Origin of the sequence: Paraburkholderia sp. MM5384-R2 (assembly GCF_014201025.1) — a bacterium.
GTDB lineage: Bacteria > Pseudomonadota > Gammaproteobacteria > Burkholderiales > Burkholderiaceae > Paraburkholderia > Paraburkholderia tuberum.
Map to the genome: position 1 here is coordinate 112,834 of NZ_JACHDI010000020.1, position 56,781 is coordinate 169,614.

Annotated in this window: 55 protein-coding genes and 5 pseudogenes (2 of these 60 cut by a window edge); 29 read left to right on the forward strand and 31 right to left on the reverse strand. The window is 63.8% G+C overall.

What is annotated here, in order from left to right; all coding sequences use genetic code 11:
- The 3 genes from HDG37_RS27350 to HDG37_RS27360 form a co-directional block, all read left to right on the forward strand.
- Positions 1-1,423, forward strand: partial view of an MGH1-like glycoside hydrolase domain-containing protein gene (locus HDG37_RS27350; RefSeq protein WP_184052859.1) — the 3' portion only. 1,388 nt of this gene lie to the left of the window's left edge; the window shows 1,423 of its 2,811 coding nt (coding positions 1,389-2,811); the start codon falls outside the window, past its left edge; the stop codon is at positions 1,421-1,423.
- 110 nt (positions 1,424-1,533) lie between these two features.
- On the forward strand, positions 1,534-3,153 hold the full coding sequence (gene zwf, locus HDG37_RS27355; protein WP_184052861.1) for a glucose-6-phosphate dehydrogenase: 1,620 nt from the start codon (positions 1,534-1,536) through the stop codon (positions 3,151-3,153).
- A 63-nt stretch (positions 3,154-3,216) separates the two neighbouring features.
- Positions 3,217-4,041 (forward strand): ROK family protein, encoded by an 825-nt coding sequence (locus HDG37_RS27360; RefSeq protein ID WP_184052863.1) that lies wholly within the window; start codon positions 3,217-3,219, stop codon positions 4,039-4,041.
- 137 nt (positions 4,042-4,178) lie between these two features.
- On the opposite strand, the gene HDG37_RS27365 is transcribed toward HDG37_RS27360, so the two are convergent.
- Positions 4,179-4,589 (reverse strand): type VI secretion system amidase immunity protein Tai4, encoded by a 411-nt coding sequence (locus HDG37_RS27365; protein ID WP_184052970.1) that lies wholly within the window; start codon positions 4,587-4,589, stop codon positions 4,179-4,181.
- Between the two features lie 219 nt (positions 4,590-4,808).
- Positions 4,809-5,045, reverse strand: a pseudogene (locus tag HDG37_RS40100) (hypothetical protein); the annotation flags it as partial.
- A 199-nt stretch (positions 5,046-5,244) separates the two neighbouring features.
- Here HDG37_RS40100 and HDG37_RS27375 point away from each other — a divergent pair.
- Complete coding sequence (locus HDG37_RS27375) at positions 5,245-5,811, forward strand: YbhB/YbcL family Raf kinase inhibitor-like protein (protein ID WP_184052865.1); 567 nt, start codon at positions 5,245-5,247, stop codon at positions 5,809-5,811.
- A 47-nt stretch (positions 5,812-5,858) separates the two neighbouring features.
- Here HDG37_RS27375 and HDG37_RS27380 read toward each other — a convergent pair whose 3' ends face one another.
- Positions 5,859-6,854, reverse strand: a complete 996-nt coding sequence (locus HDG37_RS27380; RefSeq protein ID WP_090807947.1) for an aldo/keto reductase — start codon at positions 6,852-6,854, stop codon at positions 5,859-5,861.
- A 276-nt stretch (positions 6,855-7,130) separates the two neighbouring features.
- Between HDG37_RS27380 and HDG37_RS27385 the strand changes: the two genes are divergently transcribed.
- From HDG37_RS27385 to HDG37_RS27405, 5 genes are all read left to right on the forward strand, one after another.
- Entirely contained in the window at positions 7,131-9,311 is a 2,181-nt protein-coding gene (locus HDG37_RS27385; protein WP_184052867.1) for a TonB-dependent siderophore receptor, read from the forward strand.
- A gap of 67 nt (positions 9,312-9,378) precedes the next feature.
- Positions 9,379-10,062, forward strand: coding sequence for a Fe2+-dependent dioxygenase (locus HDG37_RS27390; RefSeq protein WP_184052869.1), 684 nt, complete (start codon positions 9,379-9,381; stop codon positions 10,060-10,062).
- Positions 10,059-10,781, forward strand: coding sequence for a PepSY-associated TM helix domain-containing protein (locus tag HDG37_RS27395; protein WP_184052871.1), 723 nt, complete (start codon positions 10,059-10,061; stop codon positions 10,779-10,781). The genes HDG37_RS27390 and HDG37_RS27395 overlap by 4 nt, the downstream gene beginning before the upstream one ends.
- A gap of 110 nt (positions 10,782-10,891) precedes the next feature.
- Positions 10,892-11,581 carry a nitroreductase gene (locus tag HDG37_RS27400; protein ID WP_184052873.1) on the forward strand — a complete coding sequence of 230 codons (690 nt, stop codon included), beginning with the start codon at positions 10,892-10,894 and terminating at the stop codon, positions 11,579-11,581.
- Between the two features lie 36 nt (positions 11,582-11,617).
- Complete coding sequence (locus HDG37_RS27405) at positions 11,618-11,932, forward strand: high-potential iron-sulfur protein (RefSeq protein WP_090807936.1); 315 nt, start codon at positions 11,618-11,620, stop codon at positions 11,930-11,932.
- A gap of 28 nt (positions 11,933-11,960) precedes the next feature.
- Here the strand turns inward: HDG37_RS27405 and HDG37_RS27410 are convergent, their stop codons facing one another.
- Positions 11,961-12,311, reverse strand: a complete 351-nt coding sequence (locus HDG37_RS27410; RefSeq protein ID WP_090810310.1) for a DOPA 4,5-dioxygenase family protein — start codon at positions 12,309-12,311, stop codon at positions 11,961-11,963.
- A 30-nt stretch (positions 12,312-12,341) separates the two neighbouring features.
- Entirely contained in the window at positions 12,342-12,845 is a 504-nt protein-coding gene (locus HDG37_RS27415) for a GNAT family N-acetyltransferase (RefSeq protein ID WP_184052875.1), read from the reverse strand.
- Positions 12,846-13,234: 389 nt separating this feature from the next.
- On the opposite strand from HDG37_RS27415, the gene HDG37_RS27420 reads away from it, so the two are divergent.
- The 6 genes from HDG37_RS27420 (at position 13,235) to HDG37_RS27445 (ending at position 17,542) form a co-directional block, all read left to right on the forward strand.
- A complete protein-coding gene (locus tag HDG37_RS27420) occupies positions 13,235-13,507 on the forward strand; it encodes a DUF1488 domain-containing protein (RefSeq protein WP_090807933.1) in 273 nt (90 codons plus the stop codon).
- Between the two features lie 867 nt (positions 13,508-14,374).
- Complete coding sequence (locus HDG37_RS27425; protein ID WP_184052877.1) at positions 14,375-14,836, forward strand: hypothetical protein; 462 nt, start codon at positions 14,375-14,377, stop codon at positions 14,834-14,836.
- On the forward strand, positions 14,833-15,072 hold the full coding sequence (locus HDG37_RS27430) for a hypothetical protein (protein WP_184052879.1): 240 nt from the start codon (positions 14,833-14,835) through the stop codon (positions 15,070-15,072). Before HDG37_RS27425 ends, HDG37_RS27430 begins: the two co-directional genes overlap by 4 nt.
- Positions 15,073-15,243: 171 nt before the next feature.
- Positions 15,244-15,597: a YciI family protein gene (locus HDG37_RS27435; RefSeq protein ID WP_090807928.1), complete on the forward strand. Its 354-nt coding sequence runs from the start codon at positions 15,244-15,246 to the stop codon at positions 15,595-15,597.
- 179 nt (positions 15,598-15,776) lie between these two features.
- Complete coding sequence (locus HDG37_RS27440) at positions 15,777-16,190, forward strand: YciI family protein (RefSeq protein WP_184052881.1); 414 nt, start codon at positions 15,777-15,779, stop codon at positions 16,188-16,190.
- A gap of 77 nt (positions 16,191-16,267) precedes the next feature.
- Positions 16,268-17,542 (forward strand): RNA polymerase sigma factor, encoded by a 1,275-nt coding sequence (locus tag HDG37_RS27445; protein WP_184052883.1) that lies wholly within the window; start codon positions 16,268-16,270, stop codon positions 17,540-17,542.
- 53 nt (positions 17,543-17,595) lie between these two features.
- Here the strand turns inward: HDG37_RS27445 and HDG37_RS27450 are convergent.
- The 7 genes and pseudogenes from HDG37_RS27450 to HDG37_RS27480 form a co-directional block, all read right to left on the reverse strand.
- Positions 17,596-17,805: pseudogene (locus HDG37_RS27450) on the reverse strand (LysE family translocator); the annotation flags it as partial.
- Positions 17,806-17,835: 30 nt separating this feature from the next.
- Positions 17,836-18,423, reverse strand: a complete 588-nt coding sequence (locus HDG37_RS27455; RefSeq protein ID WP_184052885.1) for a DUF4337 domain-containing protein — start codon at positions 18,421-18,423, stop codon at positions 17,836-17,838.
- 124 nt (positions 18,424-18,547) lie between these two features.
- Complete coding sequence (locus HDG37_RS27460; RefSeq protein ID WP_184052887.1) at positions 18,548-19,516, reverse strand: zinc-binding alcohol dehydrogenase family protein; 969 nt, start codon at positions 19,514-19,516, stop codon at positions 18,548-18,550.
- A gap of 137 nt (positions 19,517-19,653) precedes the next feature.
- Positions 19,654-22,722, reverse strand: a complete 3,069-nt coding sequence (locus HDG37_RS27465) for an efflux RND transporter permease subunit (RefSeq protein WP_221312149.1) — start codon at positions 22,720-22,722, stop codon at positions 19,654-19,656.
- A 16-nt stretch (positions 22,723-22,738) separates the two neighbouring features.
- A complete protein-coding gene (locus HDG37_RS27470) occupies positions 22,739-23,890 on the reverse strand; it encodes an efflux RND transporter periplasmic adaptor subunit (RefSeq protein WP_184052889.1) in 1,152 nt (383 codons plus the stop codon).
- Positions 23,891-23,943: 53 nt separating this feature from the next.
- Positions 23,944-25,515 (reverse strand): efflux transporter outer membrane subunit, encoded by a 1,572-nt coding sequence (locus tag HDG37_RS27475; RefSeq protein ID WP_184052891.1) that lies wholly within the window; start codon positions 25,513-25,515, stop codon positions 23,944-23,946.
- Positions 25,516-25,918: 403 nt separating this feature from the next.
- Positions 25,919-26,653: a GNAT family N-acetyltransferase gene (locus HDG37_RS27480; RefSeq protein ID WP_184052893.1), complete on the reverse strand. Its 735-nt coding sequence runs from the start codon at positions 26,651-26,653 to the stop codon at positions 25,919-25,921.
- A gap of 124 nt (positions 26,654-26,777) precedes the next feature.
- On the opposite strand from HDG37_RS27480, the gene HDG37_RS27485 reads away from it, so the two are divergent.
- From HDG37_RS27485 to HDG37_RS27495, 3 genes are all read left to right on the forward strand, one after another.
- Complete coding sequence (locus HDG37_RS27485; protein ID WP_184052895.1) at positions 26,778-28,361, forward strand: PLP-dependent aminotransferase family protein; 1,584 nt, start codon at positions 26,778-26,780, stop codon at positions 28,359-28,361.
- A gap of 195 nt (positions 28,362-28,556) precedes the next feature.
- Positions 28,557-28,889, forward strand: a complete 333-nt coding sequence (locus tag HDG37_RS27490; RefSeq protein WP_184052897.1) for a hypothetical protein — start codon at positions 28,557-28,559, stop codon at positions 28,887-28,889.
- A gap of 182 nt (positions 28,890-29,071) precedes the next feature.
- Positions 29,072-29,464 carry a flavin reductase gene (locus HDG37_RS27495; protein ID WP_184052899.1) on the forward strand — a complete coding sequence of 131 codons (393 nt, stop codon included), beginning with the start codon at positions 29,072-29,074 and terminating at the stop codon, positions 29,462-29,464.
- A gap of 6 nt (positions 29,465-29,470) precedes the next feature.
- Here the strand turns inward: HDG37_RS27495 and HDG37_RS27500 are convergent, their stop codons facing one another.
- From HDG37_RS27500 to HDG37_RS27510, 3 genes are all read right to left on the reverse strand, one after another.
- Positions 29,471-29,968, reverse strand: coding sequence for a GNAT family N-acetyltransferase (locus HDG37_RS27500; protein WP_184052901.1), 498 nt, complete (start codon positions 29,966-29,968; stop codon positions 29,471-29,473).
- Between the two features lie 138 nt (positions 29,969-30,106).
- Positions 30,107-30,451: a PQQ-binding-like beta-propeller repeat protein gene (locus tag HDG37_RS27505; protein ID WP_184052903.1), complete on the reverse strand. Its 345-nt coding sequence runs from the start codon at positions 30,449-30,451 to the stop codon at positions 30,107-30,109.
- Between the two features lie 197 nt (positions 30,452-30,648).
- Positions 30,649-31,032 (reverse strand): hypothetical protein, encoded by a 384-nt coding sequence (locus HDG37_RS27510; protein WP_184052905.1) that lies wholly within the window; start codon positions 31,030-31,032, stop codon positions 30,649-30,651.
- 152 nt (positions 31,033-31,184) lie between these two features.
- On the opposite strand from HDG37_RS27510, the gene HDG37_RS27515 reads away from it, so the two are divergent.
- A complete protein-coding gene (locus tag HDG37_RS27515) occupies positions 31,185-32,057 on the forward strand; it encodes a GyrI-like domain-containing protein (RefSeq protein WP_184052907.1) in 873 nt (290 codons plus the stop codon).
- Between the two features lie 286 nt (positions 32,058-32,343).
- Positions 32,344-33,708, forward strand: coding sequence for an MFS transporter (locus tag HDG37_RS27520; protein WP_184052909.1), 1,365 nt, complete (start codon positions 32,344-32,346; stop codon positions 33,706-33,708).
- Positions 33,709-33,769: 61 nt separating this feature from the next.
- Here HDG37_RS27520 and HDG37_RS27525 read toward each other — a convergent pair whose 3' ends face one another.
- Positions 33,770-34,603 (reverse strand): AraC family transcriptional regulator, encoded by an 834-nt coding sequence (locus HDG37_RS27525; protein WP_184052911.1) that lies wholly within the window; start codon positions 34,601-34,603, stop codon positions 33,770-33,772.
- A 45-nt stretch (positions 34,604-34,648) separates the two neighbouring features.
- Complete coding sequence (locus tag HDG37_RS27530; protein ID WP_184052913.1) at positions 34,649-36,142, reverse strand: DHA2 family efflux MFS transporter permease subunit; 1,494 nt, start codon at positions 36,140-36,142, stop codon at positions 34,649-34,651.
- A 111-nt stretch (positions 36,143-36,253) separates the two neighbouring features.
- Between HDG37_RS27530 and HDG37_RS27535 the strand changes: the two genes are divergently transcribed.
- Both HDG37_RS27535 and HDG37_RS27540 read left to right on the forward strand, forming a co-directional pair.
- Entirely contained in the window at positions 36,254-36,625 is a 372-nt protein-coding gene (locus tag HDG37_RS27535) for a DUF6402 family protein (RefSeq protein WP_184052915.1), read from the forward strand.
- Positions 36,622-36,999, forward strand: a complete 378-nt coding sequence (locus HDG37_RS27540; RefSeq protein WP_184052917.1) for a hypothetical protein — start codon at positions 36,622-36,624, stop codon at positions 36,997-36,999. The genes HDG37_RS27535 and HDG37_RS27540 overlap by 4 nt, the downstream gene beginning before the upstream one ends.
- Positions 37,000-37,087: 88 nt before the next feature.
- Here the strand turns inward: HDG37_RS27540 and HDG37_RS27545 are convergent, their stop codons facing one another.
- From HDG37_RS27545 to HDG37_RS39545, 11 genes and pseudogenes are all read right to left on the reverse strand, one after another.
- On the reverse strand, positions 37,088-38,311 hold the full coding sequence (locus tag HDG37_RS27545) for a dienelactone hydrolase family protein (protein WP_184052919.1): 1,224 nt from the start codon (positions 38,309-38,311) through the stop codon (positions 37,088-37,090).
- A gap of 33 nt (positions 38,312-38,344) precedes the next feature.
- Positions 38,345-39,985 (reverse strand): AMP-binding protein, encoded by a 1,641-nt coding sequence (locus tag HDG37_RS27550; protein ID WP_184052974.1) that lies wholly within the window; start codon positions 39,983-39,985, stop codon positions 38,345-38,347.
- An 84-nt stretch (positions 39,986-40,069) separates the two neighbouring features.
- Positions 40,070-40,465, reverse strand: a complete 396-nt coding sequence (locus tag HDG37_RS27555; protein WP_184052921.1) for a RidA family protein — start codon at positions 40,463-40,465, stop codon at positions 40,070-40,072.
- A complete protein-coding gene (locus HDG37_RS27560; protein ID WP_184052923.1) occupies positions 40,462-40,905 on the reverse strand; it encodes a thioesterase family protein in 444 nt (147 codons plus the stop codon). The genes HDG37_RS27555 and HDG37_RS27560 overlap by 4 nt, the downstream gene beginning before the upstream one ends.
- The gene (locus tag HDG37_RS27565) at positions 40,902-42,113 is read right to left on the reverse strand and encodes an acyl-CoA dehydrogenase family protein (protein WP_184052925.1); all 1,212 of its coding nucleotides are present in this window, start codon (positions 42,111-42,113) and stop codon (positions 40,902-40,904) included. The genes HDG37_RS27560 and HDG37_RS27565 overlap by 4 nt, the downstream gene beginning before the upstream one ends.
- Position 42,114: 1 nt before the next feature.
- Positions 42,115-42,966, reverse strand: coding sequence for an enoyl-CoA hydratase family protein (locus HDG37_RS27570; RefSeq protein ID WP_184052927.1), 852 nt, complete (start codon positions 42,964-42,966; stop codon positions 42,115-42,117).
- Positions 42,967-42,985: 19 nt separating this feature from the next.
- A complete protein-coding gene (locus HDG37_RS27575) occupies positions 42,986-43,546 on the reverse strand; it encodes a MarR family winged helix-turn-helix transcriptional regulator (RefSeq protein WP_184030378.1) in 561 nt (186 codons plus the stop codon).
- A complete protein-coding gene (locus HDG37_RS27580) occupies positions 43,543-44,316 on the reverse strand; it encodes an SDR family NAD(P)-dependent oxidoreductase (RefSeq protein ID WP_090807882.1) in 774 nt (257 codons plus the stop codon). The genes HDG37_RS27575 and HDG37_RS27580 overlap by 4 nt, the downstream gene beginning before the upstream one ends.
- Positions 44,313-46,697, reverse strand: a complete 2,385-nt coding sequence (locus tag HDG37_RS27585; RefSeq protein ID WP_184052929.1) for a bifunctional salicylyl-CoA 5-hydroxylase/oxidoreductase — start codon at positions 46,695-46,697, stop codon at positions 44,313-44,315. The genes HDG37_RS27580 and HDG37_RS27585 overlap by 4 nt, the downstream gene beginning before the upstream one ends.
- A 719-nt stretch (positions 46,698-47,416) precedes the next feature.
- Positions 47,417-48,110, reverse strand: a pseudogene (locus tag HDG37_RS27590) (transposase); the annotation flags it as partial.
- 63 nt (positions 48,111-48,173) lie between these two features.
- A pseudogene (locus HDG37_RS39545) lies at positions 48,174-48,401 on the reverse strand (type VI secretion system baseplate subunit TssE); the annotation flags it as partial.
- Between HDG37_RS39545 and HDG37_RS27595 the strand changes: the two are divergent.
- The 6 genes and pseudogenes from HDG37_RS27595 to HDG37_RS27620 form a co-directional block, all read left to right on the forward strand.
- A pseudogene (locus tag HDG37_RS27595) lies at positions 48,400-48,849 on the forward strand (type VI secretion system baseplate subunit TssF); the annotation flags it as partial. The pseudogenes HDG37_RS39545 and HDG37_RS27595 sit on opposite strands and share 2 nt — an antisense overlap.
- Positions 48,846-49,982, forward strand: a complete 1,137-nt coding sequence (tssG, locus tag HDG37_RS27600; RefSeq protein WP_184052931.1) for a type VI secretion system baseplate subunit TssG — start codon at positions 48,846-48,848, stop codon at positions 49,980-49,982. The pseudogene HDG37_RS27595 and the gene tssG, both read left to right, overlap by 4 nt.
- A 13-nt stretch (positions 49,983-49,995) precedes the next feature.
- Positions 49,996-50,526, forward strand: coding sequence for a type VI secretion system lipoprotein TssJ (tssJ, locus tag HDG37_RS27605; protein ID WP_184052933.1), 531 nt, complete (start codon positions 49,996-49,998; stop codon positions 50,524-50,526).
- 53 nt (positions 50,527-50,579) lie between these two features.
- On the forward strand, positions 50,580-51,605 hold the full coding sequence (locus HDG37_RS27610) for a zinc-ribbon domain-containing protein (protein ID WP_184052935.1): 1,026 nt from the start codon (positions 50,580-50,582) through the stop codon (positions 51,603-51,605).
- A gap of 149 nt (positions 51,606-51,754) precedes the next feature.
- Entirely contained in the window at positions 51,755-51,970 is a 216-nt protein-coding gene (locus HDG37_RS27615) for a hypothetical protein (protein WP_184052937.1), read from the forward strand.
- Between the two features lie 236 nt (positions 51,971-52,206).
- Entirely contained in the window at positions 52,207-53,685 is a 1,479-nt protein-coding gene (locus HDG37_RS27620) for a DUF746 domain-containing protein (protein ID WP_184052939.1), read from the forward strand.
- Here HDG37_RS27620 and HDG37_RS27625 read toward each other — a convergent pair.
- Positions 53,663-54,211, reverse strand: a complete 549-nt coding sequence (locus HDG37_RS27625) for an SDR family NAD(P)-dependent oxidoreductase (RefSeq protein ID WP_260335071.1) — start codon at positions 54,209-54,211, stop codon at positions 53,663-53,665. The genes HDG37_RS27620 and HDG37_RS27625 overlap by 23 nt on opposite strands.
- Before the next feature lie 106 nt (positions 54,212-54,317).
- On the opposite strand from HDG37_RS27625, the gene HDG37_RS27630 reads away from it, so the two are divergent.
- Positions 54,318-54,944, forward strand: a complete 627-nt coding sequence (locus tag HDG37_RS27630; RefSeq protein WP_184052941.1) for a bifunctional 2-polyprenyl-6-hydroxyphenol methylase/3-demethylubiquinol 3-O-methyltransferase UbiG — start codon at positions 54,318-54,320, stop codon at positions 54,942-54,944.
- 150 nt (positions 54,945-55,094) lie between these two features.
- On the opposite strand, the gene HDG37_RS27635 is transcribed toward HDG37_RS27630, so the two are convergent.
- Positions 55,095-56,090 carry a PDR/VanB family oxidoreductase gene (locus tag HDG37_RS27635; protein ID WP_184052943.1) on the reverse strand — a complete coding sequence of 332 codons (996 nt, stop codon included), beginning with the start codon at positions 56,088-56,090 and terminating at the stop codon, positions 55,095-55,097.
- 81 nt (positions 56,091-56,171) lie between these two features.
- A protein-coding gene (locus tag HDG37_RS27640; RefSeq protein ID WP_184052945.1) for a Rieske 2Fe-2S domain-containing protein crosses the window boundary here: on the reverse strand, positions 56,172-56,781 show its final stretch. The gene runs 932 nt beyond the window's last position; only the last 610 of its 1,542 coding nucleotides appear in the window; its start codon lies off the right edge, out of view; it ends in the stop codon at positions 56,172-56,174.

Genomic DNA, 56,781 nt, shown 5'->3' on the forward strand with positions numbered 1-56,781 from the left:
GAAGGACCGCTATCAGCACCCGAACGGCCAGTTGCCCGCTTACGAATGGGCGTTGAGCGACGCGAACCCGCCGGTCCATGCATGGGCCGCGTGGCGCGTGTACGAGATCGATCGCGCGCTGACCGGCAAGGCGGACCGCGATTTTCTGGAGCTCGTGTTTCACAAGCTGCTGCTGAATTTCTCGTGGTGGGTGAATCGCAAGGACGCCGACGGCCACAATATTTTTCAGGGCGGTTTTCTCGGGCTCGACAACGTCGGCATCTTCGACCGCTCGTCGCCGCTGCCCACCGGCGGCCACATCGACCAGGCCGACGGCACCGCGTGGATGGCCGCGTATGCGCTCGACCTGATGCGTATCGCGCTCGAACTCGCCTACGCGAACCATGTGTTCGTCGATATTGGTGTGAAGTTCTTCGAGCACTTCCTGTACATCGCGGAAGCGGTCAGTTGCGACGACGGCTGCGACACGGGCCTGTGGGACAGCGAGGACGAATTCTTCTACGACAAGCTGCGCCTGCCCGACGGCAGCAGCATGCCGATGCGCGTTCGCTCGATCGTCGGACTGATACCGCTGTTCGCCGTGCACGTGCTCGAGGAGCGTCTGCACGGCGGCTTGCCGGGCTTGCGCGAGCGCCTCGTGTGGTTTCTCGAGCATCGGCCCGATCTCGCGAAGCTGGTGTCGCGCTGGAACGAGCCCGGCAAGGGCAACGCGCTTTTGCTGTCGCTGCTGCGCGGGCATCGGATGAAGGCGTTGTTACGACGCGCGCTCGACGAAAGTGAATTTCTTTCCGATCACGGCGTGCGAGCGTTGTCGCGTTGCCATCGCGATCATCCGTTCGTGTACCAGCACAACGGCAACAGCTTCTGCGTGAAGTATCTGCCGGCCGAATCCGATACCCGCGTGTTCGGCGGCAATTCGAACTGGCGCGGGCCGGTGTGGATGCCGGTCAACTATCTGCTGATCGAATCGCTGTACGAGTTTCATCGCTATTACGGCGATGATTTCCGCGTCGAGTATCCGACCGGATCGGGCCAGAAGTTCTCGTTGAGCGAAATCGCCGACGAACTCGCGCGCCGCGCGACCACGCTGTTCCTGAAGGACAAAAACGGCGAGCGGCCGGTGATGGGCGCGTACCCGCTGCTGCAGGCGGACCCGCGTTCGCAGGATCTGATCCTGTTCCATGAGTATTTTCATGGCGATAACGGTCGTGGCGTCGGGGCTTCGCATCAGACCGGCTGGACCGGGCTCGTCGCGTTGCTGTTGCAGCCGCGCGCGATGGCGGCATCGGGCAACGTGCCGCGGGCGGGGGAACCGGCGCTGGCGCCCGCGCCGATTCCGGTGCCGGCGGCTTCTGCATCCGCGGTAACGCCGACGGTGGCGAAAGAACCGGTACCGTCGCTCGCGGCCACGACGACGAAATAAGCACGCCGCGCGCTCACGCGCGAACGCGATTGAACTGTGCGGCAGCGCCCGTGGTCTTTCATGTATCGCCGCGTTCGTTCTATCGGCTTACCGAGGTCCAAGTGAATCCCATGTCGACCACACCGAACCCATCCGTTTCTCCCGATCAACCCAACGCAACGCCCGCCCTGAGCTGCAAGCTCAGCGCGAACCGGAACGACGCCCTGTCGTCGCCGGCCGGCAAGAAGCCCGCGCCGCCGTGCACGCTCGTGATCTTCGGCGCGGGCGGCGATCTGACCAAACGTCTGTTGATGCCGGCGCTCTACAACCTCGCGGTCGATGGCCTGCTCGACGCCAGCATGAAGATCATCGGCGTCAATCACGGCGAGCGCGAAACGCGCGAATGGTGCGACGAACTGCATACCTCGCTGCAGAAGTTCGCCGCCGACAAGGCCAGCACCTTTCACGCCGGCAAGCTCGACGACAACGCATGGAACTGGGTCGCGCAGCGCCTGGAATACATGGCGGGCGAGTTCGAATCCGACGATACGTTCGCGAAGCTGAAGCAGAAGCTCGATCAGTCGAAAGGCGGTAACGCGATCTTCTACCTCGCGGTCGGCGCGCGTTTTTTCAAACCGATCACCGACCGGCTCGGCAAAGCCGGCCTGCTGAAGGAAGGCGACGGCGCGAACGGCGGTTTCCGGCGTCTCGTGATCGAGAAGCCGTTCGGCACCGATCTCGCATCGGCGCGCGATCTGAACGCGCACATCCTGTCGTATGCGCGGGAGTCGCAGGTGTACCGCATCGATCATTTTCTCGGCAAGGACACCGTGCAGAGCATCCTCGCGGTGCGCTTGGCGAATGCGATGTTCGAGCCGATCTGGCGGCGCGAGTACATCGATTGCGTGCAGATCACGGCGGCGGAAACGATCGGCGTCGAGGGGCGCGGCAGGTTCTACGAGCAGACCGGCGCGTTTCGCGACATGGTGCCGAACCACCTGTTCCAACTGCTCGGCATCGTCGCGATGGAGCCGCCGAATTCGTTCGACGCCGAAGCCGTGCGAAACAAGAAGGCCGAACTGTTCGACGCAATCCAGCCGCTGACGTCCGCCGACGTCGTCTTCGGCCAGTACGAAAAAGGGCCAGCCGGCGTGGGCTATCGCGAGGAGCCCGACGTCGCGCCCGGCAGCACGACGGAAACCTACGCGGCGGCGCGCGTGTTCGTCGAGAACTGGCGCTGGGCCGGCGTGCCGTTCTATCTGCGTACCGGCAAGCGGCTCGCGGTGCGCCGCACCGAGGTTTCGGTGCAGCTGAAGCCGGTGCCGTTCCGCCTGTTCCGCGATACGCCGGTCAACGCATTGACGCCGAACGTGCTGACCATTCGCATCGATCCCGAGCACGGCTCGAGCTTCGATTTCAACGTGAAGGTGCCGGGGCCGGTGATGCAGGTCGGTCCGGTACAGTCGTCGTTCAACTATGGCGACTTCTTTGCGGAAAGCGCGAACGTCGGCTACGAGACGCTGCTGTACGACTGCATGTTTGGCGACGCGACGTTGTTTCAGCGCGCCGACAGCATCGAGACGAGCTGGTGCGCGGTCGACGACGTGCTGCATCCGAGGAGTGGCGGCGCGGTTGCCGTGCGCGGCTATGCGGGCGGCAGCGACGGGCCGGCCGAAGCCGACGCGCTGCTCGCGCGCGACGGCCACGCGTGGCGCCCGTTGCAGCAGAAAGCGCCCGGCGGCAAGTCGTAGCGGCACCTTTGAACCAACCCGCAGACCCGCATCACAACCGCCTCAACACAATCGGGAGACATCGTGGCAATACGCAACAAGAACGCAGTGAAACGGAATGCGCCGACAAGCGGCAGCGAGCACATCCTCGCGATCGACGTCGGCGGCACCGGCCTGAAGGCCGCGATCATCGACGCCGACGGGCAGATGAAAACCGAGCGCGTGCGCGTTGCGACGCCGCATCCGTGCACGCCGGATCAGTTGGTGGACGCGCTCGCGCAACTCGTGGCTCCGCTCATCGAGCAGGTGCGGCCCGTCCGTATCTCGATCGGGTTTCCGGGTGTCGTGCGCAACAACCGCATTCTGACCGCGCCGCACTTCGGCATCGAAGGATGGCACGACATTGCGCTCGCGGATTCGCTCGCGCAGCGCCTGGGCGGACTGCCGGTGCGGATGATCAACGACGCCGAAATGCAAGGCTTCGCGGCGATCGAAGGCCACGGCCTCGAATTCGTGCTGACGCTCGGCACCGGCGCCGGCACCGCGATGTTTCGCGATGGCGAACTGATGCCGCATCTGGAGCTCGCGCATCATCCGGTCAGCAAGAAGGGCGTGGCGTACGACGAATACATCGGCGAGGCCGCGCGCGAGCAGATCGGCAACAAGCGTTGGAGCCGACGTGTCGAGAAGGTGATCGGCATTCTCGAGTCGCTGGTCAATTACGACAAGCTGTGGATCGGCGGCGGCAACGCTGCGCGCATCAAGTTTTCGCTGCCGGCGGACGTGGCGACCGTATCGAACGACGCGGGGATCGAGGGCGGCGCGAAATTGTGGCATCCGCTTTCGGTGCGCGAGACGCGACAGTATCCCGAGGCGACGCAGAAGACGGGGCGGTTCAAGCCGAAGTGAGGCGGTGGATTGCCGCTGCCATCACGTATCCAGTGCCGCGGCTCCACGGCCAAGGGTTCATATCAACCCATCAACGATTGCCAAGGCGATCCGTGCCCGAGCACTGGTCAGCGCTTCGACGCTGGACGTGCTCATAACTACTTCGGCTTTGCTGGCAACGGATTATCTTGCCGGTAAGTGCGCCTGGGGTTAATGACCAAACGCTTGACCTGTGCGTCCAATTCCTTACTGTGATACAGGTCCAGACACTTCAGGAAATCGAAACGGACACCTTCAGTTTCCGATTCAACCAGCGGGTTTTGATAATTTCGCGCCAAATAATTGTCCACCAAGGTTTTGATCGCGTCTGGAGCCTTCTCCAAGTCAAAGTAAGTCCAGTCTCGCAATGCACTGACGCTGCTTCCCGCATCCATAGCAGCATCTTTGTCGTTCCTGTAGGCGTTCGCTATGCAAGTAGCCAGAACCATGTCTTTGTAATTCTGTGCATAAGTATGTGCTCCAGCTTGTGGAGTCGCACGTTGATCGCCTTTTGCATAGCAAGCAGACATGCCGAAGATGAGGGCAAAACCAGTTAGGATGCCAACCCCGACCTTCTTCACTGCAAACTCCAGAAGTTCGCGGTCAGTGCGATACTTCGCCTCAGGTTCGTTGAAATAGCAGTGGTCGTAACAGGCGCTGCCGTCGAACAATGTCGCATGTCCTTGAGCATCAGACCACCGCTGCTGAAAGAAGGCAATCAGATTATTGACGCGGAAAAAATACTGCCGCTTATCTGCTCCCGATACTGTCTGTCCTGGAATGTTCGGAATAGTCAAGCCTGCGTGGTTCAAGATGTAACTCATCCGTACTGCGCAGGTATTGTTCCAGCGTTGATTGGGATCAGGGTTGTTGATGTTCTTCTCAACGTACCCGCCAATTACTTTTGCACCCTTGGCACCTGAATTTGCAGGGTCGAATATTCGCTGGGAAGCGGCCCACGCAGCAGTGAAATGAGGTCGAGTCATTTGCTATCCTTGATTTCGGCTTCAGCAAGATCGTCGTTGTGCGGTTGCCGATGACCGTTTCGGCCTACGAGCTATCTGTTTGATTTGCACAACCCCGTGCGCAATATGCCGCCTCTTCCATCTCAAAACAACATTCTCGCTATAGTTGCTCTCTGAACTGCAAAGCTCTCAACGGCACGTCCAACTCCGGAGACTCCCAATGACTCGCATCCACCTGACCCTCGCGCGGCGCCTCCTCTCCGTCGGCGCGTGCGCGCTGCTCGCTTACGCGTGCGCGCATACGTATGCGGCACAGGCCTTCGCGGTGTCGTCGCCGGGACTGGCCGATGGCGGCACGCTCAACGCAAGCCACGCGGCGAGCGCGAACAATTGCGGCGGCGGCAACGTGTCGCCGGCGCTGCAATGGCATAACGCGCCGGCCGGCACGAAAAGTTTCGCGGTGACGATCTTCGATCCCGACGGCGCGAAAGGCCTCGGCATCGTGCACTGGATCGTCTATGGCATCGCGCCTACCACGACCGGACTCGCCGAAGGCGAAGCCGCGCCGGCGGGCAGCGTCGCCGGCACGAATCGCACCGGCGGCCCCGGCTATTACGGCCCGTGTCCGCCCGTCGGCGAGGTACCGCATCACTTCGTGGCGCAGGTCTATGCGCTCGATCTGCCGCCCGACGCATTGCCGGCCGGCTTGACGCGCGACGCGTTCCACGCCGCGATCAAGGATCACGTGCTCGCCGCGACGAGCACCGTGCTGCGCTACGGACGATGAAGACGCGCGGCCGAACGCCGGGCCGCGCCTGATCTGCCGGCGGGCGGCTAGCGCGCCGCGTCCCCCCAGCGATACTGCACGCTCGCTTCATCGAGCTGCGTCTTGATCGCGGCGTCGAGCGTGAGCCCGGCCGCCGCGAGCGTATCGCTCAACTGCTCCGCGCGGCTCGCACCAATGATCGCCGACGTAATCAGCGGATTCGCGAGCACCCACGCAAGCGAGACCTTCGTCAGCGATTCGCCGGTCGGCGCGACGATCGCCTTCAGCCTTTCGATCGTGTCGAACTCGCGCTCATGCCAGTAGCGCTCCTGATACATCGCGCCAGCCTTGCCGACGCTTTCGGTGAAGCGCCCTTCGGCGGGCGTCGCGTCGAGCCGGTGCTTGCCGCTCAGCAGTCCGCCCGCGAGCGGGTTATACGGCATCACGGCCAGTTGTTCCTCGGCGGCCAGCGGCAGCAGCTCGCGCTCGATCTGGCGAAACAGCAGGTTGTAGCGCGGCTGGACCGACACGAAGCGCGCGACGCGTAGCACGTCCGCGCGACCCAGTGCGCGCGCGAGCCGGTAGGCGAGAAAGTTCGACACGCCGATATAGCGCGCCTTGCCCGAGCGCACGATCGCATCGAGCGCTTCGAGCGTCTCGTCGAGCGGGGTCTTCGCGTCGTCGGAATGGAGCTGGTACAGGTCGACGTAGTCGGTGCCGAGGCGCTGCAAGGACGCGTCGATCGCATCGAGCAGGTGCTTGCGCGACGCGCCCTGGTCCCACGCGGCGGGCCCCATCTTGCCGACCGCCTTGGTCGCGACGATGAAGCGCTCGCGTTTGCCCTTCAGCCAGCGTCCGACGATTTCCTCGGTGCGTCCGGCCAGATTTTCGTCGCCGCCGAGCGGATAGACGTTCGCGGTATCGATGAAATTGACACCGGCGTCCGCGGCCGTGTCGAGGATGCGGTGCGATGCGGCTTCTTCGGTTTGCAGCCCGAAGGTCATGGTGCCGAGACACAGGCGAGAAACGGTCAGGCCGGTGCGGCCGAATTGGCGATATTGCATAAAGTCGACTCCAGAGGGATGGAAAGCGCTGCCGAAGCGATGAAACTACGTTGTTGTAAAAAGGATAAACGAGTCGCGATTCGGTGTGCCTGACGCACGCCGGGATTGCTGACTTCCAGTAGATATGAAATGATAGCGATTCTCATTTAAACCTAGCCAGCCATCCCGTCATCTCCATCTCACACTACGGAGAGCGGCAGCCAGCCATTTGCGGCTTTGTCATGAATTCGACGTCAGTGATGCGAATCTGACAAACGCATTTCTGACGGGATTTCCATGCTCAATCACACGCCGCTCGCGACAGCGCTAGCGCTCGCTTTTGCCATTCCTTTGGCGACCCCGGCGCTCGCGCAAAGCGCGCCGCAGAACGCACAAACCAGCGCACTGAACGACACACCCGCCGCCGCGCAGACGCTGCCGACCATCGGCGTGCAGGCTCAGGCCGTTCAGCAGGACTTCCAGGCCGACCGGGCGACCGTCGGCGCCAAGACGCCGACCGCGCTGCGCGACATTCCGCAGACCGTCACCGTGATCAATCGCGACCTGCTTGCCTCGCAGGGCGCGACGTCGTTTGCGGACGCGCTGCGCAACGCGCCCGGCGTGACGATCGGCGCGGCCGAAGGCGGCCAGATCGGCAACAACATCAACCTGCGCGGCTTCACTGCGCAGAACGACATCTATCTGGACGGCTTTCGGGACCGCAATCAGTACTACCGCGACACGTTCAATCTTGAATCGCTCGAAGTGCTGTACGGTCCGTCGTCGATGCTGTTCGGCCGCGGCTCGACCGGCGGCGTGATCAACCAGGTCAGCAAGAAGGCGAATCTGACGGACTCGGCGGAAGTCTCCGGCATGATCGGCACCGACGACCGCTACCGCTCCACCGTCGACGTGAACCCCAAGCTCACCGACACCTCGGCGATCCGCCTCAATGCATTCGGCCAGAGCCTCGGCTCGACGCGCGACGTGATGAAGAACAAGGACTTCGGCGTCGCGCCGGAACTGCGCTTCGGCATCGGCACGCCGACCGAGATCACGCTGTCGGCGCTGATCCAGCGCAACCACGACATGCCCGACTACGGCATCCAGGCGCTGAACGGCCGCCCGTCGCCGGTACCGAAGAACACGTTCTACGGTTTGACCAGCGACCGCACGATCCAGGACGTGCAGATCTTTACCGCGGCGATCAAGCACAAGTTCTCCGAGGACCTGACGCTGACGAACCAGACGCAGATCTCGCACTCCATGACCGACGCGCGCGAAACCGCGCCGCAAGCGGTGCTGACCGGACCGCTGTCGTCCAGCACAGCGTTGACCAACGGCAACTTCACGACGCTGTCGCCGTCGCAGCTGTTCATCAAGCTGCAAAGTCATGACCGCGTGATCCAGAATCATGCGATCTACAACGACACGATGCTCGAATACAAATTCGACACCGGACCGATCAGGCACGACCTGATCGCCGGTGTCGAAGTGGGCCACGACAGCTATACGAACCAGGCGTACACGCGCAACAACCTGCCGGTCGTGCCGATGCTCAATCCGCCGATCATGGGCACGCCGTCGAACGTGACGACGACGGTCGGCAACTACGCCGATTCGAGCGCGAACGAAATTGCCGCTTACCTGAACGACACGATCACGCTGACGCCGCACTGGAAGCTGATCGGCGGTGTGCGCTGGGATCGTTTCTCGGCGGGAATCCGCAATACGATTAGCGCGCCGGCTTACGCGAGCCAGACCAACTACTTCACGAGCGTGCGCGCCGGCGTCATCTATCAGCCGACCGACTGGCAGTCGTACTACGTGTCGTACGGCACATCGTTCAACCCGTCGCTCGAAAACCTGACGGTCACGAACCGCACTCAGAACCTCACGCCGGAATCGACGAAGTCGTATGAAATCGGCGGCAAGTGGGATCTGTTCGGCGGCAACATGTCGGTGACCTCGGCGATCTTCCGCGAGGAAAAGGACAACGCGCGCACGCAGGTGTCACCGACTGAGTACCAGCTCGCCGGCAACATTCGCGTCGACGGCTTCCAGGCGAGCGTGACGGGGCACATCACCGACAAGTGGCAGATTTTCGGCGGCTACACATACATGGACGCGACGATCCTGAAAGCGGCCGACGGCACGCAAGGTCACACGCCGGCCAACACGCCGCGCAACACGCTGACGTTCTGGACCACGTACGCGATCACGCCGCATTGGGAAATCGGCGGCGGTCCGATCTACATGTCGCCGCGTTATGCGTCGAACACGAACTACGTAAAGGTGCCGGGCTACACGCGTTGGGACGCGACCGCGGCCTATCACGCGAAGAAGTACGACGTGCGCCTGAACCTGCTGAACCTCACCAACAAGTACTACTACGACGCGTTGATTCCGTCGGACGGCGGACGTTCGGTGCCGGGCATCGGCCGCACGCTGCTCGCGACGTTCAACTACCGCTTTTGAGACGCACTGAGCACATGCGTACGGCTTGCCGCTTCTGCAAACGGCAAGCCGACGCGAAGGACACACTATGTTGCTGCACATTCCGAAGGTACTGGACGCCGGGCAGTTGCGCTTCATGCGCGAGCGGCTCGATCGAGCCGGCGATGCATGGGTCGATGGCCGCGCGACCGCGGGCTATCAGGGCGCGCCGGTCAAGCGCAATCAGCAGATTGCCGAGCACTCGCCGCTCGCGCGCGAACTCGGCGATGTGATTCTCGCGGCGATCGAACGCAATCCGCTGTTCATCAGCGCGGTGCTGCCCAACCAGGTCTATCCGCCGCTCTTCAACCGCTACGAGGGCGGCATGCAGTTCGGCAGCCACGTCGACGGCGCGGTGCGCGTGCTGCCGAACGGCGTGAAGCTGCGCACCGACGTGTCGGTGACGCTGTTTCTCAGCGCGCCCGACGAATACGACGGCGGCGAACTCGTGATCGAGGACACCTACGGCGTGCAGCAGGTGAAACTGCCGGCCGGCGACATGATCGTCTACCCGGCGACGAGTCTGCACCAGGTGACGCCGGTCACGCGCGGCGCGCGGGTGGCGAGCTTCTTCTGGGTGCAGAGCCTCGTGCGCAGCGACACGCATCGCGCGCTGCTGTTCGACATGGACACCGCGATTCAACGGCTCAATGCCACCCATGCCGACGAAGCTGCGCGACGCAGCCTCGTCGGTTGTTATCACAATCTGCTGCGCACCTGGAGTGAAACGTGAGCGTCTCGGACACCCTCGACATTCAACCGCCCGCGGCCGGCGAACATGACGCGCGGGAGCCGCGTCGGCTCGATGACCATGAACTGAAATCGCGCCAGCAGCGCTCGCGTCGCGCGACCTTCATCAAGTGGCTGCGCAAGGTGCATGGGTGGGTTGGACTGTGGGGCGCGGCGCTCGGTCTGCTGTTCGGCACGACGGGCTTCTTTCTGAATCATCGCGGCGGTCCGCTGCGCGTCTCGACCGGCGAGCCGCAGGTGTCGGTGATGCAGGTGCCGCTGCCGCAACCGGCGCCGCAAACGCCGCGCGGGCTCGCGAAGTGGCTCAAGCAGGAGCTGAAGATCGCCGGCAATCCGGGGCGCGTGCAGAAGGAAACCGAGCATCCGGTGGCGTGGGGCGATCGCAGCGTCGTGCAGCCCGAGCACTGGCAACTGAGTTTCGGGTCGCCGAAGGAAAACACGTCGGCCGAATACTGGGTCGGCAACCACACCGTGACGGTCAAGCGCAGCGCGAACACCTTTCTCGCGATGCTGACGAACATGCACAAGGGTGTGGGCTTGAGCGTCGGTTGGGTGTTGCTGATCGATACGCTCGCGGGCAGCCTGATCCTGCTGTCGCTGACGGGCGTGCTGTTGTGGACCGAGTTGAACAAGCGCAAGACGGTGGGGCTCGCGCTCGTGGTCGGATCGATTGCGGCGGCGGTGGTGTTGGGGACGATGTAGGGGCGGGGCGCGACGCTTCGGGCGACGCCTGCGCGCTGGCGGGCAGGCTTTGAGCGGTCCGCGCTAGAATCGTCGCAGACCTACTCCGCAGGCTCTGCCGCCATCCGCCGATGACCTCTCCCGCGAACCCCGTCGACACCGCGCTGACCACGCGGCGCTCGGTGCGCGCCTTTCTGCCGACACCGGTGCAGCGCGCCGACATCGAAGCGATTCTCGAAGCCGCCAGCCACGCACCGTCGGGCACCAACACGCAGCCGTGGAAGGTGTACGTGCTGACGGGCGAATCGCTCGCGCGTCTGTCGCGCGATCTGCTCGCGGCCTACGACGATCCGCAGCGCGACGAGCTGTACCAGGAGGAGTACGCGTACTATCCGCGCCAGTGGCAGTCGCCGTTCATCGACCGGCGCCGCAAGATCGGCTGGGACATGTATAGCCTGCTCGGCATCGAGAAGGGCGACAAGGCGCGCATGCACGAACAGCACTCGCGCAATTTCCGTTTCTTCGACGCACCCGTCGGCCTGCTGTTCACGATCGATCGCAGCCTCGAGCGCGGCAGCTGGCTCGACTACGGCATGTTCCTGCAGGCGATCATGACGGCCGCGCGCGGACGCGGTCTCGACACCTGTCCGCAGGCCGCGTTCATGCAGTTTCATCGACTGATTGCCGGACATCTCGGCTTGCCCGAAAAAGAGCAATTTGTGTGCGGCATGTCGCTCGGCTTCGCCGACCCCAACGCGCCGGTCAATACGCTGCGCCCCGAGCGCGAACCGGTCGAGCGCTTCGCGCGCTTTCTCGATTGAACGCATCCGTCAGTCCCCACCCAGAGGCAAACGACAATGAAAACATCGCGGCGCCATTTCCTGTTGGTCAGCGCGGGCGTCGGCTCGTCGCTCGCGCTGTCTCGGGTCGCGTTCGCCGCGACCGTTCCCAATGCGCTCAGCGAGAGCGATCCGCAGGCGCAGGCGGTCGGCTATACCGAAGATGCGTCGAAGGTCGACAAGGCCAGATTTCCGAACTTCGCGGCCGGGCAATCGTGCGCGAACTGCTCGCTGTTCCAGGGCAAGGCATCGGACGCATACGGCGGCTGCACGCTGTTCGGCACTAAACAGGTCGCGTCGCGCGGCTGGTGCAGCGCGTATACGAATATGTGAGCACGCCGCCGTAGCGTTCGCAGCGGTGCTATAGCAGCGCCTTCAGCACGAGTTCGTGCGAGTGCCCGATCCACACGGCGGCGTCGCGATGATCGCGCAGCGCGTCGCCGGTGTTCGGATGCAGAAAGACATCGAGCGCGCCGTGATTGAGCGTGAGCCAGCCGACCACGTCGGCGAACTGCGTGTGCGCGAAGGCGAGCTGATACGACCACATCGGATGCGGCCCGACCGGCCGTTCGTGGAAGCGCCCGATCTGCAGTTTGTCGCCCCAATGCGCGTCGATCTGCTCGCGAAACGCCCAGGCGGCATCGCGGCTCGCCGGGTCGAAGTAGATGTGCGCGTGCCAGCTTTGTATCGCTGAAGCAGCGCGAAAAGTCATATCAGAGTTCATTGCCAGGCTCGTTCCGTATCAGTCTTTATCCGACATTCGTTCTGCTTCGCTTTCCGCCGGCGCGCGCGCTGCAAGTCGCATGTGAAACTGTGTCTGATCCTCGCCGACGATCTCGAAGCCAAGACGATCGTACAGCCGTTTGGCGGGATTGCCCTTGAGCACCTGCAAGCTGACCGGCAACGCTTCGGCCGCGGCGGCGCGCAGGATCGTGCGCAGCGCTTGCTCGCCGATGCCGCGACCCTGTAGTGCCGGCGCGATCTGCAACTGCACGACGAACCATTCGACGTCGTTGCGATGCGCCTTCAACAAGCCCGCGGGCGCGCCGTCGATGCAGACCACCTGCGCCGCGTCGTAGCGATGCAACAGGCGCGCGCGATGGGCGTCGTCGTCGGTCGGCTCGCCGGCGCGCGCCAGGTGTTCGGTCATCGTCGTCTTGCGCAGTTCGAGCAGGAAGGCTTCGTCGTCGGGTTGCGCGGGGCGCAAGGTCAACCCGGATCGTTGGTCGGGCAGTTGGGCGGACATGTCGGCAAGGTGGTGGCGCGATGATCGTGCGAAGCGCGAGTAAGAATTGTCGTCGATTGTCGCGCCGGCTACGCTTTTTTACCACGCCGCTATGTTGCAGTCTTCTCACTTTGCGATGCAGGGCGAACGCTCGATGCGGCGAGGCGCCGCCTGCTGCGTTGTGTGGCATGCGCATTGCTGAAGGTTGAATCGCTCTTCGCGGGCACGGTCGTCGACCCATCGCGGCCGCGCTATCCGCACCACCGTACGAACCGACAAGACGAGGCCTCCGACGATTGGCGCGCGAACGTCCGCTTCGCGCGTCATCCGATGCGGCGAGCCTCCAGATGGTTATCCGGGGACGTTCGCGCTATGCGGCGAACGTCGTAATCAACGTTGCGAGGTGGGCTATGACGATGATCGAGGTGGTACCCAGCGTCTCGGCAGATGGACGCGCGGTGATTTTCCAGCTTTCGTCGCAGGGACGAGACCTTGAATGCGCGGTCACGCGCGAGGCGCTCGAGCAGCACTTCTGGCTGCAACGCGGCGCGGGTGAGGCGCGCGTTCTGAAGACGTTCGCGGATGGGCGCAAACGTATTACGGCGATCGCCGAACGAAAAATGCTCGCGCGTCCCGGTGAGAAGGTCTTGCTGACGATCGACGATTTCTCCACACGCGGTTGACGTGCTTGGCGTGGCGCGCGTCATCGCTCGAAGCTGCACACGCGATGACGCCGGCGCGACGGCACCGGCTCCGCTCGGCCTGAATGCGGCCGGCTTCGCTCTTCGCGTTTTTTCTCTCAGGCTTTCGCAGCACCGTTTCGGTGCAATCGCTGATTTCACATCGAGCGCTCCGCGGGGCCGCTGTTACATCGATTCGCCAAATTAACCCACCAAAGCGCTTCGGTTCGCTGAATTGCTTTCGCGCGTGCGCGCATACACTCTTTTCCATGGAGCGAGGAATCACCGACCTCCATCGATGCGATCTTCCCCTCGTGTCGGATTTGAACCGTACCGTTGATGAGTAGTCTGCAGTTCGCAGTGCGTATCTGGCAGTTTGCGGTCCGCAGTTGACGCAATACAAGCGCGCAATGCATCGAGCACGAGCGCGAAGCAACAGGGGTAGCGGCCAGAAGTAGCAGATAGCGAGGACCGGCCCACATGCAGTCGCAATTGAAGTGGTAGTTTGAATCGGCAGTTGAAGCTTGCTGTCGAGCGGTAGAAATTGCCGGTGCAGTACACGTAAGCAATAGCTTTGCAGGTTAGGTGGTTATAGGTTGGCAGGCATCCACGCGCATGCTCGGCCGTTCCATCCTGTCAGCCCTGTTCCTCGCGGAACAGGGTTTTTTTTCGTCGCAACGAAGCGGGCTTCTTGTTTCTGGCGGCGTCGAACCGATATGCGGACATTGCGTTCTTCGATACGTTCGAAGAACGGGCGCGTCGCATGGGGTGAACTGTCGGGCGCGAAATACGTCGGACGTTTGAGCGCGGCGTTTGCCGCCGTCGCGTGCCGAAGTCCGGGCGCGCTGCCGAAAGAAGGAGGTTGAATCGATGTCCAGCAAGTCGCGAGTTCGCAAGCCCGGCCGCACGGCCATGTCCCCGTTGTTGCGTTCTCTGACCCAGAGCCGCACCGCGCACGCGCCGGTCACGCAGACCATGCTGTTGCAGGCCTACGCCGCGCTCGATGCATTCCGCCGCGGCCACGGCGCGCGCATTCTGCACACGACGCTGAGCCGGCATTTGCTGGTGTCGCAGGAACTTGTGCATGCCGGACGGGGCGCCGACATCGAAAGCGCGCATGCGGCGATGGTGCGGCTCGATGTGCGCGAGCGCCAGACTGGCCGCTGGTCGCTCGAAGACGACGACTACGCAAGTCTGTGCGCGGCGCTAGCGATTTTCGACGGACAGTTGTCGGCGGCGTCGCTGAGCGAGCTGGCGAGCGCGGAAGCGAAAATGATCGAAGGTTTGATGCGTTCCGCGCGACTGCGAGCGCTGGCGGAAGCGGCGGTTTGAGCGGCACGCATCTGGCGGCGCGCATTTCGAAAGCGTCGCGGGTCACCGGCGCTGCGCTCAATGCGCTGTCGGCGAGCCCGGGCGAGTGGCTGCCCGCTGCGCTGCGTTTCGTCGAACGGCTGATACGACCGTTTCAGCGCGGACATAAATGGATTCCGGACACATTGAAAGCGGCATCGACGTGTCGCGCGAGGCTGGCCGGTACGCGTGGCGCGGCTTGTTACGAGTGTCCGTAGAAGTCCCGCCGGGCGCGTTTGCCGCTGCGATTCCCGCTTGCTAGACTGGCTGCGCCTGCTTGCCGCCTACCTGCTTGCGTACCTCCTGCATACCGCCGAGGCCAGGCGTCGCTGGCGTCGTTGCGATGCCGACCCGCGCATACAACCAAAACGAGCCCTATCGGAGACATCATGTCCTACATGCTGCTGATCGTCGAACCCACGGACCAACGCGAGGAGCGCGCCGAAGCCGCGGGCCGCGACCTCTACGACCAGATGGTGCGTTTCTCCGAGAATCTGAAAGCGCGCGGCAAGCTGCTCGCGGTCGAGTCACTGACTTCGCAGAAGGACGCCGTGCGCGTGCAGGTCCGCCATGGCCAATCGAAGCTCGTCGACGGGCCGTTCGCCGAGGCGAAGGAGATGATCGGCGGCTTCTTTTTGTTGAACTGCGACAGCCGTGAAGAGGCCGTGGCGATCGCGCAAACCTGCCCTGCGGCGTCGTGGTGCACGGTCGAGGTGCGCAAGCTCGGACCGTGCTTCATCTAGGCACGCTTGACTCCCACTTCACTCGCTTCGGTGTTTTCCCTGGGATGTGGGGACCGCCGCGCATGTCGATCGGACCGTGCATCGCGCGTCGTGTGAGTAAGGGGCGAGCCGGCGTGGCCCCGCCAGGCGATTCACAAGAATCCACTCACGACCGACCACTAACAACAAGGAGCAACGACATGCGATTCATGATCATCGTCAAAGCCACGGCCGCGAGCGAAGCCGGCGAGATGCCCGAACCGTCGCTGATCGCCGCCATGGGCGCCTACCACGAAGAACTCGCGCAGGCCGGCGTGCTGCTCGACGCGACGGGCCTGCAGCCGAGCTCGAAAGGCTGGCGCGTGCGCTATAGCGGCGGCAAACGGAGCATCGTGGACGGGCCGTTCGTGGAGACCAAGGAGCTGATCGCGGGCTATACGTTGATCCAGGTGCGCTCGCGCGACGAGGCGATGGAATGGGCGCGGCGTTTTCCGGCGCCGTTCGGTGAGCACGCCGATGGCGAAATCGAAGTGCGGCAGCTGTTCGAACTCGACGACTTCGAGCCGGGGCCGGAAGTCGAGCGCTTTCGCAAGCTCGAAGAAGATCGCCGCTGATTTGATGGACTACGTCTGGGAGCCCGCGTACATGTTCCTGAACGCGCAACCGCCGGCAGCAGGTGAAGGCTGACGCCGTGACGATACAGGCCACCCATCGTGCGATCGACGCTGTCTGGCGGATCGAATCCGCGAAGGTCATCGCTCACGTCGCGCGGATCGTGCGCGACGTGGGACTCGCCGAGGAACTCGCGCAGGACGCGCTGGTGGCCGCGCTCGAGCATTGGCCGGACGCGGGCGTGCCCGACAACCCCGGAGCGTGGCTGATGACCGCCGCGAAGAACCGCGCGCTCGATCGCCTGCGCCAGGAAGCGCTGCATGCGCGCAAGCGCGAGGAGCTCGGCCACGATCTCGACGCGATCGAAGCGCACGTGGTGCCCGATTTCGTCGATGCGCTCGACGCCGCGCGCGCCGACGACATCGGCGACGATCTGCTGCGGCTCATCTTCACCGCGTGCCATCCGGTGCTGTCGACCGACGCGCGCGTCGCGCTGACGCTGCGCCTGCTCGGCGGCCTCACCACCGACGAAATCGCGCGCGCGTTTCTCATGCCGGAGCCGACCATCGCGCAGCGGATCGTGCGCGCGAAACGCACGCTGTCGGCGGCGCGCGTGCCGTTCGAGATGCCGCAGGCGGACGCGCGCGCGGCGCGGCTCGCGTCGGTGCTGCAGGTGATCTACCTGATTTTCAACGAAGGTTATTCGGCCACGGCCGGCGACGACTGGATGCGCCCGACGCTATGCGAGGAGGCGTTGCGGCTTGGGCGCGTGTTGAGCGGACTCGCAGCCGACGAGAGCGAGGTCCACGGTCTCGTCGCGCTGATGGAGATTCAGGCGTCGCGTACGCACGCGCGCACCGACGCCCAGGGGCGTCCGGTACTGCTGCTCGATCAGGATCGCAGCCGCTGGGACGCGCTGCTGATTCGCCGCGGCCTCGCCGCGCTGGACGACGCGCATGCGCTCGGCGGCGAGAGCGGGCCGTATGCGTTGCAGGCGGCGCTCGCCGCGTGCCATGCGCGAGCGCGCCGCGCCGGGGACACCGACTGGGCGCAGATCGTCGCACTCTACGATGCGTTGGCGCAGGTCGCGCCGTCGCCGGTAGTGGAGTTGAATCGCGCGGTCGCGGTGGGGATGGCGTTCGGGCCGGCGGCCGGACTCGAGATCGTCGATGCGCTCGCCGCCGGTTCGGCGCTCGCGAATTATCACTGGCTGCCGAGCGTGCGCGGCGATCTGCTGGTCAAGCTTGGACGCGTCGACGAAGCCCGCGTGGAGTTCGAGCGCGCCGCGGCGATGACGCGCAATATGCGCGAGCGCGAGTTGTTGCTGGAGCGTGCGCGCGGGCTCGCGGATTGAAGTTGGCACATTGGTGCTGGCACATTGGTGCTCACGCACACGTCAGTGTCGCCTCAACGAATCAGCTGCCGCACCCCCAGCGCAAAGATCAAGCCGCCGCACACACGATCCACCCACATCTTGCCGCGCCGATAAGCCGACGCGATGCGCTGATGCGACAGCGCCAGCGCGACGAACCCATACCAGCTGCTCGCGACGACGAACACCATGCCGAGCATCGCGGCGAACGTGCCGGTACTCACATGCGCTGGCGCCGCCGAAGCTCTGGGTGAAAAGTAACGCGAGCATCCCGCTCATAGCCCGAAAAACGCCGCGCCCGCGGTCAAGACGCCCACTCCCGCGACGAGGTACGACAGATTGCGCAGCCAGTTCTTGCGCGTGAGCAGCGTGATCGCGCACAGCGCAATCGCGACCTGAATCAGCAGCGTCGCCTGAGCCCAGCGATGATGGCCGTGCAACAGCGTTTCGCTGCGCGTATCGGCGGCGACGACCTGTTTTTCGATCGCTTCTGCGTTCGCGCGGATCGGCTCCTTCTGCTGCTTGTATTTCTCGACGTCGGCGACGAACTTCGCGTGCGCGTCGCTATTGGGCGCCGACAGCGCCGCGCCGAGTTCCGCGAGGTTTTCCTTTTCGCCCTTCGCCTGGTAGTAGCTCCACTGGTTCGACGCTTCGGTCTTCTTGATCGCGGCTTCGTTCTTGTAGAACAGCGCGAGGTTTTCGGCGTTGCCGCTCTGGTACGCGCACAGCGCGCCGATCGTCGCGAGGATCGCTGTCATCACGGCCATGCGGCTCGCGAACGGATCGGCGTCGTGATGCGCGGCGTGGCCGGCGTGTTCGACGGCATGGTCGTGCGGACCGTGCACTTCATATTCTTCAGACATCAGATTCTCCGAGGCAATGCTTTTGTCGTTCTCGCCGGACGGGGCGGGCGCCCGGCGGCCTCAATCTTAGCGTGTCGCGGAGGCCCGGAGGCCGCACCTTCAATGCACTGTGTCAGAGGGACGGTTATTGCATGCGAATCACGACGCGCCCGCGCGTGCCGGCAGCGACCGCCTCGTAGGCTTCGCGCGCGCGGGCGAGCGGGAATTCCTGCGCGATCGCCGGGCCGCTCAGCTTGCCGTTGTCGAAGCCCTCGACGAGCGCCGTCATCAGCGGCGCCGATTCCGCGACGCCGAGCTTCGCGCTGTCGACGCCGAGCAATTGCGTCTCGTTGTGATAGAAGTCGATCAGATCGAACTCGACGCGGCGCTTGCCGGTCCCGCTGATTTCGAGCACGCGGCCGCGCCGCTTCGCGAGACTCAGCGCGGTCTCGAACGCGACACCGCCTACCGTGTCGTACACGACTTCCGCGCCCGCGCCGCCGGTCAGCTCGCGCACGCGTGCGGCCGCGTGTTCGTCGAACGCCACGTAGGCGTCGATCAGGCGGCCCGCGGGCGTGGCGGGATCGAGCGGCCGGCGGTCGACGGCGATCACGCGCGCGCCGCGTGCTTTCGCGATCTGCACGACCGCGCCACCGACACCGCCGCCCGCGCCAAGCACGGCAATGGTCTCGCCGGCCTGCAACTTCGCGTATTCGACGCTGCCGAGCCACGCGACCACGAAGTTCACGCCGATGGCTGCTGCCTCGACGTGGCTCAACGCCACGGGCTTGCGCGACAGCGCCGCGACCGGAATGCTGAGGTACTCGGCGTGCGTGCCGTCGCGCGTGAAGCCGATGTCGCCGCCGGTTCCCCACACCTCGGCGTCGAGCCACGCGGCCGGGCCGTCCACCACCACGCCGCTGAAGTCGCGCCCCGGCGTGCGCGGCAGCACCGTATGTTCGAAATGGCCGGACACGTTCTTCACGTCGCTAGGATTGACCGAGGCCGCCATGACCCGCACGACCGCATGCTCCGCGTCGGCCTGCGGCGTCGGCAGATCGACGTATTCGAGCACTTCGGGGTTGCCAAAAGATTTGAACTGGATCGCTTTCATCGTGCGTGGCTCCGGTTGGTCTTGCGCCGCGTTGCGCAGCGAATGCACCGTAGTCTAAGTGATGCGAGTAAAGGCATCAGGACAGCGGCTTTCAGCTTTCGGGCAACCCGCGCGCCGGCCACGCGATCACCCACGCTCTAACCCGCCTGACCCGCCTCGTCGGCCTTCGGCGCCTGAGCATGCCGCTGGTGTTCGGCGGCCAGAAACATGTACATCGCCGGCACGACGAACAACGTGAACAACGTGCCGATCGACATCCCGGTGAAGATCACGAGCCCCATTGCGTTGCGGCCCGCCGCGCCCGCGCCCGACGCGATCACGAGCGGCACCACACCGAGCACCATCGCCGCGGTCGTCATCAGGATCGGGCGCAGCCGCACGCCCGCCGCTTCCTCGACCGCTTCGCGCTTCGCGCGACCTGCGCGCTGCAGTTCGTTGGCGAACTGCACGATCAGAATGCCGTGCTTGCTGACGAGCCCCATCAGCGTGACGAGGCCGACCTGCGTGTAGATGTTCAGCGTCGTCAGGCCGATGTTGATGAAGATCAGCGCGCCGAACAGCGCCATCGGCACCGAGATCAGGATCACGATCGGATCACGGAAACTCTCGAATTGCGCCGCGAGCGCGAGAAACACGATGATCGTCGCGAGCAGCAGCGTGATGACGAAGCCGCCCGACTCCTGCACGAACTGGCGCGACTCTCCCGAGTAATCGGCTGAATAGCCGGCCGGCGCGACCTGCGCGGTCGCCTTGCGCAGAAAATCGAGCACCTGGCCCTGCGACACGCCCGGCACGATCACGCCGGAGATCGTCGCCGAGTTCAACTGCTGGAAGTGGTTGATCGATTCGGGCACGACGCTGTGCCGCAGATGCGCGATCGTCGACGCCGGAATCACGTTGCCGTCCGGCGTGCGCAGATAGTAGTCGAGCACTTGCGACGGATTGAGCCGGTCGATTTGCAACACCTGCGGAATCACCTTGTACGAGCGTCCCGCAATCGAGAAGTAGTTGACGTAGCCGCCGCCCAGCGCCGACCCGAGCGCCTGTCCGACGTCGCTTTGCGACAGCCCGAGCGAGGCCACCTTGTCGCGGTCGACGACGAGCGTCACTTCCGGCTTGTCGATTTTCAGGTCGCTATCGACGAAGAAGAACATGCCGCTCTCGCGCGCTTTTTCCAGCACTGCTTGCGACACCTCGTTGAGGTTTTCGAACGGCTCGGTCGTGCTGATCACGAACTGCACCGGCAAGCCCTGCGCGCCCGGCAGCGGCGGAAACTGGAACGCCGCGACGCGCGCGCCCGCGATCTGATTCCACTTCTGCTGCAACTCCTGCTGCAGCACGGTCGCGTTCTTGCCGCGCTGATCCCAGGTCTTGAACAGCACGCCGCCGATGCCCCGGTTGACAGTCGGCGAGCCCGTGAGCTGGAACATCTGCGAATATTCGGGCAGTGTCTTCGAAGCATCGAACACCTGGTCCGCGTAAGTCTGCATCTGCTGGATCGTCGCGTTGGGCGGCCCGATGATCTGCGAGAGCACGATGCCCTGGTCTTCCTGCGGCGCGAGTTCCGACTTCGAGGTCATGAACAGATACACCGTGCCGCACAGCAGTAGCGCGCCCATGATCACGAACACGGGCCAGGTGTCGAGCGTCGCATGCAACAGGCGGCCGTAGCCGCGATGCACGCGCTCGAACTGGCGGTCGACGAAACGCGCGAAGCGGCCCGACTCCTGCTCGGCGCGGAAGAAGCGCGAGCACATCATCGGCGACAACGTGAGTGCGATCACACCCGATACCGTCACCGCGCCCGCGAGCGTGAACGCGAACTCGGTGAAGAGCGCGCCCGTCAGCCCGCCCTGGAAGCCGATCGGCGCGTACACGGCGATCAGCACGACGGTCATCGCGACGATCGGGCCGCCCAGTTCGCGAGCGGCGATCAGCGCGGCGTCGAACGGTGTCCTGCCTTCGTGCTTCATGTGCCGATCGACGTTCTCGACGACGATGATCGCGTCGTCCACGACGAGCCCGATCGCGAGCACGAGTGCGAGCAGCGTAAGCAGGTTGATCGAATAGCCGAGCACCTGCATCACGAAGAACGTGCCGATCAGCGACAGCGGCATCGCGATCAACGGCACGATCACCGCGCGGAAGCTGCCGAGAAACAGGAAGATCACGACGGTGACGATCACGAGTGCTTCGACGAGCGTTTTGATCACTTCCCTGATCGCGGTGTTGACGAAGTCGGTCGCGTCATAAACGATGTCGCCCGTCATGCCGGTCGGAAACTGCTTCTGCAGATCGGGAAACACGGTTTTCACGCGCTTGGCCACATCGAGAATGTTCGCGTCCGGCGCGACCTTGATGCCGATGAACACCGAACGCTTGCCGCTGAACGCGACGTTGAAGTCGTAGCTGTCGGCGCCGAGCACGACGTTCGCGACATCCTCGAGACGCACGAGCGAGCCGTTCTTCTGCTTGACGACGAGCTGCTTGAAGTCGTCGACGGTATGCAGGTCCGTGCCCGCTTCCAGGTCGACGCTGACCATTTGCCCCTTCGTCGTGCCGAGCGTGGCGAGATAGTTGTTGTTGCCGAGCGCGGTGTACACGTCACTCGCGCTCACGCCGTGCGCGGCGAGCCGCGCCGAATCGAGCCACGCGCGCATGGCGAACTGCCGGCCGCCGAGCACTTCGGCGGTCTGCACGCCCTGGATCGAATCGAGCTTGGGCTTGACCACGCGCAGCAGGTAATCGGTGACGTTGTTGCTTGGCAGCACGCTGCTGTAGAAGCCCATGTACATCGCGTCGGTGGTCTGCCCGGTCTGCACCGTCAGCACCGGCTGCTGCGCCTGCGGCGGCAACTGGTTGCGCACCGAGCCGATCTGCGTGTTGATCTCGGTCAGCGCGCGGTTCGCATCGTAGTTCAGACGCAGCGTCGCGATGATCGTCGACACGCCCGTGATGCTCGTCGACGACATGTAGTCGATGCCCTGTGCCTGCGCGATCGCCGCTTCGAGCGGCTGCGTGATGAAGCCGGCGATGGTGTCCGAGTTCGCGCCATAGTAGGCCGTCGTGATCGTGACGACCGCGTTCTCGGTCTGCGGATACTGGCTGACCCTCAGCACCGCGAGCGCGCGCAACCCGAGCACGAGGATCAGCAGGCTCACGACCGAAGCGAGTACCGGCCGGCGAATGAAGATGTCCGTGAACATGATCGGGCGGCCTCGCTTAGTGTTCCTGGGGCGTCGGATTCGGACTGTCCGACGGCTGCACGCGGTTGTCGATGATCAGCGGCGTGCCGTTCTTGAGCTTGATCTGGCCGCTCGTCACGACCTGCGTGCCGTCGTCGATGCCCTTCAGAATCGCCACCTGGTCGCCGCGCGTCGGCCCCGGCGTTACGAACACCTGCTGCGCGACGGGCAGCGTCTTGCCCTGCGCGTTGGGCTGCGTGCCGGGCTTCACGATGAACACGGTCGCGCCGTACGGGTTGTAGGTGATCGCCGTTTGCGGCAGGGTCAGGTAGCGCTGTTCGGCGCCCGAGTCGATCTTCACGTTCGCGTACATGCCGGGCAGCAGCTTGCGCTCGCGATTGTCGACGCTCGCTTCGATCTGTACGTTGCGCGTCGCGCTGTCGATTTTCGGGCTCACCGACTGGATCTTGCCGGTGAAGGTTTTCCCGCTGTACGCGTTGGTATCGACGCTGACGGTCGCGCCGATCGCGAGCTGGCCGAGCTGTTGTTGCGGTACCGAGAAGTCGGCGTAGATCGGATCGATGGCTTGCAGCGTGACGATCGCGTCGCCGGGATTCAGGTATTGCCCCGGATTGATCGTCGTGATGCCGAGGCGCCCCGCGAACGGCGCACGAATCGTCTTCTTGTCGACGAGCGCCTGCTGTTGCGCGACCTGCGCCTTCTTGCCCTTGAGGTCGGCCGCATCGGCGTCGAGCTGCGCCTTCGCGATCGCCTTGATGTCGTACTGCGCGCGGTCGCGCTCGTAGACCGTTTGCGCGAGTTGGGCCGCGGCCTGCAGCGATTGCAGCAGCGCGACGTCGCTGTCGGCTTTGAGTCGCACGAGGATCTGTCCGGCTTTCGCTTCCTGCCCCGACACGAACGCGACCTCGCGCACGAGGCCGGCGACTTCGGTCGTCACGTCTACGCCGCGCACCGCGCGCAGGCTTCCGACCGCCGCGAGCTGCGGCTGCCACGACTGATAGTGGACCACCACCGCCGAGACCGTGGCGGGCGGCGCGGTGTTGGCCGCCATGAACTTCGCGAACATGTGCGCGCGGAACAGGTTGAAGCCGACCAGCGCGGCGAGCAGCAGGCCGACGCTGATCAACATGATCACCATCCGCTTTGTCATCGGTTTTCTTTCGGCCATCGTGATGTCCTTGCTCGGCTTGGGGCGAGGGCTGGGGTTGCGTCAGGGCACGGTCAATGTGGCGTTGCGGCGGTTGCCGTCGTTGCTGATGGCGACGACGGGTTCGACGCGCTCGCCGACGCGGCGGCCGGCGCGGCCGCGGACTCGGGCGCGGCGGCATTCCACCAGCCGCCGCCGAGCGCCTGGAACAGCGCCGCCGTGTCGGCGTAACGCGCGGCCTGCGCCTGCGCGAGACTCACGACCGTTTGCTGATACTGGCGTTGCGCGTCGAGCAGCGCGAGGTAGCTGACACCGCCGACGCGATACTGTCCGCGCGTCAGTTCGAGCGAATCGCTCGCGGCGCGCGACGCGTCGGTCTGCGCCTTGAGGCCGGTTGCGTCGTGTTCGAGCGCGCGCAGCGTGTCCGCAACGTTCTGGAACGCGAGCAGCACCGTCTCGCGGTATTGCGCGCCGGCCTGCTCGTAGGCGGCCTCGGCCGCGCGCTTCTGCGCGCTCAGCTGGCCGCCGTGAAAGACCGGTTGCAGCAAGCCCGCGCCGATGCTCCAGATCGTGCTGCCGGCCCTGAGCACCTGCGCGGGCGTCAACGCTTCGGCGCCGTAGCTCGCGGACAGCGTGATCTGCGGATACATCGCCGCGGTCGCGACGCCGATCTGCGCGCTCGCCTGATGCAGCGTGGCGTCGGCGGCAAGGATGTCGGGGCGCTGGTGCACCAGCGACGACGGCAGGCTCACGGGCAGCGTGTCGGGCAGCGAGAACATTTCGAGCGTGAAGCCGGGCACCGAGGTATCGCTCGGCAGCTTGCCGGCGAGTACCGCAAGCTGATGGCGCGCCTGATCGAGCTGCTGTTGCAGCGGCGGCAGCGTCGCGCGGGTCTGCGCGAGCAGCGTTTCCTGCGCGAGCACGGCCGTGCGGCTCACGCCGCCGAGTGAGAATTGCTGGTCGAGCACGTTCAGCTGCTGCTCTTCCTCGGTAGCGATCCGCTCGGTCGCGTCGATCTGCGCGCGCACCGCCGCTTCCTTGACCGCCGCGGTCACGATGTTGGCCGATATCGTGAGATAGGCGGCCTGCAGCTGGAAGCGCTGATAGTCGATCTGCGCATGCAGCGCTTCGAGTTCGCGCCGCGCGCCGCCGAACACGTCCAGCTTGTACGAGACGTTGACCGACGCGTTGTAGAGATTGAATTCCTCGACGAGGCCGGGCTCGCCGAACGCGATGCCGTTGATCTTTTCGCGCGTGGCGTTCAGTTGCGCGTCGACGCTCGGCAGCAAGGTGCCGCCGGCTTGCGCCGTGTAATTCTCGCGAGCCTGTCGCAACGCCGCCTGCGCGGCGGCCATGTTCGGACTGTTGGCGATCGCCTCGCGGATCAGTGCGTCGAGCGGCTCGCAATGAAACAGCGTCCACCAGGCGGCGGGAATGTCCTGGGCCGGCGCGAAACGCTGCGGCAGGCCTGCGGGGCCGGGCGCGGAGGCGGTCTGGTCGGGCAGCGGCGTGGTGGTGAAGGTGTCGGTGGCCGGCGCGGGCGGCGCGTGGTAGTCGGGGCCGACCATGCAGCCGGCCAGCGCGACGCAACTGCACAGCGCAACGTAGAGGCGCCGCCAGACAATACGCTGACTCACGTCGATCATCGATCTACCTTGTATCGCCAGTGGCGGGTGGACCGGACGAAGATGTTCAGGGCACCCGAACGTTCTTGGAGTTGTCTTGCCGACGCTGGAATTTACCATGCACGGCGCGAACCGCGCTTGACCTCGCGTTCGCTGGCGGACGAAGGTGGATACGAGATCACGTAGGAGGGCGGTGATGGCAGGCGGTGCCACCGCTGTCTGCCACGCCCGGCGCGGCATTCACGACAATTTCACGGATTCGGGCACGCGGTTGGCTCGGTTGGGAATACCCATCGCTCATTTCCCTCCGTCGGCGCCGCGCTGGCGGGGGCGGGTGTCGCGTATGGGTCGAGCTTTGTGTTTGGCGAATATATCGCGCTTGGCGAACTGGTCGAGCTGTTGCCTGGTTATCGATCGTCTGGTTTTAGCGGGCCTCGTCCGCCGCTCGGCGCTGCGCGATCAGATCGGCGAGCCGCTCGACCTGCTGCCCTTGCGCATCGAAATTGCCCGCGTCGAGCCACCGCTCATAGCAAGAGCGCAATGCCGGCCACTCGCTGTCGATGATCGAAAACCACGCCGTGTCGCGATTGCGCTCGCGATAGACGATCGCCTGCCGGAAGATCCCCTCGAACGTAAATCCATAGCGCAACGCGGCCTTGCGCGACGGCTCGTTCAGCGAATCGCATTTCCATTCGAAGCGCCGATAACCGAGCTTGTCGAACACTTCGCCTAGCAGCAGGTACATCGCATCGGTCGCGATGCGCGTGCGCTTGAGCCGCGGCGAATACGTGACGTGGCCGACTTCGATCACGCCGTTGGCCGGATCGATCCGCATCAGCGAGAGCGTGCCGACCGGCTTGCCCGTCGCCAGGTCGATGACCGCGTAGTGCAGCGGATCTTTCGAGGCCGCCATCTGCGTCAGACGCTCACGATAGGCCGCGAGGCTGTCGAACGGGCCGACCGCCAGATAGGTCCAGTCGCGGCCGTCGGTGGCCGAGCCGTACGCGTCGAAGAGGTCGGCCGCGTGGCGCTCGACGTCGACCGCTTCGAGCCGGCAATAGCGGCCGCCGAGCGGCTTGCGGCCCGGCGGCTGCGCGCCGTGCCAGCCGGGCAGGGGCGCGCCGATTGGCTGGCCGTAGGCGTTACGTGTGGGTTCCATGTCTGTTCCTGTCGATGAATGGGCGATGCCGGAGGATGCCGATGCGTGTCGATGCAGGAACGATACGGCAAACGTGGTATGTTCAAAAGATCCACGACATGCCTCTTCGATAGGTCCAGCCACCATGATCGAAATCATCGGACCGCTCGTCCATGCGGACGACGCGTTCGCCGCCAGCGGCGCCAAGCGGCCCGCGCCGCTGCAAAAGCAGCTGATCGAACGTCTGCAGCAGGCGATTCTCGCCGGTCGTCTGCCGGCCGGGTCGCTGCTGCCGTCGTCGCGGCTGCTCGCCGCCGAAATGGGCGTGTCGCGCAACACGGTCGTGATCGCTTACGAGCATCTCGCCGCGGTCGGCTACGTGATCGCCGATCGCCAGGGCACGCGCGTGAGCCCACTGTCGAGCCCCGCCGCGCGCGGCGAGCGGGCGGCGGCGTCGGCTGCGCCGGAGGTCGTATACGCGGCGCGCGTCGAGCAGTTCGCGGCGTCGCACAATCACGCCGACAACGCGTACGCGCTGACCCCCGGCACGCCCGCGCTGGACCGTTTCCCGCTTGCCGCGTGGCGGCGCGCGCTCGAACGTGCGATGGAGCGCGCATTACCGCGCGCGCTCGGCTACGGCACGCCGGCCGGCGAGCCCGCGCTGCGCGACGCGATCGCCGCGCATCTGCGGATGGCGCGCGGCGTGCGCTGCGATGGCTCGCAGGTCGTGATCACCGAGGGCGCGCAGGAGGCGCTGAACCTGTGCGTGCGACTGCTGACCAATCCCGGCGATATCGCATGGATCGAGGACCCCGGCTATCGCGGCGCGAAGGCCGCTTTCAACGCGGGCGACATGCGCACGCTGCCGATTCCCGTCGACGCCGAAGGCATGGCCGTGCCGGCCGACGCGTGGCACACGCATCCGCCGAAACTGATCTACACGTCTCCCGCGCATCAGTATCCGACCGGCGCGGTGCTGTCGGTGGCGCGGCGGCTTGCGCTGATTGCCGAGGCGCGGCGCTGCGGCGCGTGGCTGATCGAGGACGATTACGACGGCGAGGTGCGTCACACCGGCGAGCCGATCGCGAGCATGCAGGGCCTCGTCGACGCGGCGCCCGTGCTGTACGTCGGCTCGTTCAGCAAGACGATGTTTCCGGCGCTGCGCATCGGCTTCGTCGTGCTGCCTCGCGCGATCGCCGCGCACGCCGCTGTTGCGCTGCAAGAGATGCTGCGCGGCGGGCATCGGCTGGAGCAGCTGGCGCTCGCGCATTTCATCGAAAGCGGCGAATTCGGGCGGCATCTCGGGCGGATGCGGCGGCTGTACCGCGAGCGGCAACAGGCGCTGCGCGACGCGCTGGCCGAGCATTTTCCGGCGGCGACGATTCTTGGCGGCGATTGCGGCATGCATCTGACGCTGCGGCTGCCGGCGTCGCTCGACGATCGCGCGCTCACGGCGCGGGCGCAGGCGTTGGGGTTGAGTCCGCGCGCGCTGTCGGGGTTTTCGATCGGGGCGTCGGAGCAGACGAACGGGCTCGTGATCGGGTATGGCAATACGGAGGCGGAGCGCTTGGGGCCCGCGGTGAAAGCGCTGGCGGAGGTGGTGCGGCAGATGGAGGGCGAGGCGCGACCGGCTGCGAAGCGCGCGTCAAAACGGGGCGGAAAAACCGTCGTCCGGTCCCGCAAAAAACCCACCCCGCCACGCCGTACGCCCGCCACTCCGGGCATGTAAGTTTTACGTCTGTCCGCCTGGCCCATGTCGCGCTATCGTGTCGTATGCGCGGCGACTTCGCGGTTCCGATGTGCTGGTTTGCCCGCATGTGCCGCGGTTGCACGTCCCGTCGCGCGGCGGGTGTGGCGCCGGCGATGGGCACGAACAATGCGTTCAGTGTGGTTATCGATGACGATCTATCCGACCGGAGACGACATGAAGGAAATCGAACCGACCCCGTGGTTTGACCTTGCCATCCATACGCCCGTACGCGAAGGCTGGTACGAAGTGCAGTTGGCGAGCGGGGACACGGCGTTTGCGAAATTTGGCGACGGCGTGTGGACCGAAAAGCCGTTACTCGTATTCACGCACTGGCGCGGCCTGTGCGCCGATCCGTCGAAAGCAGCGGACGGCGCGGCCGAGTCGGTCGGCGCCGAAGCCACCGCGGCGCAGGGCGTGCGCGCCGCCTGGAACGCGTTCTTCCCGGGACTCGGCGACGAGCAGCACAAGCCGCTCAATGCGGTGCCGAACGGCAAGGCGCCGCATTGAGGGTCCCTTGAAATTCGTTTGAAGTCCGGTCGGGCGGCGGCTTGGGGCCGCCGCCCGGCAGCTCGATTCGGCCGCCATCCGCGCGTGGTTCGAATCGCTCCCGTATCGCTCGGCCCTGCGCCGCACCGCATTTCTTCCGCCCGCTACAATCAGCGTCATCCTTTCGACGCCATCACGATGCTGTGAACGCCACCCGAGAAACCGTGGAATTGTCGCGCGCGACTCAACTGCTCAATCACGGACCCGTCACGCTGATCACGAGCGCACACGATGGTCGATCGAACGTGATGGCCGCGTCATGGGCGATGCCGCTCGACTTCAATCCGCCGAAGGTGGTGGTGGTCGTGGATAGCCGCACGCTGACGCGTCGCCTGATTCAAGCGAGCGGCGTGTTCGGGCTGCAGTTGCCGAGCCGCGGTTTCGCCGCGCAAACGCTCGCGGTCGGCACGCACGCGGGCGTCGAACTCGACAACGACGATCCCGACCTGCGCACATGCCATTATGTGGCCGGCGGTACCTTCTTCGCGACGGGCGATGCATTCGAGGTGGCGCCCGTCGCGGCCTCCGCGCAGTGACCGGGCTTAGGTGCTCCGTTCGGTTTCGCCTTCGGCGAATGCTTTGAGCGCGTCGCCGGCGAGACGATAACGTACCCATTCGCTTTGCGGATTCGCGCCGATCGACTTGTAGAAGCCGATGGCCGGCTCGTTCCAGTCGAGCACGCTCCATTCGAATCGGCCGCAGCCCGTTTCGCAGGCGATTTGCGCGAGATGGCGCAGCATCTGTTTGCCCGCGCCGCTGCCACGCGATGCGGGCGATACGTACAGGTCTTCCAGATAAAGCCCCTGTTTGCCGAGCCACGTCGAATACGAAAAGAAGTACACGCAAAAACCGACTGGCTCGCCGTTCATTTCGCAGATCAGCGCTTTCGCGGCCGCGCCCTCGGAAAACAGACTCTTCTCGATGTCTGCGACGCCGGCGACGACTTCGTGCTCGGCTTTTTCGTAGATCGCGAGTTCGGTGATGAAGCGCAGAATCAGGGGGGCGTCGGAAGCGGTGGCGGGGCGGATGTGGATCGTCAAGGTCTAGTGCTCGGTGAGTTCGGTGATGACTGCCGGCCGGCGGGCGGTACGCGCCAAATGCGCCGGCTTCGGAACAGACTCACATCGTAGCAAAGAGCCAAAGGCCCCGCCGCGAACGGACGGGGCCTCGGGTGTTTCCTACAGACCGAAGGCGAACAATTTCAGCGGCCCCGGTCCGCTCGTCGAGCCAGAGCTCCAGAACACCACGCCGTCCGCAATGGCCGGCCCGGCATTGCATGCACCCCCGCTATTGAATGACCACAGGACTTTTCCGTTGGAAGAATCGAGCGCGTACATCGTGCCATTCGTGGAGTCGAGATTGCATCCGAAGACCACGCCATTGGCGACACTGACGGCTGCCTCCGCGCGGCTTCCGAGCGGGTCCGGCGTGGTCCACGTCACTGCGCCGGTCGCGACATCGAGTGCGACGACGCTGCCGCGCAAACTCCACTGCCAGGCAGGCGGAGGGACATAGGCGGCCATCAATTCTTCGTTCGATGTGGTTCCTCCGAAAGCCGTACCGTTCGCGATGACGGCAGACTGCGTGACCATTGAATAGGTGGTTGAATTTCGTCGGCGAGAGTATGACGGGGTGGTGCGATTCGCGGCTGATTGGATGATCTTCCCGGCATGAGCGCGCGTTCGGACAGGAAGAGAGACCGAAACGGCACTGCCGCGCTTCAACCCTCCGGCAACACCGACTTACCGCGCCGCTTTTTCGGCTTAGGCTCGACACCCACTCGCGGGTCCCGCTCCAGCACGAGTGCCGTCAACTGCTCGACAGTGTCTTCAAACGCAGGATCCCCCTGCGGCACGTAAAGCCATTTCCCAAGCACCGGGTGAGGCTGCAACGCAGGCATATCGGTAATCAGAGCAGCATGGCGTTCCCGCGACGTACAGACGAGCAGCCCATTCCACGGCTTATCGCGATCGGCGGCAACCAGGCACAACAGCCCATCGATATACGCAGCGTCGCTACCAAACATCCGCCGACGCATATACGTCGGATCGCGTTCGAACGCGTCGAAGATCCACAGGAGCGAATTGCTGATCGAAGAGGGCATCGGCGGACAATCTCAGGAAGCGCGGGTGAACGAAGATAAGTTTACGTAAATTCTCCAGGCTCGGCAGCGAGCCAATTGAAGATCGAGCAAGTCCGGCTAGGTAAGATGTGTCCAACCTCGGCGACCATATCGAAACCCGCACGATCCAGACCATGTTAGCTCACACAGACGCCGCCGCTGCCTACACGAAGCGCTTCGAAGCCGTTCTCGCCTATATCGATGCAAACCTCGAGGGCGATCTATCGGTCGACGCGCTAAGCCGCATCGCAAACTTCTCGATGTTCCATTTTCATCGACAGTTTGTCGCGTATGTCGGTGTGCCCGTCGCACGCTACGTGCAGTTGATGCGCTTGCGTCGCGCGGGCCGCCGCCTCGCGTCGCAGGCGTCGTGCCCGGTTCTCGATGCCGCGCTCGACGCCGGCTTCGACAGTCCCGAAGCCTTCAGCCGTGCGTTCAAGCGTGCGTTCGGCTTGGCGCCGAGCGCGTTTCGACGACATCCAACATGGCAATTCTGGAGTGCGAGTTTTGTTGTTCCCTATGTTTCGAGGAAACTGACCATGCAAGTGAAAATCGTCGATTTTGCAGAGACCCGCGTTGCCGCGCTCGAACATTGTGGTTCGCCCGGACTCGTCAATGAAAGTGCGCGCAAGTTCATCGATTGGCGTATTCAAAGCGGACAATCACCGGTGGCGTCGAGCCGGACCTTCGGCGTCCCGCACGGCAATCCAGACACCGTGCCAGCGGATGAATTCCGTTTCGATATCTGCGGAGAGATCGACGAGCCGGTCGCGCCGAATCTCTATGGCGTGCGCGAACTCATGATGCCCGGTGGACGGTGTGCGGTGGTTCGGCACGCAGGATCGACCGACCACATCGGCGAGACGATCTACCCGATCTATCGCGACTGGCTGCCTTCGAGTGGCGAAGAGTTGCGGGACCATCCGCTGTTTTTCCACTACCTGAGCGTCTATCCTGAGACGCCGCTGGATCAGTGGCAGACGGATATCTACATTCCGTTGGTGTGATTGGGGAATGGGGTGTGACGAGCATGTGAGATGCCTGTAGTGCGAAGCAAGTCGCTCCCCATTCTTCGCGAAAGCTCATGTCCGAAGTCGCGGTTCGTTCGAATTCCAATTCGATTTCAGCATCGGTATCAATTGCATTGAGCGACGGATGTCAGATTGCTAATTCGGCAAAAAATGCAATTTCGAAATGTCTCTGTTTTTGCTGCACGTACCTCGCGTCCTCACGGGAACCACGCAATACCTCAAATGTCAAAGATGTCACCCGTCCATTTTGGGGAGATATCAAATGGCTGCCACGCAATCAGGGGCGGTGCCCCTCTCGGATGAGGAGGCTCGGCGCCAGTTGCGCCGTGCTGTCATCGCCAGCACGATTGGTACCACAATCGAATGGTATGACTTCTTCCTGTACAGCATTGTCACGGGTCTTGTATTCGCGAAACTGTTCTTTCCTGAATCGGACCCGCTCGTCGGCACACTGCAAGCTTTTCTGATTTACGCTGTCGGCTTTATCGCGCGGCCGGTGGGCGCGGCGATTTTCGGCCACTATGGCGATCGCATCGGACGTAAAGCCACGTTAATCGTGACGCTGTTGCTGATGGGACTCGCGACGTTCGCCGTGGGCTTTGTTCCAACCTATGCGACGATCGGTATCTGGGGGGCAATCCTGCTCACGGCGTTGCGCTTCATTCAAGGTGTGGGCGTTGGAGGCGAGTGGGGCGGTTCGGTGTTGATGTCGATGGAGTGGGCACGTACCAACAAGCATCGCGGTTTCATCGCGTCCTGGCCGCAGTTCGGCGTACCGGCGGGATTGTTCGTCGCGAATCTGGTGGTGCTTGCCATCAGTCAGATCTCCGGCAGCGCATTTCTCACCTGGGGCTGGCGGGTGCCGTTTTTCCTCAGTATCGTGCTGGTCGCGATCGGCCTTTATATCCGCTTGAGTATCCTCGAGACGCCTATCTTCGCGAAGCTGCTCGCTGAGCGCAGGATCGAAAAGGCGCCGATGCGTGAAGTATTGCGCCGGCAGCCGAAAGACATTCTTCTGTCGGCTCTTGCTCGTTTGGCGGAACAGGCGCCGTTCTATATTTTCACGGCCTTTATATTCACCTATGGTGTGATGAGTCTGGGCGTCACACGCGATCTGTTGCTCACGGCAGTGCTGGCCGCTTCGGTGCTGGAATTCTTCACGATTCCGCTGTTTGGTCACGTGTCTGATCTGATCGGACGTCGACGCATGTATGTGATCGGTGCCGCTGCTGTCGGGCTATTCGGCTTCCTGTACTTTTTCATGGTTGGAACCCATAACCCGATATGGATCTTCGCGGCCATCGTACTTTCGCTGGTGCCGCATGCGATGATGTATGGCCCCCAAGCCGCGTTGATCGCCGAATCGTTCACGGGGCGCTTGCGCTACAGCGGTGCGTCGATGGGCTATCAGTTGGCTTCCGTCATCGCTGGCGGTCCGGCACCGTTGATTGCGACGGCGCTTTATGCTTACTTCCATTCGGGATTTGCGGTGGCGTGGTATGTCTTCGCGTGCGCGGTGATTAGCGTGGCTGCCGCCATGCGATTGGGCGATTACACGAATAAGGACATTTCGCGGGAATACGACGACGTGCATGCATTGCATGACAGCAGACATGCCACTCCGTGAACGATCAGGCGGATGGCCGGCCACAACGGCCATCCGCCACGGCTATCCGCCGAATCGACCATCAACTTGTCAGCGGCAACCAGACTTCGACTCCACCCATCCCCGTCACCGGGTCGAACTGCTCGTCATACCGTTCGAAATGCGGCGCATCGGCAGGCACGTGCCCTGACGCGGGCAACCACTGATTCCAGATCGTGTTCATCGTGCGACGAATGCCTGAGATGTGCTCGCGATGAGCGAACACCGCATACCGTTGCGCGGCGATGCGCACACGACTCAACTCTGGCGGCAATGCGGAAAAATCGCTGACTTCGACGCCGCACATGTAGTCGAAGTTACCCAGTTCATCGGCGTTATAGCCAACGCCATAAGCCACCTTGCCGACCTGTCCCGGCACCCTGCCGTACCAGGCGCCAAAGCGCTGCCATTGGGATGGGATCGCCTTGCTGCTGTCGCACGTATAGCGCTCGCTCAGTCCAGCGACGAGAAACGCTCGCGCGTCTTCGAAGCGCGGCGGGTCCAGATGGGTGAGAAGGGTTTCGTCCATTTTGATCGGCTCCACGATGGTCAGGTTGTCGAGATGACCCCGCGCGCGCAGCGCGTCGGGCGTGAGCCCGAACTGTTCGCGAAACGCGCGCGTGAATGCTTCGTGAGAGCCGTAGCCGGCGTCGAGAGCGACCGCGAGGATGTCGGGCGCACCATCGGCCAGACGTCGTGCGGCCTCGCTCAAACGCCGTGCGCGAACGTAGCGCATCACCGGCATCCCGGTGGCCGCTTCGAACGCGCGTGCGAGGTGAAAGCGCGATATGCAGCCACAGCGGGCGATGTCGTCGAGCGTCAACTCGCCGGCGAAGTGGCTTTCGATATACCAGAGCGCTTTTCCAACCGGGTTCATCTCGGCTCTCAGGTCAGCATGAAGCCAGCATAGTCAGCGGCGAACTCACGCGTTCGATCGCGCTTGCGGTTTTGCAGTCGCGGCGGAGGGCCGAGACGATTCCGCCGCCTCGCCATGCACGCCCGCGGCGCCACCCGCCTGCCCCGGCCTCAGCAACAGCCCACCCAGCACGCCGGCCGCCGCCGCAAAAACCGCCCCAAACAGAAACGCGACGTGATACCCGCTGTTCAGCGCAGCCGCCGCACTCGACGACGCCTGCATCGCCTCGCTACGCGCCGCGGCAAGACTCGCGAGCACCGCAAGCCCGAGCGCCCCGCCCATCATGAACGATGTATTGACGATGCCCGACGCGAGGCCCGAATCGGCGGGATCGACGTCGCTCATCGCGGCGAGCAGCAGCGGATTGAACGCGATGCCCGCGCCAAAGCCGAGCAGCAACATGCCGGGCAAGACGTCGGGTACGAAGCTGCCGTCGACGGGCGCACGCGCGAACAGCGCAAGCCCGCATGCCGCGATCAGCAGGCCGGCCGCGAGCGGACGACGCAGCCCGAAGCGCATCACCACGCGCGCCGACAATCCCAGCGAAAAGAGTCCCATGATCAGGTTCGCGGGCAGAAACGCGAGCCCCACCTGCAATGGCCGATAGCCGAGCACGCGCTGCAGATACAGCGCCGAAATAAAGAACCACGCGAACATCGCCGCCGCCCACAAAACGCCGACCAGGTTCGCGGTCGCGACATTGCGCAAACGCAGCAGAGCGAGCGGCATCAACGGGTGTTCGACTCTCGCCTCGATTGCGAGGAACACGGCAAGCAGCGCGAGCCCGACGAACAGCAGGCCGAGTGTTTGCGCCGAAGTCCAGCCCGCTTCGTTGCCGTTGACGATCGCATAGACCGCCAGCATCAGCGATGCGGTCACGCTGAGCGCCCCGGCCACGTCGAGCCGTTCGCCGTGCGCGTGGCCGCGCGCGGCGGGCAGTAGCGCGAGGCACAGCGCGTACACCGCAATGCCGATCGGCAGATTGACCAGAAAGATCCAGTGCCAGCTCAGCAGGTTGGTGAGCAGTCCGCCGAGCAGCACGCCGATGCTGCCGCCGCCCGCGCAGACAAAGCCATACACGCCCATTGCTTTCGCGCGTTCGCCGGCTTCGGTGAACAGATTCATGATCAGCGACAACGATACCGCCGAGACGATCGCACCGCCCAGGCCCTGCACGGCGCGCGCGGCGACCAGCAGCACCTGCGAATTCGCGAGGCCGCAGGCGAGCGAAGCGAGCGTGAAGAGCGTAATGCCGCTGAGAAACAGCTTGCGGTGTCCGTACAGATCGCCAAGCCGTCCGCCGAGCAGCAGGCAGCCGCCGAACGTCAGCATGTAGGCGTTGACGACCCACACGAGCGAAGTTTCGCTAAAGCCGAGATCGGCTGCGATGGACGGCAGCGCGACGTTCACGATGGTCGTGTCGAGCACGATCATCAGTACGCCGAGGCAGAGCACGATTAGCGCGAGCCAGCGTTGCTTGCCGTGGAGGGAATGGGTCATGCGGACGCCCCTTTACGCGGATTCGGTCGATCACCGACGATGGGTTTTCGAGTCTAGCACCCGCGCATTTAGCGTCCAACTACGAAATCCTGGGCGGCGGCGCCGGGCGCGGTGGCGGCTTCGAGCGGGAAGGAAGGCAATACCAGGGTTGCAGAAATCTCAGGTATCTACGTTTATATTAAGGATAGTTACGACTTCACCGACAAGCCTGGAGAGGTGTCGCAATATCTTGGCCATTGGAGCAAAAACGGGGTGATCGTTCTGGCGTACAACGGCGCGATGTCATATCTGAACGAACCGCGATTGTATTTTTCCTATCCCGTTGCACTGGGGAACCCGAAGCTCAGGGGCAACGTGTACTACCCGGTTCACAATAAGGACTTTAGAGAGTGGGCAATAAAACACCAGCGAGGAGGTGACTTCGTGATCTATTCGGATCGAAAGCTTGTTCGAATCGACCCACCGATCAAGGTGTATTTATGAAACCGGGGCGATCGATCGGATGGGGCGCTGTAGTGCTCACAGTCGCGTTTGCCGTGCTTCTCGTCGTGACGCACACCGATCACAGGAATGCGAGCGAATGCATCAAAAGCACGTCAAAAAACGGCCGCTACACTGCAGAGCGATGCCTGCTCCAATGGAGAGGCGGCAACGACCCGGCTTATCTCGGTCAGGTCTACGACGCCGCGTCAGGCAAACTGCTGGTGCGCAGAACCTTCAGCACACCGGTTCCTGAATTGATTTGGGTGGACGACGAAGGCGTTTCATTTTCCCGCGGCGGCGACGACGCGTCGTTTATAAAGCTGCCGCCGTCATTCTATGACCGCATGATCGCCAGATTTTCGTCGATTGGATGATGAGTTTTTCGGTCTTGCACGCCGCGATTAATACGCGCTGCCGGCGCGAGTCATTCGGATGATGCACAGCGACGGCAGCACCATTTCCTTAAACCTTCGACTTACCCCCCATCAACCCATTCGACGGCAACGTCTCGTCGAGCAACTTCCTCGCACTTTCAATCCCCGCCACCGGCAAGCCCTCCGGATCGAGCAGCCCAACCTGCACAAGCACCGAAGCCTGATCCCAATAGATATGCTCGTTATAAAGCTTGTCACCGCGGAAGCACACCACGGCGAGCATCGGCACCTCGAAGTACTTGCCGGTCGGCGCGACGCCCGGCAGCAGCCAGTCGATTTCGCAGCTATGCGTGCAGCTGAAAATGAATTCATCGACGACGCGATCTGAACCGATCGTGCGCGAAATCGGAATCAGCTTCGTGTCGGGCGGATTCGAGTTGACGAAGTGATGCGTGTAAAAGCGCTTCAGATTGTCATGCCCGACGCCGCCCGTCATCGTCGGCACGTGATTGACGTAGGGCTCGGCGACCATCGTCGGCATCACCGCGTCGACGTCGCGTGTCGCGAACTCGTGGTAGCAGTGCGCTTCCCACAGCGCGTTCAGATCGTAGACCGGACCGAGCACCTTGCGCAGCAGCGCGAGCGTGCGCGAGTACGCCATCATCGCGGCGGGCTTGTCGTACTGTTTGCGCTGCGGCGCGGCGAACGCGTGATCGCAGCCGGGGTACACGTATTGCTCGATTTGCGGTCGCGTGCGCAGCGCGGCGCTGATGCGCTCGCGCGTTTCGGGTGGGCAGTGCGCGTCGTTTTCGGGGAAGTGGAACACCATCGGGCAGTTGATTGCCGATACTTCGTCGAGATGCGCTTCGAGGCCCACGCCGTAATAGCTGACCGCGCAATCGGCGTCGGTGCGCGCCGCGCTCAGAAACGCGAGCTTGCCGCCGAGGCAGTAGCCGACCACGCCCACCTTGCCGGCCTGCTCGGGCAGTTCGCGCAACGCGGCGACGGTGGCGGCGATGTCCTTGACCGCGACGTCGGTGTCGAACTGACCCAGATAGCCGAGCGCCTCTTTCATGTCGGCGTCGCCGTAGCCAAGCGAAATGCTCGGCTTGATGCGCCAAAACAGATCGGGCACGAGCACGACGTAGCCTTCTTCGGCGTAGCGATCGGCGCTCGCTTTCATCGTGTCGTTGACGCCGAAGATTTCCTGCAGCAGCACGAGCCCTGGGCCGGAGCCCTGCGCGGGCCGCGCGACGTATGCGTTGAAACGGCCGCCATCGTGGGCGACGACTTCGATGAAAGAGCCGGCCATGCAGTCTGCCTCCAGTCTCGCGAAAGATAGGGGTTACGTCATCATGCGCAACTCGAAACGTTTGAGCTTGCCGGTTTCGGTGCGCGGCAGCGCGCCGACGAACGTGATGACGCGGGGATATTTATACGGCGCGACGTTATTCTTAACGAAATCCTGCAGCTGCGCGACCAGTTTATCGTCGGCGGTGTAGCCCGGGTTCACCACGACGAAGGCTCGCACGATTTGCTCACGCGTTTCGTCGGGCACGCCGATCACGCCGCATTCGGCCACCGCCGCGTGCTGCATCAGCACGCTTTCCACCTCAGGACCGGAGATGTTGTAGCCGGCCGACACGATCATGTCGTCGGCGCGCGCCTGGTAGAACACGTAGCCGTCGGCGTCGAGATAGACCGAATCGCCCGGCAGGTTCCAGCCGTCGCGCACGAAGCGCGACTGCCGTTCGTCGGCCAGATAGCGGCAGCCGGTCGGGCCGCGCACCGCGAGTTTGCCGATCGTGCCGGGCGGCACGAGTTGCATGTCGTCGTCGACGGCTTGCACGACGTAGCCCGGCACCGCGCGGCCGATCGCGTTCGGCCGGATCTCCGCGCCTTGCGACGAAACGAAGATGTGGATCAGCTCGGTGCCGCCGATACCGTCGATCATGTCGATGCCGGTCGCCTCGCGCCACAGGCGCCGCGTCGAATCGGGCAGCGCCTCGCCGGCCGACACGGTCTTCTGCAGCGACGAAAGGTCATGTTGCGCGACGAGCGGCGCCATCTGCCGATAGAACGTCGGCGCGGTGAACATCACGGTCGCATGAAATCGTTCGACCACCTCGAGCAGGGTCTGCGGCGTCAGCTTTTCGACCAACACCGTCGAGGCACCGACGCGCAGCGGAAAGCACAGCAGGCCGCCGAGCCCGAACGTGAACGCGAGCGGCGGTGTGCCGCAGAAGATGTCGTTCGCGCAAGGCTTCAGCACATGACGCGGGAACAGGTCGCACATCGCGATCATGTCGCGATGGAAATGCATGCAGCCTTTCGGCGCACCGGTCGTGCCGCTCGTGAATGCGATCAGGCAGATGTCGTCGGCGGCGGTGTCGCTGGCGGTGAAGTATTCGGGCTTGTTGACGGCGAGCGTGTCGAGCGAATCGGCGGAGTCGTCGTGAAAGCGGCGGGTCTGTTTCAGCACCGCGCAGTAGAACTCGTCCCGCGGATTCGTGCAGCGCTCGAGTTCCGCGCTCAGGCGCGCGTCGCAAAGCGCGGCGCTGACCTGCGCCTTCTCGATGATCTGCTTGAGCTCCTTCGCGCGCAGCAGCGGCATGGTCGGCACGACGACGAGCCCGGACTTCAGCGCCGCGAGTGTGGCGACGGCCATCTGCAATGTGTTCGGTCCGCGCAGCAGCACGCGGTTGCCGGGGCGCAAGCCCATTTCATCGACGAGCACATGCGCGCTGCGGTTGACCAGCGCGAGCAGTTCGCCGTATGTGGTGGCTTGCGGCTTGCCGTCCACGTCGGACCAGATCGCCGGCCGGTCGCGATGCCCCGCCTCGATGGTCCGCTCCAGCAGTTCGGTCGCGCAGTTCAGCCTCGGCGGATAGGCGACGTCCGGATTGTCGAGCAGTAAGACGGGCCATTGATCCTGCGGCGGAAGATTGTCGCGCGCGAAAGTATCGACGTGTGCTGACGGTTCCATCATGGTCTCCCGAGGCGTTGAGCCGGAAAATGCGCTTCGTTCGGTGTGAAGGGCTTGCCTGTGCGTTCGGTACCTGTACGACGTTCAGTGCGGAATCACCGCGGTGGCTTCGATCTCGACCTTCGCGCGGTCTTCCATCAGCGCGACGACCTGCACCGCGCTCATCGCGATGTCGTAGTCGCCGATCAGCTCGCGAAACGCGCGGCCGATGTCCTTCAGCGATGCGAGATACTCGCGCTTGTCGGTCACGTACCACGTGAGGCGCACGAGGTGTTCGGGCTTGCCGCCCGCTTCGCGCAGCACGGCGAGCAGATTCTTCAGCGCCAGCTCGGACTGCTGCGCGAAGTCATCGGACTGGAACTGCGCCTGTTCGTCCCAGCCGATCTGGCCGGCGATGAACACCGGCGTGCCGCTCGCAGCGACGCCGTTCGCATAGCCGCGCGGCTTGACCCAGCCGGCGGGAAGGAGAGCCTGTTTCATGAGCGATGCGCCTCGATGGAGGGGGCCGATGGAGCGTACGCCGCGAGCGCGCTCGCGACGTCGCCGGGAATATCGATGGATTTGCCGCTGTCGAACGATATGAACACGAGCACCTGTTTAGAGCGGAAACGCGTTTCGCCGTCGCAATGACCGTGAATCTCGATGCCGATCGAACTGCGGCCGACGGTTCGGACCTTGAGCGTGAGCAGGATCGTTTCGCCCATCTGGCTCGGCCGCGAGAACTCGCAGTCGAGCTTGACGATCGGCAGGCCGATGCGGCGCCGCGCGATCATGTGCGCGTAGTCGATGCGCAAGCCCTCGTTGAACCAGTCTTCGACGAGCACGTTGGTCATCACGAGGTACTGCGGAAAGAACACGATGCCCGCGGGATCGCAGTGCGAAAAGCGGATGCGTACGAGCCGCTCGAACGACGTGCTCATCGCGCATTCCGGTTCGCGGCGGCATGCGCCTTCAACAGATCGCGGCCGACGATCAGCTGCTGCACCTCGGTCGCGCCTTCGTAGATGCGCAGCGCGCGGATCTCGCGGTACAGCATCTCGACCGCGCTGCCGCTTTGCACACCCATGCCGCCGTAGAGCTGCACTGCCGCGTCGATCACCTGCTGCGCGCCTTCGCTCGCGTGCCACTTCGCCATCGCGGCTTCGCGCGTGACGCTTTCGCCCTGGTCGCGCAGCCACGCGGCGCGATAGACGAGCAGCGCGCTGCTGTCGATCGTCAACGCCATCTGCGCGAGCTTCGCCTGCGTCAACTGGAAGTCGCCGAGCGTCTGGCCGAACATCTTGCGCGACGCCGCGCGCGCGAGGCCCTCGGCCATCGCATGACGGGCAAAGCCAAGCGATGCGGCCGCCACCGAGGTGCGGAAAATATCGAGCGTGCGCATGGCGATCTTGAAACCTTCGCCGGGCGCACCGAGCATCTGGCTCTTCGGCACGCGCGCGTTCGTGAAGCGCAGGCGCGCGAGCGGATGCGGCGCGATTACGTCGATGCGCTCGGCGATGTCGAGGCCCGGCGTCTGCGCATCCACGATGAACGCGCTGATGCCGCGTGCGCCCGGCGCTTCGCCGGTGCGCGCGAACACCACGTAGAAGTCCGCGATGCCGCCGTTCGAAATCCACGTCTTTTCGCCGTCGAGCAGGTAGTGCTCACCCTCTTCGCGAGCCGCGAGCGCCATCGCGGCGACGTCCGAGCCCGCTTGCGGCTCCGACAGCGCGAACGCGGCGATCGCCGTGCCGCTCGCGACGCGCGGCAGATAATGCGATTTCTGCTCATGCGTGCCCGCGAGCGAGATCGCGCCCGAGCCGAGGCCTTGCATCGCCAGGGCGAAATCGGCGAGGCCCGAATAGCGCGCGAGCGTTTCGCGCAGCAGGCATACGGCGCGCGTGTCGATCGTGTCGCCGTGGCCGCCATAGGCGATGCCGCCGACGCCGTATTTCAGCCAGCCGGCGTGGCCGAGTTTGCGCACCAGCACACGGCAGGTCGCATCGGTGTCGCCATGCTCGTCATGCGTGAGATGCGCGCGGCACCATGCGTCGATGCCTGCCGCGAGTTCGCGATGGCGCGGCTCGAAAAACGGCCACGCGAGCGGGCTGTGCAAATCGATCGGGATGTTCTGATGATCGGCGCTCAACTCAGTCTCCTTCGAACACCGGACGCGTCTTCGCCGCGAACGCGTTGTACGCGCGCTCGAAATCGCGCGTGCCCATGCAGATCGCCTGCGCCTGCGCTTCGGATTCGATCGCTTCGTCGATGCTCATACTCCATTCCTGATGCAGCATCTTCTTCGTCATGCCGTGCGCGAAGCTCGGGCCGGCCGCGAGATCGGCGGCGAGCTTCTGTGTTTCTTCGATGAGCGCGGCCGGGTCGCACAGGCGGTTGTAAATGCCCCAGGCGTGAGCTTCGTCGCCGCTTGCCGAGCGGCCGGTGAACAGCAGCTCGGCGGCGCGTCCCTGGCCGATGATGCGCGGCAGCATCGCGCACGCGCCCATGTCGCAGCCGGCGAGGCCGACGCGCGTAAACAGGAACGCGAGCTTGCTGCGCGCGGTGCCTAGGCGCAGATCGGAAGCCATCGCGAGGATCGCGCCGGCGCCCGCGCAGACGCCGTCGACGGCTGCGACGATCGGCTGCGGGCAATGGCGCATTGCCTTGACGAGGTCGCCGGTCATGCGCGTGAACAGCAACAACTCGGGCATCGGCAGATCGATCAGCGGCGCGATGATGTCGTGCACGTCGCCGCCCGAGCAGAAGTTTTCGCCCGCGCCGTGCAGCACGACGGCTTTCACGTCGGTCGCGTACGCGAGATCGCGGAACAGGTTGCGCAGCTCCGCATACGATTCGAAGGTCAGCGGGTTCTTGCGCTCGGGACGGTTCAGCGTGATCGTCGCGACCTTGTCGCGCACCGACCAGCCGACATGCTTCGCCTCGTGGCCTGCCAGGGTCAGGCGGTTGCCGGACAACAGTGCATCGGCGTTGGATCGTGTCATGTATTCCTCCAGTGCGAAGTCAGCCTCTCAGGCTGTCGAGCAGATGCTGCTTGAGCTTGCCGAGGTCCTGATGCGTCTTCATCTTTTCGTCGAGGCTCAGGCCGCCGAACAGTTCGACGACCCATTGCTCGTGCGCGACGGCCATTTTGTCGAACGCCTTGCGGCCAGCGGGCGTCAGGCACACGCTGATCGAGCGGCGGTCGTTCGGATCGGTGTCGCGCGTGACGAGCCCTTCTTTTTCGAGCTGATCGGTGATGCCAGTGACGTTGCCGCCCGTCACCATCAAACGGCGCGATAGCTCGGTCATCTTCAGCCCATCGGGATGTCGTTCGAGCTGCGCCATCAGATCGAATCGCGGCAGCGTGGTGTCGAATTCGGTGCGCAGACGTTTGCGCAATTCGGCCTGGACGAGGTTGGTGGTGGTCAGCATGCGCAGCCACAAACGCAGGCCCATGTGGCTGTCCGCTCCGGTGCTCATTTCGAGGTCCACGACGTTCTCCGCGGGTTGGGCCACGCCTTTGCGCGACAGCTTCGCATCCGATGCCGCCGCCGACTTTTTTGCTTGGGTTGATTTGCTCACATCACTTCTCCACCCGAAATGGAAATGGATTGCCCCGTGATCGCATCCGAGCCGGGGCGGCACAGCCACAACACCGCGTTCGCGACCTGCTCCGGATTCACGAAGCGGCGCTGCGGATTCGAGCGCAGCAGCGTTTCGCGCGCCTGTGCTTCGGTGCGCGAGGTCTTGCTCGTGATCTGTTCGAGCGAGGCATGCAGCAGCTCGGTTTCGGTGTAGCCGGGGCACACTGCATTGACCGTGATGCCGCGCGTCGCGGTTTCGAGCGCGAGCGAGCGCGTGAGACCGATCACGCCGTGCTTCGCGGCGCAATACGCGGCGACGTACGCATAGCCGATCTGCCCCGCGGTGCTCGCGACGTTGACGATGCGGCCATAGCCACGCTCGAGCATGCCGGGCAGGACGGCGCGCGTGCCGAGAAACACGCCAGTCAGATTCACGTCGAGCATGCGTTGCCACAGCGCGATATCGGTGTGCGTGAACGGCGCGGCCTGCGCCTGGCCCGCGTTGTTCACGAGGATATCGACGGCGCCCGCCTGCTCGAATGCGCGCGCCACCGAATCTTCTTGCGTGACGTCCACGCTGATACACGCGACGTCGCCGAGCGCCGCGCATTGCTCTCGCTGCGTGTCGAGGCGTTGCGCGTTGCGGCCCATCAGCGTGACGCGCGCGCCGGCGCGCAGCAGCGCCTGCGCGATGGCCGCGCCGATGCCGCTGCCGCCACCGGTGACGACCGCGTGTTGTCCGGCGAGAGGAGTGTCTGAGGTGTTCACACGGTTCCTTCGGCGCGTTGCGCGCGTTGTTGCGCCGTGAGGCCGGCGTTGGCGATGGCCTGCGCACGCTCGCGTTCGAGGTTGCGTTCGAGTTGCATTTTCGCGGCGGTATAGGGTTTCGGCCACGCGACGTCGAGATAGCCGATCTTTGCCGCTTCGTTCAACGTCCACGACGGATTCGCGAGATGCGGACGCGCGATCGCGCACAGATCGGCGCGACCCGCCGCGATGATGCTGTTCACGTGGTCCGCTTCCGAAATCGCACCGACCGCGATCGTCGCGATGCCGGCTTCGTTGCGCACGCGATCGGCGAACGGCGTCTGGAACATGCGGCCAAACACGGGCTTTTCTTCCTTGCTGACCTGGCCCGACGACACGTCGATCATGTCCGCGCCGGCCGCCTTGAACGCTTGCGCGATCTTCACGGCATCGTCGGGCGTGTTGCCGCCCTCGACCCAGTCGTGCGCCGAAATCCGCACCGAGATCGGCTTGTCTTGCGGCCACACCGCGCGGATCGCGCTGAATACCTGCAGCGGATAACGCAGACGGTTTTCGAGCGGACCGCCGTATGTGTCGGTACGGTGATTCGTGAGCGGCGACAGGAAGCTCGACAGGAAATAGCCATGCGCGCAGTGCAGTTCGAGCCAGTCGAAACCCGCTTCGATCGACATGCGCGTCGCCTCGACGAACTGCTGCTCGATGGCGCGCAGCTCGTCATGTGTGGCTTCGCGCGAATGCTGGCTGATGCCGCGCAGATACTGCTGCGGCGACGCCGAAACGAGTGGCCAGTTGCCTTCGTCGAGCGGCTGATCGATGCCTTCCCACGCGACGCGCGTCGAACCTTTCGCGCCCGAGTGGCCGAGCTGGATGCCGATCTTCGCATCCGATTGCAGATGGACCAGATCGACGATGCGTTTCCACGCGACCAGATGCTCGGGCGCGTACATGCCCGGGCATCCGGGCGTGATACGCGCTTCGGGCGACACGCAGGTCATCTCGGTCATCACGAGCGCGGCGCCGCCCATCGCGCGCGCGCCGAGATGCATCAGGTGATAGTCGCCGGCCACGCCGTTTACCGCCGAGTACTGCGCCATCGGCGACACCATCACGCGATTTTTCAGCTTGACGCCGCGCACCTTGAAGGGGGTGAACATCGGCGGAATCGAATGCCTGTCCGCGGCGCGCTCGACACCCGCGCGCTTCGCGAGCCAGTCCTCGAAACCGGACAGATACCGCGCATCGCGCTCGCGCAGGTTCTCGTGCGAGATGCGCTGCGAGCGCGTGAGCAACGAATACGCGAACTGTTCCGGCTCGAACGACGTATAACGATCGACGTGCTCGAACCATTCGGTCGAATTGCGCGCGGCGTTCTGGATGCGCAGCACGTCGACGCTGCGTACTTCGGTGTAGTGCTTCAATGCGGCGGCCAGATCGTCCGGGCGCGAACCCGGGTGCGCGCTGATGCTGTTGGCGAGTTCGATCGCGTCTTCGAGCGCGAGCTTGGTGCCCGAGCCGATCGAGAAGTGCGCGGTGTGCGCGGCGTCGCCCATCAGCACGATCGGCGTTCGTGTGCCGTTTGCGTTGCAGCGCCAATGCACCCATTCCTTGTTGACGACGCGCGGAAAACGAATCCATTGCGACGAGCCGCGCAGATGCACCGCGTTCGACATCAGCGCGTTGCCGTCGAGGTACTTCGCGAACAGCTTCTCGCAGAACGCGATGCTGTCTTCCTTGCTCATTTCGTCGAGACCGGCGGCGCGCCATACGCGTTCCGGTGTTTCGACGATGAACGTCGAGGTTTGATCGTCGAAGCGGTAGGCGTGCGCCTGGAACCAGCCGAATTCGGTTTGCTCGAACGCGAACGTGAACGCCTCGAACAGCTTCTTCGTACCGAGCCACACGAAGCGGCAGTCGCGCACGTCGACGTCCGGCTGGTAGGTGTCCGCGTATTTCTGGCGCACGAGGCTGTTCAGGCCGTCGCTCGCGATGATCAGGTCCGCGTCGTACGCGCTGTCGTCCACGACCTGGGTTTCGAACACGAGCTTCACGCCGAGTTCTTCGCAGCGCGCTTGCAGGATATTCAGCAGACGTTTGCGACCGATGCCGCAAAAACCGTGGCCCGATGAGCGCACGCTGCGGCCGCGAAAGTGAATCTCGATGTCGTCCCAGTGATTGAACGCGCCGAGAATCGCCTCGGCGCTCGGGGCGTCGGCGGCGCGCAGATTGCCGAGCGTCTGGTCGGAGAACACGACGCCCCAGCCGAAGGTGTCGTAGGGGCGGTTGCGCTCGATTACCATGACTTCATGGCCGGGGTTGCGTTGTTTCATCAACAGACCGAAGTACAAACCGGCCGGACCGCCGCCGATACAGACTATGCGCATGCTGGTTCCCCAAAATGAACTCTGCGGTGAGATTAATTTAGGTTTTGATAGTTTATATGTCAAGTAAATTTCGGCGACGGCTCTCGAGTCATGTTCTTGATCCTGGAAATAACAACCGTCAGTGAAAAATAAAGAGTGTCACGCGTCTCTCACAATGCGGAATATCGGACTGACGTTTCAGCATGCGAAAGCAGGGCGGGAGCCCCTTCGGGGACGCGCAACAAAGCCTGCATCGAAGCAGGCGAGAACTAGGAGGACTTGGGCTACACCCGGAGAAAAGCGCATTCGACTTGCAGCGAGAGCAGACCCGGAAATGTGTAATCGGGGCGCCGAATTGCTCAAATTCTTGATCACTTCCTGTTTTCCGGCCAGAGCGGGGAGAAAAGGTTGCGATGCGCTGCACCAAAATTTCGCACGGCGTCGCCCATAACAGGACGGACACCCGAGGAGGCCATGTGCCAACTAAAAGAAGCGAAGTTACCCGCACACTCCGGTGGCGTGAGGTTTTGGCGAGAGGCAGCCGCTGTCTTGGCGGAACGAATCAGGGATTCGAATGGTCCGGACGAAATTATTTCGCCCCCCAGACGTGTTTTTGCATGTCCATATGGATGCATTCCTCGCGATGCTACCGACTCGTTATCTGGATGACCCCGATGGCGTTTGATACTGCGAGTTTGCACTAATCGAACATCGCGAGCACAACAAAGCCCCTCGGGGCTTTAGCTTCTAACCATCTTCATGGCCTTCATCGTCCCTGCAACGCCAAGTATGTTCATGACCCGCTTCAGGTTGTAGGCCAACACCTGCAGGCTCATCTCCGTACTCACTCGCCCGAGCGTCCTGGTCAGGAAGTGTGCAGGACCCATCCAGTGCTTGAGTGTACCGAAGACACGCTCGATAGTACTTCTGCGGATGGTCATTACATCGGGCTTCCGGTCGAGCCGTCGCTGCATGGCTTCCAGTATGTTTTCGTGCTCCCACTTCGGATGCGACGATATTCGCTGGGTGAACATCGCTCCTTCATAGGGCAACGCGGGCAGGCGCTGGGCCAGTAAACCCGCAAATTCATATCGTGCTCAACGGTAGTAAATCGAAGGATGGCACGCTCGCCGGCAGGACATCGATACACTCGCTTTTTGCCACGTAGACAAAGTCGGCTTTGGTGAAGAGACCTTTCTTCCTCGACGCGGAGGTAAGTGGTTTGGGAACGTACGTGCTGATGTCGTTCAGATCGCATGCCCGTATCTCCGGGCCGCTGAAGTAACCCCGATCCGCAACAACGTTCAGCCTCGATCTGCCCATCGCGTCCTTCGCAGACAGCGCCATTCTGCTGAGTTGTCCGTGATCGTTTTCGACGTTAGTTACCTCGTGTTCAACGATCAGGTGATGTTTTGTGTCTACCGCTGCCTGGACCGGACAGGGCCATCTATAAGATGGCCCTGTCTCAGCGGATCGGGTTCTTCACTGATCGAAGGGCTACTTTGCTTCAGTCTTCCGCTCAAGTCGCATCCGTCCCGGTGGCTCGAAGTACGTGCCGAACCGCACCAGGCCGGCCTTCTTCATGTGGCACGTCATCTCGAAGCTCACGAGCACGCCGGGATCCTGGTTGTCGGTGATCTCGACGTCGATCGCACGGATCCGGGGTTCGTACTTCAAGAGCGTTGCCTCCATCTGCTGCCTGAGCAGGTGGGACGAAGCGGGCAATGTCGCGGGTGTACGCAACCTGGTGGCGCCGACGTTGCCACTCTATCCGCCGACCGGCGACCGCTTCCAGTGGAGAGTCCTGTCGCACCTCGCGCCGAACTTCCTGTCGATGATGGACGCGGAAGTGCTGCGGGGCGCACTGGCGCTCTACGACTGGACCAACGACGAGCTGAACCGCCGACGCCTCGCCGGCATCCTGCATGTGTCGGAGGAACTGCTCGAGGAGGTGTCGGGCGGCTCGGTCGAGCGGGGCGTACTGATCGAAGTCACGCTCGATTCGCACGCGTTCGCGGGCGAGGGCGACGTGATGCTGTTCGGCGAACTGCTGCACCGCTTCTTCGGGCTGTATGCGGAGATCAACCTGTTCACGAAGCTCGCCATCGTGAGCCTGCCTTCGCAAACCCGTACCGACTGGCCGCGCAGCAAGGCGCAGCGCGCTCCCCTATGAAACCACGCGAGTTGCCGAATCTTGAACCGCTCGTGGCGTCGTTGCTTGCGCGCGCGCCGAAGATGAATTTCATGCAGCTATGCAGGCTGCTCGAAGTGCGCGTACCCGATCAACCCGGCTTCGGCACGCGAGACACGCCGGAGCACGAGCCGGTGAGGTTCCGGCCGAGGCCGCGGCTGGGGTTCCCGGCCGGTGAGATCGCCGCGGTCGAATTCGATGACGGGTCGGACACATTCGGTCCCGATGCGCCGCCGACCGTGCGCACGACCTTCCTGGGCCTGTATGGCGTCGACGCCGCGGTGCCATCCCACATGATCGATGAGATCGTCCTGCGCGAGGAAGGACATGAAGCCGTCGAAGCGTTTCTCGACCAGTTCAACCACCGCTACGTGGCGCTGCTGTACCGCGCCTGGAAGAAGTACCGCTACCCGGAAAGTTTCCAGGCGGGCGGCACCGATGCGCAGTCGCGCAACCTCCTGTGCCTCGCCGGCTTCGGGTGGGGCGAGAAGCCGGCCCGGTCGGGTCTGCCGGATTCGCGCGTGCTCGCGCTGCTGGGTCTGATGGTCCAGCGCACGCGCACGCCCGAGGGACTCGCCGGTGTGGTGGCGCTGGCGGTGCCCGGTGTCGAGGTGCGTGTCGACGAGTTCTGGCCGACGCTCAGGCGCGCAGGACAGCCGCAGCCCCTCACGTCGTCAGGCACGCTCGCCGGTCCCCCAGGGGGACTTCCTTCGGGGCGCGCTGCGGAAGACAGCAAGCGCCGCGGACTTGGCGGGGGCTATGTGCTCGGCAACCGCCTCGCGTATCGCAGCCGCGCCGTGCGAGTGACGCTGCGCCCTTCGGACGGTCAGCAGGCGCACGACCTGCTACCCGGCGCATGGCTGCATCGCGAGCTGATGGCGTTCATCCGCCTGTATGTGGGCACGAAGGCCGATGTACACCTGCGCATGGAGGTGTCGTCGCGTCTCGCGCCCGCGCCGTCGGTCGGATTGGTTGCGGCTGGTCCGTCGCCGCGCCTGGGATGGACCGTCGTGTTGCCCTCGGATGAGGAACGCATCATCACCATCCCGCTCGGCGTCTACGAAGTCTTTCCCACGCCCGGACCGAACCCGCATCTGGTTCCACATGCCGCCTGAATCTGGAGAAATCATGCCCTTACGTTTAACCGTGGCCGCCCTCGCGTCAGGTCTGCTGCTTTCCGCATGCGGCGCCTGGCAGTCCGTATCTGATACGACTTCCAGCGCGTATCACTCGGTGTTTTTCAGGCAGGTCAAGGTGCTTGACGTCGACCTGACCGCGCGTGCCGAGTTGAATCCGGATGACGCGGGCCGTTCGACGTCACTCGCGGTCCGCGTCTATCAGCTCAAGGATCGAAAGCTGTTTGACGGCGTGTCCTACGACGATCTGCTGAAGAACGACAGGACCGTACTCGCGCAGGACCTTCAGGCCAGTATGGCAGCCGTCGTCAATCCTGGCGCGTCGGTCAGCCTGTCTCAGCCCATGCAGGCAGACACGAAGTACGTGGCGATCGTCGCGTTCTATCGCAATCCCGGCAATGGCGACGGCTGGAAATACGTGATCATGAAGAAGAAGCTGTCTGCCGATGCCCCGCTGAAGCTCACCTTGATGGATCAGGAACTGGTCGCATCCGCTGATCGCCAGAAGGACCAGCCGGAATGACACGACGTCCGGGAGTGTCTGTGCTCAACGTGTTTGCATGACGAGACGGCCCGATGAAGACGCTTCGCGAACGGCAGCAGGAACTCGACCAGCTGGATGTTGACATCCGGCTCGCCCGTGATCAGGAAACCGGATCGGTAGCTCCGGCGAAGTCGAAGTCGACAGCCCGGCGGACCCGACCGATCGCGACGGCGGTATGGTCAGAGCGGGTACCCGCAGGCACGAGACAGCGCGTACAACGTGCTCGGGACGGCCTGCCCGGACCGGGCGGAAGCGGCGCGCCCGACTATCGTGAGCGGACCTTCGCCGCGATCCGCAAACTCGCGCGGGCGTGGGGTGGGCAATGCGTCTCGGTCGCGTATGAGGGCTACAAGGTGCCGCTCGAGTTCGAGTGCGCAGCGGGACACCGGTTCCCGATGCTGATGCACATGCTGCGCATGGGGAGCTGGTGCCAGGCTTGCGCCTATGAGCGCGCAACGATTCACTCGCTAGAGGAGGCGTGTGCGCTCGCGGCGGCAAAGGGTGGCCAGTGCCTGTCGACCCAATACGAGAGCACCAGGGGAAAACTGCGGTGGCGCTGCGCGGCAGGGCATGAATGGCTCGCCAATCTTGAGGGGGTGTTGAAAGGGGACTGGTGCCAGCGCTGCCATCACCAGCGTATCAAGCCCCCGCAGGAAGACCTTGAACGGGCTGCGGCCGGGCGGGGTGGACGGTGCCTGTCAGCATATGTCGACAAGGAAACGCCGCTGGAGTGGCAGTGCGCCGAAGGTCACATCTGGAAAGCACAGTGGTTCAGGGTGAAGAAAGGCCAGTGGTGCCACCGCTGCGCGGTGACGGTCAGAACGCGCACGATCGAACAGATGCGGGAAGTGGCGAATTCGCGTGGCGGACGGTGCCTGTCGACGGTCTACCCGGGACCACACGGCAAGATCGACTGGGAATGCGCCAAGGGTCACCTGTGGCGCGCCTCGGTCAACAGTGTCTGGCGAGGCAGTTGGTGCCCGGAATGCGCCTGGGAAAGCCGCCGTCTGGCGCGTAACCGCCGGCGGAGCAAGGGGTCCGTGCCGATCATGGTATGACGCGCCATGCGGATGATACGCTCGCCGCGATACGGGATCGCCCGTCAGGACCCGTGGGAGACTACCAATGCGGCCGCAGTCTACCCGGACGATGCCTGTGCATCAGAAAATCAATCGTCGTGAGCTCAATGTGAGGCAGGGAAGAACGGATGCAAGACGAGAACTATTCAGCCAGCATTGGCGATCTGAGGGGCATGATCCGGCACCGGTCTGACGGGCCGCGCGAGCAGACGTCAGACAGGACCACATTGCAATGGACACAGCGCAAGTCTGCGGCGTGCACGCTGGCCGCGATCGTGTTCGCGTGGGGATCTCTGCATGTTGTGCTCAAGCTGATTTTCGCGACCAGCCCGCTTCACCATTGATTGCAATCATGCAACGACGAAAACTCATCATCGCCGCGCTGGTTGTCGCCGCGTCGTCGCCGCGTCGTCGCTGCTCGGCGGCTGTTCCCTGTTCGGCTGCGGCGGCTCGGCAACCAGTCGCGGCGCCTTTGGCGGATGCCACGCCGGCACCCGCTTTTACTGACTCAGAGAAGACGAAACAACATACGGATACCCTCAGCTTTCGCGGCCGCCAACGGCTGCGTTGAACAGCGAACATGACGCGCACGCATAAACGTAAGCACACGGAGCACAAGGACCACCGCGGCTCGACCGCGTGCAGTCCAACGCAAACGTTGATCCCCGAGTTCGACGCGACGCTACCGGTCACGCATGCTGCGGGCCGCGCGTACAGCGACGAGGACGATCCGTTGTTGACAACGTTCGTAACCGGAATCTGGGACGAGTTGTACTCGCGAGAGACGACGCCCGTGCCACCGTGCCCGGCCTGCAAGAGTGGCAACACGCGGGTGCAGAACCGGCCGAATCGCCATCATGCATTACCGTTTTTCCGGTGCCGCGCGTGCAAGCGGACGTACTCGCGCCTAACCGGGACGCCTCTCGCGCGGCTGCGGTTTGCCGTGAAAATGCCCGCCTTCATCCGGCTGCTGTCCCAGCCGATTCCGCTCGAGGAAGCCTCGCGTCGACTCCGCGTCGATTACACGGCCCTGTCGAACTGGCTGATGCGCTTTCGCGAGCTGATCGCGCAGCATGATCCGGATGACCGATGGACCTCGCGCGTGCGGCTTGGTGTCAAATACCAGCCAACCGGGACATGCCCGCACTGCGGCTACAGCGGGCAGCTTCGGAATGGCGGTTTCGGCCCGGACACGCGGCGCTGCGCCCTATGTCCGCACTGCAGCCGCACCTGGTCGATTGCCCCCGGCGTGGAGGGTGCGGACGTCACGGTACGCGTCGTGAAGGATCTTGCGCTGACTGCCGTCGCACGCCGCACGCGAGCAGGGCAGGTCGCGCCCACGCTCGCGAGCGCCGAGCACGCGATCCTGAAAATTCCCGCTCGCGCCGCGCCTGCATCAGTTACCGCGCCGTCCGTTCCAGCCCCGCACGCAAATCGTTTCGACTTCAGCCAGCCACTGCGCGCAAACAGCCCGTTGCCGCGTCGTCATATCGAGGATCGCGAACTCACGGCCTTTCTTGCCGACGAAATCGGCAAGGTCTTCTCGCAGAACATTGAGCCTCCAGCGTGTCCGCACTGCGAGGGCGTCAACACGCACCTGTCGAGTCGGCCGCGCACCCCGACGGCGCTGCCGACCTTCCAGTGCCGCACGTGTACGCGATATTTCACGCGCGCGACGCGTACGCCGATGGCGAACATGCTCCGGCGCGACATGCTGTTCAACTTTCTGCCGTGGCTGTCGCAACATCGACCACTCGCGCATGCCGCGGCGGAGTTGAACACCTCACCGGAAATCGTGAAGGCGTGGGTCAAGCGATTCCGGCAATGGCTGATCGTGCTCGACCCGTCCGGACATCGTGAACAGCGGGTCAAACTCGGCCTGAAAGCGCCCTGGCCGGTGCTGGCGTGTCCGCATTGCCATCAGGAAGCGCCCGCAATGCCGCACGGCTTCAAGCGAACCCGGACGCAATCCGCGCAGATGCTCAAGCGGCGCCTTTTCCGCTGTACGCTCTGCACACGATTTTTCGACGTACCGGTTAAGGAGCAACGGAACATATGAGTACCGCGAGATCGTCTATGTCGACGATCGTCGCGGTGCCCGCGTTGTTCACGAGCACGTCGATGAGGCCGAGGCGGTTTTCCACCTCGGCGATCATCGCTTCGACGTCGTCTCCGACCGATACATCGGCGCGTACCGCGATCGCGCGGCCTCCGGCGCGTTCGATTTCCGCGACGACGTCGGCCGCGTCGTTCTCGCGTTGCCGATAGTTGCGGGCGACTGCTGCGCCGGCTGAGGCAAGCGCGATCGAAATGGCGCGTCCGATTCCGCGCGAGCCGCCGGTCACCAAGGCGACACGATCGTTTATCGCAAGGCATAGTAGTGTGATTGCCAGCGCCTGTGCGATTGATCCGCGCTCCTGGGAGCGTGTCACCTTCACGGTTTGGGGCCGACACACCAGAAGCAGTTGTCCCAGGCGAACGCTACGAAGTGCTGCACTTGTCGCGCCCAGGCTTCGATGAACTGGCGCCGTTAACAGAATAGATCGCGCCAGCAGCCTAACGTTTCGTCCAGTCGGCGACCGCATTCAATTGCCGTCAGGCAGTCGTCGGCCACGAACGGACGTTGGACGTCGCGGGCTAGATTGGCGACAATCGGGCAACTTTGCGAGAACGCGACATGTGGAGTCGGTGGTGTCCATCAACGTAAGCGGGACGGAAGGCTACGCTGAGAACGCTCAATCGCTCATCGAGCAATGGCAGGACATCTCATTTGAGAACAGCCACGGGCCCGTCATGCATCTCTTGCCGATGCCCCCGGCCCACATTCTTGACGTTGGCGCCGGTATCGGAACCGATGCAGCTGCGTTAGGAGCTATGGGGCATACAGTTATGGCCGTAGAACCAGTGGACGCGTTGCGCGTCGCAGGAATTGGGCTGCATTCGTCTTCCCGGATTGAATGGGTGGACGACAGTCTGCCGGATCTCATGTCTGTACGTTCGCGACGAAGAGAATTCGACTTGGTGATGCTCTCCGCCGTTTGGATGCATCTGGACGAAGACGAGCGTTGTCAGGCGATGTCGACCATCAGCTCCTTGCTGCGGGAAGGTGCGATGGTGGTGATGTCTTTACGTCACGGTCCAGTCCCCGAAGGACGCCGAATGTTTGATGTTTCGGCAGCAGAGACCATTCGGTTAGCAAGTGCCCATAGCTTCAGGACTGTGCTAAATGTCCGGACCGAATCCACCCAACGAGGAAATCAGCGGATGGGTGTGACCTGGAGCCGGCTCGCCTTTGTCAAAGGTGGTGGGCGAGATTAGCTTCGATCCCTTCCATCGGCGGTGTCCGGCCATCATCAGCCTTTCGTCCGTGCGTGAGAAGAGACATACGAAGGTCGGCTTCATATCCGACAACGGCCCCTTGCGCTCGAGAGGCTACAGCTCCATCGCGAGTCTAATCGAACATCTCGGCTAAAGATCGAGCACCAGTACCTTGGTTCTCGCGCGCGATACGCAGGCCGTCAGGAATTCGGCCTTCTCGTCGTCGTTGAGAATGCAGTCGTTGTGCTCAACTTCCCCGGACAGATACCGCACCTTGCATGTCCCGCACAGCCCCGCATGACACGATGTTTCGATTGCGACGCCCGCTTGTTCGAGTGCGTCCGCGATGCTCTGATCGTTCGCGACTTCGATCATCTGTCCCGTGCTCGCGATCTTCACGCTGAACGTGTCCGCCACATCGTTCGCCGCGCTCGCGGGTTCGCTTCGCCCCGGCGCCTTGAAGTGCTCGAAGTGGACGGTGCCGGCGGGCCAGTGTGCGCTCGCATCCGCGCATGCCTGCATGAAACCGGCTGGACCGCAGTAATACACGTGCACGCCGTGCGACGGCTCGCTCAGCAAGCGGCGGATGTCGAGCCCCGCCTTCGGATCACCGCCGTCGAAGTGAAAGTGCACGCGGCCGTTCATGCGCATCGGCTCGAGTTCCCCGGAAAACGCGGCACAGTCCGGATCTTTCGCGCAGTAGTGCATTTCGTATTCGATGCCGGCGTCTTCCAGCCAATGCGCCATCGACTTGAGCGGCGTCACACCGATGCCGCCCGCGATGAGGATCACCCTGCGCGCATCGACGACGAGCTGAAATTGGTTGCGCGGACGGCTCACGCGCACGATGTCCTGCACATGCACGCGCTCGTGCAGCGCTCTCGATCCGCCACGGCCGCGCTCGTCACGCAGCACGGCGATCACATAGCGATGGCGCTCGTTGGGTGCGTTGCACAGCGAATACTGGCGCACGAGGCCGTCGCCGAGATGGATGTCGATATGAGCGCCGGCAGTGAAGGCCGGCAACTCGGCGCCGGACGGATCGACCAGTTCGTAGGAGTTGATGCCTTTGCCTTCGAAACGAACCTGTCGCACGAGCAACTGGAGCGTGCTGCCGCCGGAGTTCGATGTCTGTTCGCTTGCCATTTTCCTGATCCCTCATATGTGCTGCCGAATCCCGATTCGCCGCACGAGGCGCGCAACGCGCCCCCTGCTTGTCGTGGCGCTTCAGTTCTTCATCGATTGTTCGAGTTCCTCGAACTTCTCGCGCACGAACACTGCGCGTTCATCCGCCTTTAGCCGCTCGCTCTCATTGAGGATCGAGACGATCGTCTTCGTGACCTGGCGGCGCCGCGCGACTTCTTCTTCGACCGTGTCGCCTTCGGGAATCTCGAACACGTTGCCCGAGCAATAGCTGTTGGGTGCGCCCGCGTTCGCCCGGAACCACTCGGCGAAGCTGTGCGCCGATGCCGCCGGATTCGTGCCGCGCAGCGCATCGCGTAGCAACTTGCGAAAGAGGAAGAGGCCGGCGTCGAACTTCGTCGGGTTCTCGAGCGCGTGCACGGCGATCGGTCGCTGGCTGATGATCGCTTCGTAGTCGCCGGGCGCGTATTGCGCGGCCTTGTAGTTCTCGCGCGCGCGATGATTCGGCGGAATGGGCGGCAGATCTTCGAGCTTGTATTCGCCGAAGCGCTCGGAGCGCCGCATCGCGACCTGTCCTTCGAGAAAGTCGATCGACTCATAGCCGACGAGTTCCTTCTTGCCGACGCCGCGCGTATCGATGCCCGGGCCCATCACGCGCCAGCCGATCATCTTGCTGTTCTCGTCGTCGACGGGA

Coding starts and splice junctions, on each gene's coding strand:
- HDG37_RS27420 (WP_090807933.1), top strand. CDS start 13,235: ATGACGATGATCGAGGTGGTACCCAGCGTCTCGGCAGATGGACGCGCG.
- HDG37_RS27415 (WP_184052875.1), bottom strand. CDS start 12,845: ATGTCCGCCCAACTGCCCGACCAACGATCCGGGTTGACCTTGCGCCCC.
- tssJ (WP_184052933.1), top strand. CDS start 49,996: ATGCCCTTACGTTTAACCGTGGCCGCCCTCGCGTCAGGTCTGCTGCTT.
- HDG37_RS27390 (WP_184052869.1), top strand. CDS start 9,379: ATGTTGCTGCACATTCCGAAGGTACTGGACGCCGGGCAGTTGCGCTTC.
- HDG37_RS27380 (WP_090807947.1), bottom strand. CDS start 6,854: ATGCAATATCGCCAATTCGGCCGCACCGGCCTGACCGTTTCTCGCCTG.
- HDG37_RS27520 (WP_184052909.1), top strand. CDS start 32,344: ATGGCTGCCACGCAATCAGGGGCGGTGCCCCTCTCGGATGAGGAGGCT.
- HDG37_RS27470 (WP_184052889.1), bottom strand. CDS start 23,890: ATGGCCGAAAGAAAACCGATGACAAAGCGGATGGTGATCATGTTGATC.
- HDG37_RS27530 (WP_184052913.1), bottom strand. CDS start 36,142: ATGACCCATTCCCTCCACGGCAAGCAACGCTGGCTCGCGCTAATCGTG.
- HDG37_RS27425 (WP_184052877.1), top strand. CDS start 14,375: ATGTCCAGCAAGTCGCGAGTTCGCAAGCCCGGCCGCACGGCCATGTCC.
- HDG37_RS27620 (WP_184052939.1), top strand. CDS start 52,207: ATGACGCGCACGCATAAACGTAAGCACACGGAGCACAAGGACCACCGC.
- HDG37_RS27585 (WP_184052929.1), bottom strand. CDS start 46,697: ATGCGCATAGTCTGTATCGGCGGCGGTCCGGCCGGTTTGTACTTCGGT.
- HDG37_RS27375 (WP_184052865.1), top strand. CDS start 5,245: ATGACTCGCATCCACCTGACCCTCGCGCGGCGCCTCCTCTCCGTCGGC.
- HDG37_RS27490 (WP_184052897.1), top strand. CDS start 28,557: ATGAAGGAAATCGAACCGACCCCGTGGTTTGACCTTGCCATCCATACG.
- HDG37_RS27505 (WP_184052903.1), bottom strand. CDS start 30,451: ATGGCCGCCTATGTCCCTCCGCCTGCCTGGCAGTGGAGTTTGCGCGGC.
- zwf (WP_184052861.1), top strand. CDS start 1,534: ATGTCGACCACACCGAACCCATCCGTTTCTCCCGATCAACCCAACGCA.
- HDG37_RS27545 (WP_184052919.1), bottom strand. CDS start 38,311: ATGGCCGGCTCTTTCATCGAAGTCGTCGCCCACGATGGCGGCCGTTTC.
- HDG37_RS27510 (WP_184052905.1), bottom strand. CDS start 31,032: ATGCCCTCTTCGATCAGCAATTCGCTCCTGTGGATCTTCGACGCGTTC.
- HDG37_RS27385 (WP_184052867.1), top strand. CDS start 7,131: ATGCTCAATCACACGCCGCTCGCGACAGCGCTAGCGCTCGCTTTTGCC.
- HDG37_RS27435 (WP_090807928.1), top strand. CDS start 15,244: ATGTCCTACATGCTGCTGATCGTCGAACCCACGGACCAACGCGAGGAG.
- HDG37_RS27570 (WP_184052927.1), bottom strand. CDS start 42,966: ATGACACGATCCAACGCCGATGCACTGTTGTCCGGCAACCGCCTGACC.
- HDG37_RS27540 (WP_184052917.1), top strand. CDS start 36,622: ATGAAACCGGGGCGATCGATCGGATGGGGCGCTGTAGTGCTCACAGTC.
- HDG37_RS27460 (WP_184052887.1), bottom strand. CDS start 19,516: ATGAAAGCGATCCAGTTCAAATCTTTTGGCAACCCCGAAGTGCTCGAA.
- tssG (WP_184052931.1), top strand. CDS start 48,846: ATGAAACCACGCGAGTTGCCGAATCTTGAACCGCTCGTGGCGTCGTTG.
- HDG37_RS27610 (WP_184052935.1), top strand. CDS start 50,580: ATGAAGACGCTTCGCGAACGGCAGCAGGAACTCGACCAGCTGGATGTT.
- HDG37_RS27475 (WP_184052891.1), bottom strand. CDS start 25,515: ATGATCGACGTGAGTCAGCGTATTGTCTGGCGGCGCCTCTACGTTGCG.
- HDG37_RS27560 (WP_184052923.1), bottom strand. CDS start 40,905: ATGAGCACGTCGTTCGAGCGGCTCGTACGCATCCGCTTTTCGCACTGC.
- HDG37_RS27625 (WP_260335071.1), bottom strand. CDS start 54,211: ATGCGGTCGCCGACTGGACGAAACGTTAGGCTGCTGGCGCGATCTATT.
- HDG37_RS27365 (WP_184052970.1), bottom strand. CDS start 4,589: ATGTCTGCTTGCTATGCAAAAGGCGATCAACGTGCGACTCCACAAGCT.
- HDG37_RS27405 (WP_090807936.1), top strand. CDS start 11,618: ATGAAAACATCGCGGCGCCATTTCCTGTTGGTCAGCGCGGGCGTCGGC.
- HDG37_RS27455 (WP_184052885.1), bottom strand. CDS start 18,423: ATGTCTGAAGAATATGAAGTGCACGGTCCGCACGACCATGCCGTCGAA.
- HDG37_RS27465 (WP_221312149.1), bottom strand. CDS start 22,722: ATGTTCACGGACATCTTCATTCGCCGGCCGGTACTCGCTTCGGTCGTG.
- HDG37_RS27440 (WP_184052881.1), top strand. CDS start 15,777: ATGCGATTCATGATCATCGTCAAAGCCACGGCCGCGAGCGAAGCCGGC.
- HDG37_RS27410 (WP_090810310.1), bottom strand. CDS start 12,311: ATGACTTTTCGCGCTGCTTCAGCGATACAAAGCTGGCACGCGCACATC.
- HDG37_RS27485 (WP_184052895.1), top strand. CDS start 26,778: ATGATCGAAATCATCGGACCGCTCGTCCATGCGGACGACGCGTTCGCC.
- HDG37_RS27400 (WP_184052873.1), top strand. CDS start 10,892: ATGACCTCTCCCGCGAACCCCGTCGACACCGCGCTGACCACGCGGCGC.
- HDG37_RS27555 (WP_184052921.1), bottom strand. CDS start 40,465: ATGAAACAGGCTCTCCTTCCCGCCGGCTGGGTCAAGCCGCGCGGCTAT.
- HDG37_RS27615 (WP_184052937.1), top strand. CDS start 51,755: ATGCAAGACGAGAACTATTCAGCCAGCATTGGCGATCTGAGGGGCATG.
- HDG37_RS27635 (WP_184052943.1), bottom strand. CDS start 56,090: ATGGCAAGCGAACAGACATCGAACTCCGGCGGCAGCACGCTCCAGTTG.
- HDG37_RS27525 (WP_184052911.1), bottom strand. CDS start 34,603: ATGAACCCGGTTGGAAAAGCGCTCTGGTATATCGAAAGCCACTTCGCC.
- HDG37_RS27480 (WP_184052893.1), bottom strand. CDS start 26,653: ATGGAACCCACACGTAACGCCTACGGCCAGCCAATCGGCGCGCCCCTG.
- HDG37_RS27515 (WP_184052907.1), top strand. CDS start 31,185: ATGTTAGCTCACACAGACGCCGCCGCTGCCTACACGAAGCGCTTCGAA.
- HDG37_RS27550 (WP_184052974.1), bottom strand. CDS start 39,985: ATGGAACCGTCAGCACACGTCGATACTTTCGCGCGCGACAATCTTCCG.